Origin of the sequence: Caldivirga sp. (assembly GCF_023256255.1) — an archaeon.
Taxonomy (GTDB): domain Archaea; phylum Thermoproteota; class Thermoprotei; order Thermoproteales; family Thermocladiaceae; genus Caldivirga.
The window spans coordinates 2,084-48,369 of record NZ_JAGDXD010000068.1; the positions used below are offsets into that span (position 1 = coordinate 2,084).

General features: G+C 41.4%; 50 protein-coding genes, 2 tRNA genes and 1 pseudogene. 27 read left to right on the plus strand and 26 right to left on the minus strand.

Features of this window, described 5'->3' with window-relative positions:
- Nucleotides 1-426, minus strand: a pseudogene (locus tag Q0C29_RS10390) (hypothetical protein); the annotation flags it as partial.
- Between the two features lie 268 nt (nucleotides 427-694).
- Here Q0C29_RS10390 and Q0C29_RS10395 point away from each other — a divergent pair.
- The 3 genes from Q0C29_RS10395 (at nucleotide 695) to Q0C29_RS10405 (ending at nucleotide 2,475) form a co-directional block, all read left to right on the plus strand.
- A tRNA-Leu gene (locus Q0C29_RS10395) sits at nucleotides 695-782 on the plus strand.
- A 42-nt stretch (nucleotides 783-824) separates the two neighbouring features.
- Nucleotides 825-980 (plus strand): hypothetical protein, encoded by a 156-nt coding sequence (locus tag Q0C29_RS10400; RefSeq protein WP_292000593.1) that lies wholly within the window; start codon nucleotides 825-827, stop codon nucleotides 978-980.
- A 442-nt stretch (nucleotides 981-1,422) separates the two neighbouring features.
- The gene (locus tag Q0C29_RS10405; protein WP_292000594.1) at nucleotides 1,423-2,475 is read left to right on the plus strand and encodes an ATP-binding protein; all 1,053 of its coding nucleotides are present in this window, start codon (nucleotides 1,423-1,425) and stop codon (nucleotides 2,473-2,475) included.
- Between the two features lie 398 nt (nucleotides 2,476-2,873).
- Here Q0C29_RS10405 and Q0C29_RS10410 read toward each other — a convergent pair whose 3' ends face one another.
- The 6 genes from Q0C29_RS10410 to Q0C29_RS10435 all read right to left on the minus strand — a co-directional run bounded on the left by Q0C29_RS10410 (nucleotide 2,874) and on the right by Q0C29_RS10435 (nucleotide 5,468).
- The gene (locus Q0C29_RS10410) at nucleotides 2,874-3,620 is read right to left on the minus strand and encodes a hypothetical protein (RefSeq protein WP_292000595.1); all 747 of its coding nucleotides are present in this window, start codon (nucleotides 3,618-3,620) and stop codon (nucleotides 2,874-2,876) included.
- Between the two features lie 4 nt (nucleotides 3,621-3,624).
- A complete protein-coding gene (locus Q0C29_RS10415) occupies nucleotides 3,625-3,915 on the minus strand; it encodes a hypothetical protein (protein ID WP_292000596.1) in 291 nt (96 codons plus the stop codon).
- A complete protein-coding gene (locus tag Q0C29_RS10420; RefSeq protein ID WP_292000597.1) occupies nucleotides 3,905-4,222 on the minus strand; it encodes a helix-turn-helix domain-containing protein in 318 nt (105 codons plus the stop codon). Before Q0C29_RS10420 ends, Q0C29_RS10415 begins: the two co-directional genes overlap by 11 nt.
- 159 nt (nucleotides 4,223-4,381) lie before the next feature.
- Nucleotides 4,382-4,696 (minus strand): hypothetical protein, encoded by a 315-nt coding sequence (locus Q0C29_RS10425; protein WP_292000598.1) that lies wholly within the window; start codon nucleotides 4,694-4,696, stop codon nucleotides 4,382-4,384.
- A gap of 75 nt (nucleotides 4,697-4,771) precedes the next feature.
- Nucleotides 4,772-5,071, minus strand: coding sequence for a hypothetical protein (locus Q0C29_RS10430; RefSeq protein ID WP_292000599.1), 300 nt, complete (start codon nucleotides 5,069-5,071; stop codon nucleotides 4,772-4,774).
- A gap of 49 nt (nucleotides 5,072-5,120) precedes the next feature.
- A complete protein-coding gene (locus Q0C29_RS10435; protein ID WP_292000600.1) occupies nucleotides 5,121-5,468 on the minus strand; it encodes a hypothetical protein in 348 nt (115 codons plus the stop codon).
- A gap of 895 nt (nucleotides 5,469-6,363) precedes the next feature.
- Between Q0C29_RS10435 and Q0C29_RS10440 the strand changes: the two genes are divergently transcribed.
- Entirely contained in the window at nucleotides 6,364-7,476 is a 1,113-nt protein-coding gene (locus Q0C29_RS10440; protein ID WP_292000601.1) for a saccharopine dehydrogenase C-terminal domain-containing protein, read from the plus strand.
- 165 nt (nucleotides 7,477-7,641) lie between these two features.
- Here Q0C29_RS10440 and Q0C29_RS10445 read toward each other — a convergent pair whose 3' ends face one another.
- Nucleotides 7,642-8,574 (minus strand): thiamine-phosphate synthase family protein, encoded by a 933-nt coding sequence (locus tag Q0C29_RS10445; protein WP_292000641.1) that lies wholly within the window; start codon nucleotides 8,572-8,574, stop codon nucleotides 7,642-7,644.
- A 130-nt stretch (nucleotides 8,575-8,704) separates the two neighbouring features.
- Between Q0C29_RS10445 and Q0C29_RS10450 the strand changes: the two genes are divergently transcribed.
- Nucleotides 8,705-9,415 carry a hypothetical protein gene (locus Q0C29_RS10450; protein WP_292000602.1) on the plus strand — a complete coding sequence of 237 codons (711 nt, stop codon included), beginning with the start codon at nucleotides 8,705-8,707 and terminating at the stop codon, nucleotides 9,413-9,415.
- A 20-nt stretch (nucleotides 9,416-9,435) separates the two neighbouring features.
- Here Q0C29_RS10450 and Q0C29_RS10455 read toward each other — a convergent pair whose 3' ends face one another.
- The 3 genes from Q0C29_RS10455 to Q0C29_RS10465 form a co-directional block, all read right to left on the minus strand.
- Nucleotides 9,436-11,493 (minus strand): Sip1-related alpha-galactosidase, encoded by a 2,058-nt coding sequence (locus Q0C29_RS10455; RefSeq protein WP_292000603.1) that lies wholly within the window; start codon nucleotides 11,491-11,493, stop codon nucleotides 9,436-9,438.
- Between the two features lie 166 nt (nucleotides 11,494-11,659).
- A complete protein-coding gene (locus Q0C29_RS10460; protein WP_292000604.1) occupies nucleotides 11,660-12,289 on the minus strand; it encodes a hypothetical protein in 630 nt (209 codons plus the stop codon).
- Between the two features lie 51 nt (nucleotides 12,290-12,340).
- Nucleotides 12,341-12,916 carry a cysteine hydrolase gene (locus Q0C29_RS10465; RefSeq protein WP_292000605.1) on the minus strand — a complete coding sequence of 192 codons (576 nt, stop codon included), beginning with the start codon at nucleotides 12,914-12,916 and terminating at the stop codon, nucleotides 12,341-12,343.
- A 150-nt stretch (nucleotides 12,917-13,066) separates the two neighbouring features.
- On the opposite strand from Q0C29_RS10465, the gene Q0C29_RS10470 reads away from it, so the two are divergent.
- Nucleotides 13,067-13,435: a hypothetical protein gene (locus tag Q0C29_RS10470; RefSeq protein ID WP_292000606.1), complete on the plus strand. Its 369-nt coding sequence runs from the start codon at nucleotides 13,067-13,069 to the stop codon at nucleotides 13,433-13,435.
- 64 nt (nucleotides 13,436-13,499) lie between these two features.
- Nucleotides 13,500-14,216, plus strand: a complete 717-nt coding sequence (locus tag Q0C29_RS10475; RefSeq protein ID WP_292000607.1) for a recombinase family protein — start codon at nucleotides 13,500-13,502, stop codon at nucleotides 14,214-14,216.
- A 187-nt stretch (nucleotides 14,217-14,403) separates the two neighbouring features.
- Here the strand turns inward: Q0C29_RS10475 and Q0C29_RS10480 are convergent, their stop codons facing one another.
- Both Q0C29_RS10480 and Q0C29_RS10485 read right to left on the minus strand, forming a co-directional pair.
- Nucleotides 14,404-14,946, minus strand: coding sequence for a Mut7-C RNAse domain-containing protein (locus Q0C29_RS10480; protein WP_292000608.1), 543 nt, complete (start codon nucleotides 14,944-14,946; stop codon nucleotides 14,404-14,406).
- A 284-nt stretch (nucleotides 14,947-15,230) separates the two neighbouring features.
- The gene (locus Q0C29_RS10485) at nucleotides 15,231-15,983 is read right to left on the minus strand and encodes an SIMPL domain-containing protein (protein WP_292000609.1); all 753 of its coding nucleotides are present in this window, start codon (nucleotides 15,981-15,983) and stop codon (nucleotides 15,231-15,233) included.
- A 164-nt stretch (nucleotides 15,984-16,147) separates the two neighbouring features.
- On the opposite strand from Q0C29_RS10485, the gene Q0C29_RS10490 reads away from it, so the two are divergent.
- Complete coding sequence (locus Q0C29_RS10490) at nucleotides 16,148-16,564, plus strand: hypothetical protein (RefSeq protein WP_292000610.1); 417 nt, start codon at nucleotides 16,148-16,150, stop codon at nucleotides 16,562-16,564.
- A 5-nt stretch (nucleotides 16,565-16,569) separates the two neighbouring features.
- Here the strand turns inward: Q0C29_RS10490 and Q0C29_RS10495 are convergent, their stop codons facing one another.
- The gene (locus tag Q0C29_RS10495; RefSeq protein WP_292000611.1) at nucleotides 16,570-18,462 is read right to left on the minus strand and encodes an arginine--tRNA ligase; all 1,893 of its coding nucleotides are present in this window, start codon (nucleotides 18,460-18,462) and stop codon (nucleotides 16,570-16,572) included.
- A gap of 56 nt (nucleotides 18,463-18,518) precedes the next feature.
- Complete coding sequence (locus Q0C29_RS10500; RefSeq protein WP_292000612.1) at nucleotides 18,519-19,355, minus strand: hypothetical protein; 837 nt, start codon at nucleotides 19,353-19,355, stop codon at nucleotides 18,519-18,521.
- A gap of 132 nt (nucleotides 19,356-19,487) precedes the next feature.
- On the opposite strand from Q0C29_RS10500, the gene Q0C29_RS10505 reads away from it, so the two are divergent.
- Nucleotides 19,488-20,480: a dihydrodipicolinate reductase gene (locus tag Q0C29_RS10505; protein ID WP_292000613.1), complete on the plus strand. Its 993-nt coding sequence runs from the start codon at nucleotides 19,488-19,490 to the stop codon at nucleotides 20,478-20,480.
- Between the two features lie 63 nt (nucleotides 20,481-20,543).
- Here the strand turns inward: Q0C29_RS10505 and Q0C29_RS10510 are convergent, their stop codons facing one another.
- The 5 genes from Q0C29_RS10510 to Q0C29_RS10530 form a co-directional block, all read right to left on the minus strand.
- Nucleotides 20,544-21,797 carry an SLC13 family permease gene (locus tag Q0C29_RS10510; protein ID WP_292000614.1) on the minus strand — a complete coding sequence of 418 codons (1,254 nt, stop codon included), beginning with the start codon at nucleotides 21,795-21,797 and terminating at the stop codon, nucleotides 20,544-20,546.
- Nucleotides 21,798-21,852: 55 nt separating this feature from the next.
- A complete protein-coding gene (locus Q0C29_RS10515) occupies nucleotides 21,853-22,089 on the minus strand; it encodes a hypothetical protein (protein WP_292000615.1) in 237 nt (78 codons plus the stop codon).
- A gap of 218 nt (nucleotides 22,090-22,307) precedes the next feature.
- Nucleotides 22,308-22,886 (minus strand): hypothetical protein, encoded by a 579-nt coding sequence (locus Q0C29_RS10520; RefSeq protein ID WP_292000616.1) that lies wholly within the window; start codon nucleotides 22,884-22,886, stop codon nucleotides 22,308-22,310.
- Between the two features lie 166 nt (nucleotides 22,887-23,052).
- Nucleotides 23,053-24,786, minus strand: a complete 1,734-nt coding sequence (locus tag Q0C29_RS10525; protein ID WP_292000617.1) for a trehalase family glycosidase — start codon at nucleotides 24,784-24,786, stop codon at nucleotides 23,053-23,055.
- A gap of 14 nt (nucleotides 24,787-24,800) precedes the next feature.
- Nucleotides 24,801-25,949: a lactate utilization protein B gene (locus tag Q0C29_RS10530; protein ID WP_292000618.1), complete on the minus strand. Its 1,149-nt coding sequence runs from the start codon at nucleotides 25,947-25,949 to the stop codon at nucleotides 24,801-24,803.
- Nucleotides 25,950-26,068: 119 nt separating this feature from the next.
- On the opposite strand from Q0C29_RS10530, the gene Q0C29_RS10535 reads away from it, so the two are divergent.
- The 13 genes from Q0C29_RS10535 to Q0C29_RS10595 all read left to right on the plus strand — a co-directional run bounded on the left by Q0C29_RS10535 (nucleotide 26,069) and on the right by Q0C29_RS10595 (nucleotide 36,331).
- A complete protein-coding gene (locus Q0C29_RS10535; RefSeq protein WP_292000619.1) occupies nucleotides 26,069-26,443 on the plus strand; it encodes a roadblock/LC7 domain-containing protein in 375 nt (124 codons plus the stop codon).
- 39 nt (nucleotides 26,444-26,482) lie between these two features.
- Nucleotides 26,483-26,908 (plus strand): UPF0179 family protein, encoded by a 426-nt coding sequence (locus Q0C29_RS10540; RefSeq protein ID WP_292000620.1) that lies wholly within the window; start codon nucleotides 26,483-26,485, stop codon nucleotides 26,906-26,908.
- A gap of 37 nt (nucleotides 26,909-26,945) precedes the next feature.
- Nucleotides 26,946-27,458 (plus strand): hypothetical protein, encoded by a 513-nt coding sequence (locus Q0C29_RS10545; protein WP_292000621.1) that lies wholly within the window; start codon nucleotides 26,946-26,948, stop codon nucleotides 27,456-27,458.
- 73 nt (nucleotides 27,459-27,531) lie between these two features.
- On the plus strand, nucleotides 27,532-27,750 hold the full coding sequence (locus Q0C29_RS10550; protein WP_292000622.1) for a hypothetical protein: 219 nt from the start codon (nucleotides 27,532-27,534) through the stop codon (nucleotides 27,748-27,750).
- Between the two features lie 64 nt (nucleotides 27,751-27,814).
- Nucleotides 27,815-28,159 (plus strand): cupin domain-containing protein, encoded by a 345-nt coding sequence (locus tag Q0C29_RS10555; RefSeq protein ID WP_292000623.1) that lies wholly within the window; start codon nucleotides 27,815-27,817, stop codon nucleotides 28,157-28,159.
- 251 nt (nucleotides 28,160-28,410) lie between these two features.
- Entirely contained in the window at nucleotides 28,411-28,791 is a 381-nt protein-coding gene (locus Q0C29_RS10560) for an amino acid-binding protein (RefSeq protein WP_292000624.1), read from the plus strand.
- Between the two features lie 145 nt (nucleotides 28,792-28,936).
- Nucleotides 28,937-30,199, plus strand: coding sequence for a tRNA (N(6)-L-threonylcarbamoyladenosine(37)-C(2))-methylthiotransferase (locus tag Q0C29_RS10565; RefSeq protein ID WP_367173681.1), 1,263 nt, complete (start codon nucleotides 28,937-28,939; stop codon nucleotides 30,197-30,199).
- 73 nt (nucleotides 30,200-30,272) lie between these two features.
- Entirely contained in the window at nucleotides 30,273-31,547 is a 1,275-nt protein-coding gene (locus tag Q0C29_RS10570; RefSeq protein WP_292000626.1) for a glycoside hydrolase family 76 protein, read from the plus strand.
- Nucleotides 31,548-31,604: 57 nt separating this feature from the next.
- Nucleotides 31,605-32,372, plus strand: a complete 768-nt coding sequence (locus Q0C29_RS10575; protein WP_292000627.1) for an isopentenyl phosphate kinase — start codon at nucleotides 31,605-31,607, stop codon at nucleotides 32,370-32,372.
- 253 nt (nucleotides 32,373-32,625) lie between these two features.
- The gene (locus Q0C29_RS10580; protein WP_292000628.1) at nucleotides 32,626-33,174 is read left to right on the plus strand and encodes a hypothetical protein; all 549 of its coding nucleotides are present in this window, start codon (nucleotides 32,626-32,628) and stop codon (nucleotides 33,172-33,174) included.
- Between the two features lie 128 nt (nucleotides 33,175-33,302).
- Nucleotides 33,303-34,001 carry a nucleotidyltransferase family protein gene (locus Q0C29_RS10585; RefSeq protein ID WP_292000642.1) on the plus strand — a complete coding sequence of 233 codons (699 nt, stop codon included), beginning with the start codon at nucleotides 33,303-33,305 and terminating at the stop codon, nucleotides 33,999-34,001.
- A gap of 54 nt (nucleotides 34,002-34,055) precedes the next feature.
- Nucleotides 34,056-35,423: a CCA tRNA nucleotidyltransferase gene (gene cca / locus Q0C29_RS10590; RefSeq protein WP_292000629.1), complete on the plus strand. Its 1,368-nt coding sequence runs from the start codon at nucleotides 34,056-34,058 to the stop codon at nucleotides 35,421-35,423.
- A gap of 68 nt (nucleotides 35,424-35,491) precedes the next feature.
- A complete protein-coding gene (locus Q0C29_RS10595) occupies nucleotides 35,492-36,331 on the plus strand; it encodes a TIM barrel protein (protein ID WP_292000630.1) in 840 nt (279 codons plus the stop codon).
- Nucleotides 36,332-36,380: 49 nt separating this feature from the next.
- Here Q0C29_RS10595 and Q0C29_RS10600 read toward each other — a convergent pair whose 3' ends face one another.
- Nucleotides 36,381-37,550 (minus strand): MFS transporter, encoded by a 1,170-nt coding sequence (locus Q0C29_RS10600; protein ID WP_292000631.1) that lies wholly within the window; start codon nucleotides 37,548-37,550, stop codon nucleotides 36,381-36,383.
- Between the two features lie 124 nt (nucleotides 37,551-37,674).
- Here Q0C29_RS10600 and Q0C29_RS10605 point away from each other — a divergent pair, with 124 nt between their 5' ends.
- On the plus strand, nucleotides 37,675-38,712 hold the full coding sequence (locus Q0C29_RS10605) for a hypothetical protein (RefSeq protein ID WP_292000632.1): 1,038 nt from the start codon (nucleotides 37,675-37,677) through the stop codon (nucleotides 38,710-38,712).
- Between the two features lie 97 nt (nucleotides 38,713-38,809).
- Here Q0C29_RS10605 and Q0C29_RS10610 read toward each other — a convergent pair whose 3' ends face one another.
- Genes Q0C29_RS10610 through Q0C29_RS10625 form a run of 4 tightly spaced genes read right to left on the minus strand, consistent with a single transcriptional unit; the run spans nucleotide 38,810 to nucleotide 41,353 of the window.
- Nucleotides 38,810-39,421: a class I SAM-dependent methyltransferase gene (locus Q0C29_RS10610; RefSeq protein ID WP_292000633.1), complete on the minus strand. Its 612-nt coding sequence runs from the start codon at nucleotides 39,419-39,421 to the stop codon at nucleotides 38,810-38,812.
- Complete coding sequence (locus Q0C29_RS10615; RefSeq protein ID WP_292000634.1) at nucleotides 39,375-39,845, minus strand: hypothetical protein; 471 nt, start codon at nucleotides 39,843-39,845, stop codon at nucleotides 39,375-39,377. The genes Q0C29_RS10610 and Q0C29_RS10615 overlap by 47 nt, the downstream gene beginning before the upstream one ends.
- 6 nt (nucleotides 39,846-39,851) lie before the next feature.
- Complete coding sequence (locus Q0C29_RS10620) at nucleotides 39,852-40,127, minus strand: hypothetical protein (RefSeq protein ID WP_292000635.1); 276 nt, start codon at nucleotides 40,125-40,127, stop codon at nucleotides 39,852-39,854.
- Nucleotides 40,128-40,177: 50 nt separating this feature from the next.
- Nucleotides 40,178-41,353: an aconitase X catalytic domain-containing protein gene (locus Q0C29_RS10625; protein WP_292000636.1), complete on the minus strand. Its 1,176-nt coding sequence runs from the start codon at nucleotides 41,351-41,353 to the stop codon at nucleotides 40,178-40,180.
- A gap of 117 nt (nucleotides 41,354-41,470) precedes the next feature.
- Between Q0C29_RS10625 and Q0C29_RS10630 the strand changes: the two genes are divergently transcribed.
- The 4 genes from Q0C29_RS10630 to Q0C29_RS10645 all read left to right on the plus strand — a co-directional run bounded on the left by Q0C29_RS10630 (nucleotide 41,471) and on the right by Q0C29_RS10645 (nucleotide 45,424).
- Nucleotides 41,471-42,781, plus strand: coding sequence for a TrpB-like pyridoxal phosphate-dependent enzyme (locus Q0C29_RS10630; RefSeq protein WP_292000637.1), 1,311 nt, complete (start codon nucleotides 41,471-41,473; stop codon nucleotides 42,779-42,781).
- A 326-nt stretch (nucleotides 42,782-43,107) separates the two neighbouring features.
- Nucleotides 43,108-44,145 (plus strand): ion channel, encoded by a 1,038-nt coding sequence (locus tag Q0C29_RS10635; RefSeq protein WP_292000638.1) that lies wholly within the window; start codon nucleotides 43,108-43,110, stop codon nucleotides 44,143-44,145.
- 135 nt (nucleotides 44,146-44,280) lie between these two features.
- Entirely contained in the window at nucleotides 44,281-45,231 is a 951-nt protein-coding gene (locus tag Q0C29_RS10640) for a hypothetical protein (protein ID WP_292000639.1), read from the plus strand.
- 101 nt (nucleotides 45,232-45,332) lie between these two features.
- Nucleotides 45,333-45,424: transfer RNA gene (locus tag Q0C29_RS10645), tRNA-Lys, on the plus strand.
- Between the two features lie 236 nt (nucleotides 45,425-45,660).
- Here the strand turns inward: Q0C29_RS10645 and Q0C29_RS10650 are convergent.
- Nucleotides 45,661-46,286 (minus strand): MFS transporter (locus tag Q0C29_RS10650; protein WP_292000640.1); only part of this gene is annotated, 626 nt, incomplete at its 5' end.

The following is a 46,286-nucleotide window of genomic DNA, read 5'->3' on the forward strand; positions in this document are numbered from 1 at the left end:
GTATAGATGAACCACAAGCGACCTATTGCCATTATTTTCGCCGGTCACTATAATGTCCACTGTCTCGAGTGGGTTCATTAATTCCATTAACTGCCTCCAATAAGTCTCAACCCACCTCTTCCTAAGCGTCTCAAACATCTCAGTCATCTTCTTAACGATTTTTCTGACTTCCTTCACCTTCCTGTTTTTATCATCCCTATGCTCCTTAAGCCAATGTGCAAGTAAGTTGATTAATTCATCAATGAAGACTCCTGCCTCGAGCTTACTTCTATGCTTATCAAACCTGCTTTTAAACTCCTCAATTAGTTCCTTAACCTCCTTGATAACGGCTTCATCAGTTAAAGGCTCCTTACAAATAAGTCTCCTACCACGCCTAACACCCCAGCAAATCCTTAATTTCTTAACATCCATCTGGGCCAAGGACATTAATAGTTCATGCTTAAACTCCTTAAATACTATTTTATTACAAAAATTAAATAGAGCTCAGTAAAAGTTTCAGTCCACTCCTCGTTTATAACCAATATGAAGTCAACAAATAAGAGATAAAAACTTAAGTAAAGCAATAAAGCACATAGTTAAGTTAATTAAGTGGAACTGCCTTGAAATCGACTTTACGCTTTTATGAAAGATTAAGCAATCAGTACCAAATAGAGGAAAGCTTAAAACAGGGATAACGAATCGCTGACTTGCACTTGCGGGGGTGCCCGAGCTTGGTCAAAGGGGGCGGGTTGAGGTCCCGTTGGCGTAGGCCTGCGTGGGTTCAAATCCCACCCCCCGCACCAGTTAGTCATGTCTAACATTTATAAGAGGAAGTAGGGCTTTGTTTGAACATATTGAGGGTCTTGGTTATAGTGGTTTTGGTAATGTTAGACATTTCAATGATAGTGATTGCTCAAAACATAGGACAAGTAATAGCAGCAATGCTAATAGGCTCACGTCCACAGACTCTACTCTATGACTCACAAAACGGATACATATGAATAGCTGCCTTTAATCCAGATGCTGTCCTAGTATACGATCTATAATAATGAATTAAATAATAGCAAAAATACTAATTAAGGTGTCAATGGTCATGGCTATCCCTAAACCTGGCCACAAGCTTACTTGCATTAACCCCTCCTTAACATGCGTGGAGCTGTCATCGTCCAGGTTAACCAATTCATCATTAGCCTTAAGCCTACTATAACTAGCTTAAACATACCTTACCTTTCCACATCTAAGGTCTCTACCTGGATTAGCCTAAGGGATTAATGCGCAGTCCGCTGGAGGTTATCCATTAGGCTTTTATCAAACCATTTAATACACGGATGATTAAGATTCATAAATTAGGATTTAGCTAAGATTTAGCGTACAGATTAGGCCATTAAATATAGGGTAAGGTTTATTTACTAAGGGGGGTTAGTAACTTAGGGGGGTTAGTTCATGTTGTTTGACCCTGCGCCTAAGCGTAGCAGGGATGATTTATTCAACTTTGAGAATGAGCTTAGGCAATTTGTTCAATCATTAACCATGGATAGGTTGATACTCGTGACTGGGTTGAGGAGGTATGGTAAGACATCGCTAATATTGACTGGGTTAAGTGAGGCTAAAGCTAGGCACATCTACGTTGACTGCAGGCTCCTGCCAAATAATCCAACGATGAGGGACCTAATAGGCCTCATGGTTAACAGTGGATTGGGTAATGGGTGGTTCAGGGATATTATCAGAAGCCTTGACTTCATAGAGGTTGGAGTGTTTGGGGTTAGATTGAGGGTTAGGAGGGTTGGCGAGGGTCTCGTTAGGTTAATTGAGGAGTTGGGAGAGTCCGTGCTTGTCCTCGATGAAGCCCAGCTACTAAGGGGTATTAAAGGGTTTAATATACCGAGGCTACTGGCCTACATCTACGACCATTTAAAGACTAGGGTTGTGCTATCCGGCTCCGAGGTTGGGTTACTTTACGACTTCCTAGGTCTCCACAAGCCTGACTCACCGCTTTTCGGTAGGGCTTATAGGGAGGTTAGGTTAAGGCCCCTTAGCGAGGATAAGGCCATCGAGTTCCTTAGGCTGGGCTTTAGGCAGGTGGGTATTGAACCCCCTGAGGCCATCATCCACGAGGCCATTAAGAGACTTGGTGGCGTGGTGGGTTGGTTAACCTACTTCGGCTACAATTACGCTAGGGGAATGAGAGACCTAGAAGCCATTATAGATGATGCATCTAGGCTGATTGCCTCAGAGGTTAATAAGATGCTTGACGTATATAGCGTAGCTAGAGCCAGGTATGTGGCTGTTCTAAATGCCGTAGCCACCTTAGGTAAAGCCAACTGGACCTCTATCAAAAACATAGTGGAGGCTAGGCTAGGCAAAATACCAGACACCACGCTCAATAACATACTTAGAAACCTAGAGAGGGTTGGAGTAATTGCAAAGACTAATAAGGAGTACACAATAACTGACCCAATTACGCGTGAGGCAATCGTTAGAGACTATGTTAAATGATGCTTAATTGGGCGTGGGCCTGCGTGGACGATGTGATTTAGGTAAATTCACTACGCCTGGGAAATGCTAGATCTAGGGGGTAAGCATTATTAGTTACGAGACCTACACTGTGGGGATACTTAACAGTACCATTATGCGTGAAATTAACATACTTAAACACTAATTACCTTCTTAAGTATACCACATTTAAAAATACTATATACCGAGTAATATTCCTCACCATACTCATAGGGATGTATAACGGTACATCAATACCAGTTGACGTCTTAACAAGTGTAGATGCAGTATATGAAGAAGACTTATCATTTACCATGCAACTCAACATCACTTCCTAAACTAGGAATTAGTGGGTTATGTTGAGTAAACGAGACTAAATTAGCGTAGGGATAAGGCGTAGGTTAGTTTATGGTAATACTGCTTGATATCGAATCTAGGATTAATTCTATTCCGCAGCCTGGCTTCGTCGCATTGATTGTTCCTGTTCCTGCTATTGAATTTCCTGGGTAGCTTACTGTGCTTGACGTTGCGTCTATTAGTAGGCATGTGTTTGTTGGCGTGCTTACATTTAGTGATGAAGCCGTTGAATCTACGTGGTAGTGTCCCATTCCCTTAATACTGATATTAGCTTCTGAGGATTGTATGGTTATTGAGGCGTTACTTACGTTCGATATCTTCATAGTTATGGCTGAGGCTGATAAATGTAGGTTAAGGTTTCTTAAACCATCAATATTTAGATTAATGGCTGATGCTGAATCTTTAAACGAAACACTAGCAGTACTTGATGGCACGTAAATGCTAATACCTACTATGCATGTGTATACTGGATAAAACTGCCCACTTGGGCATGTTGCTGAGCTGATATTAATGTATGTTACTTCACCAATCCTACTAACCGTGTAGTATACTGTTGGTTTAGGCATTAGTGGTGTATATATTATTGTTAAGTTGACCTCAGTGCTTTGGCCATCATATTCATCAATATGCACAATACCCGGTACCTTGGATTCAATAGCAATTACAGGTGTTTCCGAGTAATTTGAGCCATACGTGACGTGACTCAGCATGTTTGGCGCCACATATATAAGTAGATATGCCACTGCAATGGCTACTATTATCACCATTATTGCCTTCACAACCAAATCCATGTTCTCACTCCTCAATAGCCTTCTTAAGCTCATCAATCTTAGCGTTCAATTCACTAATCCTACTACTTAACTCGCTTAGCTGCTTCTCTAAATTGCCACCGGCTTCAACACTTCTCCAAGCCATAAGCTTAATAACCCTCGCCCATACACTTATCGCGATTATAAAGACTATGAAGTCGAATACTACACCATCAATGCCGGTGTACATTACCACTAGGGCTCCGACCACGGCTAGGGCTGCCCACACTATGGCTGTCACTATTATTAGACCCCTCTCGCTTAAGTTACTGCTCACGGCTGCCACCCATTAATTTCACTATGTAGTCTGGGTACACGGTTACCTTGAAGTCCACTAATTGGTAATACCTCAAAGCCCTCGCTTCCCCAGGCACTAACTCCACCCTTGAGGTTACTAGGCCGGCTTTCTGGAGCTTGTTTAAGTGTACTTTTGCTAATGCCCTGCTTACACCAAGCCTCTTCGCTATGTCTGCCAAGTAAAGTTGCCCATTCATCCTCAGTAATGCTATTATCCTTAACCTCATTGGATGACCTAGGGCATCCATTATCCTCGCCAGCTCCTCTAGGGAGTTCACCTCCACCATGCTTGTCCATTGTGTAATTAAAAAATTACTAGTATTTAAATATTACCCCACTCATAGAATGAACGGTCATGATAATGTAAGGGGCATACCTTAACAGTAGGAGTAGCTGTATTCAAATTATCTTAATAGTTCTCAATCTTAAATAATTCTGACTCAGTATCATATATTAAGATTGCTTAGATGCTTCCTCCTATATGTAATTATCATAGTTATCGTAGTTATAATAGTGATAACCCACAGTATGATCATTGTATATGCATTGTCAAAGAGAATGTAATACCAAGAGTCATTAATTAACTGCGATTCACTGCTTATGTATAGTGAGTTATCAAAGAAGTAGAGGAAGTACTTATCATTCACCAAGAACACCGGCGTTATGTATGGTAGTATGGAGTCTGGGCTTGGTGTGTTTATTATAGGTAGCTTCAATGGCCTAGTGAATTCATGAATCACGAAACCGCTTGTTACGTTCATGATTGCTACCAACTCCTTATACCCATAAACACCATAAGATACACTACGAGCACCGTTATGCCTTTATCCATAGGATTAAGTGCCGCTTAGGTTATTGATTAGGAAACCAACTTTTGGCCTACCACTTAATAGATCTATGCCGCATAAGGATGAGCCGTAGCAAGGATTTATAAGTACGCTATCCACGACAGTGGAGTAGTAAATACCTTCACTTTCCATGTTAGTTAGGTTTTCACGGTATATTACTGATCCATTAGAATCATTAATAAGCAACAGCACATTACTATTATTATATTCGCTGTAAAGTAAGGTTACGTAGTTATTAACTGTAGCTAACATAGGTGAGGTTCTTCCAAACACCCATGAAAGATCCACGTACTGCGCCATTGGTACTTCCCAATTAAGTTTAAGTGACCCATTTTCATTAATACTTAATTTTACTAAAGTACCAGGTTAAAGAAGACCCCATTGATATTACGTAAACACTATTATTCACAATGTTGAACATTAGACTAGGGAAATTAATGTAAAGCATGCATATAGTACTCTTATTACTGTAGATTGAACTGAAGAAGCCATAATTCAGAGTTACTCCATTGCTCTCATTAACCCTAAGCAGGCATATTCCAGGGACATAATTATTAACAATACTGCTTCTATTTATGCACGTATACACTATGTTTAATGCCCTGTCTATACAATTAACTTTCATTTGAGGCCAAGCTATGAATATATCCGTAGTGTTTACCGCCGTTGGTGGGTAAACTCTCATTATACACCCATTACTTAGATCAAAATCGTGAATTTCCAAAATTGCGTGCTGCTAGTATTAATATACCCTAGCACAATGTACCTGCCGCAGGATGCGATTAAACCATTCACATCACTCATAGACCGGATATAGGGTAATGGACTTAGGTAGAGGTAAGCGTATGTTACTAGTAGAGATAGAGTGAATAATGATACTGTAATTAATAGGAACCTTAACTTGGGTATACTGGAGTTAATAGGATAAGTAAATAAGCATTATGGTATGTATCCGTAAGCTAATTCTACCCACGCTTCTTGCAATTCTTACATAACCATTGAACACGCATATGATGGTAATGATTATATTAAACTTGATAACACCAATAATGCTTTTACATTTCTTATCTAGGCCGGTTAAATGCATGAATTTAACAATCTCTATGGAGTTAATTTAAGACGCAAGTATTAAGGGTTATTATTTAATCATTAATAGCTTTATAACAGTTAAATCACTACATATTGGATCATTCAGTATCAATATACTCCTCTTAAGCTTCATGGAGCACTCAATCGCATCTGAGGTGCATACTTATCTCATAGCGAATCTAAAAGTTATGAGCAAGTTCATGGGTTTCATGTCAACACTAGCGTTCGTTAATTCATTCCGTATCTTTACTATTGGTTCCTTTAGTTGATTTATTAAATCTACGACACCAGATGCTTTATGAATTTTCCTTAGGCATTCATCACCCGCATTGGCTAAATGATAATTAATTTTACTGCATTTCATTAATTATTTCATAAAAATTCACTAAAGAATTATTTATCTTTATTTAACACTATTCTCAATATGCATTATCCTAATTGATGAGAATACTTTTTAGAACCCTATTAATAAGGTTAAATGGGTCTTAATTATGGGTGTGGTCACTGTGGTAGGCTTAGGTTCAATGGGTAAGGCTGCCTTATACTACTTGCTTAAGCACACTAATCATGAGGTGTGGGGTTATGATAAATCAAGTGAGGTTGTTAACAATGCATTAAGCTTGGGGGCTAATGCCGTCAGAGCTGATGTAATGGATGATTCAGTCACCAAGAAGATAGCAAGTAATTCTGATGTCGTCTTAACTGCTGTGCCACAATCCATTGCTGATTCACTGGTGATTAAGCTTCATGATTATGGAGTTAACGTTGTTGATTTAATATTCCTATGGAAGTTCAGTGATGAGGTGGCGGGTAGGGTTAAGAATGGGCCTCTTGTAATACCTGCCTGTGGATGGGCCCCAGGCTTAACTAATCTGCTTGCAGTCGCAGCATCCTCAGAATTAGATATAGTTGAGGAGGTGGGTATCCACGTTGGTGGTAATCCAGTGAACCCAAGGCCACCGCTGTACTATGACCTGCTCTTCTCGGTTGAGAGCACTATTGAAGAGTACGTGAGGCCAGCTACCATTATGTTTAACGGTGAGTTAAAGAACGTTGACCCATTATCATTCATTTACCCATTCAAGACATGGCTTATTGAGGGTGATTTCTCGGAATTCTACACTGATGGCCTATCAACCCTAATCGTCACTATGCCTAAGTGGTTTAGAACCATTAAAACAATGTATGAGAGGACCATTAGGTGGAGCAGGCACTTGGAGGTAATGAGGGTTCTTAAGGACCTTGGCTTACTCAACAATACCGATGTGCTTGTTAAATCACTAGGCAATGTCCTTAAGCCTGGAGTTGAGGATTTTTCACTAACAATCGTGGAGGCAAAGGGCATGATTAATGGTGAACCTGCCAAGATCGCATTCGAGGGGATTGATTATGCGAGGGAGGGATTCACTTCAATGGCTAGGTTAACTGGGTTCACTGCAGCTATAGTTGCTGATTTAGTTGCTAAGAAGGCTATTGTAGGTAGTGGTTTAGTTCCAATTGAGGAGGCTTATGTTAGGAATAGGGATGTTTTACGGCAAGTGCTTAATGGGCTTAAGGCTGAGAACGTGAAGTTCATGCTTACGAAAACGGTAACGGCACCTTAAATATTAATTAATACCCCATTAGATAATGCTGATTATTGCTGCAGCATCACTATCCCCCTTGAATCCAATCCCCTAGGGCAACTAAGGAGAAACCACCACAGTGAGGAGGCCAGCGGGAAACGTAATCGCTGCGAAATCACGGCAAATGGGAAACACTAAGATGCATTACTTACTTGTCTTGGTTAACTTAGCCACTTCCTTAGCTAATGAAACAATGTTGAGTGCTACTTCAACGGCGTTATTACCGAATACATATGTTATTGGTTCAATACCGTAACCTCCAATATCTACAATTACCTTGGGTTTACTGGCTACGTAGGCTGATATGACCCTACCTATTATTTCCTCTTCAGTAGGTTTCATTGACCCGCTCGTCTTTACCATACTCCATCCAAGTGACTTAATGGCCTCCTCCACATCATTCCCCCACTTAACTGAGGCAACAGCCCTAGTTGATGGGTCACTATGTGAGATCCCTATAAGTATCATTGCTAGGTGGCTGCTGGCTCCGTATGTTGGGGGGTTCCACGCCTTCACTCTTCCCTCAACCTTATCTATCCTACCTGGTACAGCGGCAACATCACTTGGATCCCTTGGGTTGGGTATTGCCTCAGCTATGTTCATTAGAACACCTGGTACTAATAACGAGACCTCAGGGTTAGCTTCAAGAATCCTAATTGCCTCCTCCACATTCATAACCACCGCATCCCTCGGCATTATTACTATTGAGCAGACATTGCAGTTAGTGGGTATGTCAGCCTTAATCATCCTATGGGCATCACAGAGCCTTAGGCTAGCTAGGTCCAGTAACAGGGTACTCATAATGTATCTTGACGCTTCATCATAACGGTCATTAATGATCATTTCAACCACAGCCTTACTAACGTTAATAACTAGACTCAGTAAGTTAAGCTTCCTAGCCTTCTCAAGGTAGTAATCATACTGATTCATCAACCTGTTAACCATTGGTTGAGTAACCCCAAGTACTTTAGCTATCCTAGATTGAGAGTAGCCTCTTTCAGCAAGCTCCCTAGCCACCTCAGCCTTAATTAGGGGTATGACCTCATCAACCAGGAATTCCAACCCCAGGTTAAGCACATTAATCAAGCTAACTAAAGCACCTAAACTTTAAAACCATTACTCACGCACCATAGTTACTATGCTGCTTATGTCGAGTTACCTGTTATCATGGAGTTAATGGTTTAAAAGCACCTACTGGGTTTAACATATGGCTAAACGAGGACCAGTTAACTTCTACGTAATGCCGGTTATCCTAACTATCTTACTCCTAGTTGGTGTGTATGCGATTAGTATAACGGTTTTAACAATAAGACATCCGGTTAATAACACACAGTTAATGTATACTTCATTAATCTCCTGGAGCATTAACGAAACTAAGGTTCTACTCCTAGAGGCTATAAACACATCTTCACCCCAGGAGTACCTGCATGGTATTAGCCTTAACAGTCTATTGAGTATTAGGGTAATTAACTCCGACTCATTAACCATAGGTAACTTAACCTATTGTTATGCCCCAATTGAACTTTCAATCAACAATGCCCTAATCTGGCTCAGTAATGTAACCATGGGCGAATACACGATTAATGTAAAGATCTTCAACACCACCTACTACAATGGCAATTACCTAGTAACATTAAACATATACAGGGGTAATAGCAGGGTTGGTTCCATTACGTATAATTACGTTATACCGATATTAGCCGTAAAGTCACCTCAAGTGAACGCGTGGAGGGTGGGCAATGTCACAATACTAATGATGGATGCTTGGTACTACCTGGTTGTTAATAAACCTGAACAACTAGTACCTAGTGGTAATCAGACCCTTTACCCTCATGGATCACTCTCACTATGGCTAATTATTATACCTAAGGATGATTGCTCATCATGCTGTGTGATTAATTACTCAAGGGTAAGATGAAATAGCCTTTGATTTAGTACCTATATTCTCCTTTGCTCCCCTGCTTTTACCTTAATCCTCTGCATCTCGCCATTTTTTACATAAGCTAATGTTCCCTCCTCCTTAACCTCAACTATTAACTCATCATTAATTCTACCTACCTTTATTGGATATGGAGGTAGCGCCTTCTCCACAATGCCTATCGCTGCCTTACCATTAATTAATGGTGCAAGTATCACTATTTCAGTCTCTAAATCACCTAGCTCAATCCTCAGTGAACCTGCTGGGTCAACAATACCCCAATCTCCACTCACAACCTTATAGTAAGCGTACTGGCCCATTAGCTTCATTGGCATGTTACTTAGCTTAAACTCCTCACTAATCTTAACACCATCCTTATTAACATTCATGAAGGCTACCGTTGGGTAACCGTTAACTGTTGAGGCTAGTTTAAGCAATACTGCCTCATTGTAGGGGTCCCTGAATAAGACATCCCTGGTTGGCAATGCTGGTTCATCAACCCTAACAACATCACCATTACTGAGCGTAATCCACTTAATTAACTCCACGTTAGCCCTCTCGGGTTCACGGTCAGTTATGTATACTGGGCCTCCGCTAAATATCCTTGTTACGGCAATAAGCTTGGCTGATGGATCATAGCTCATCCACATGTCGTAATCTGGATAACCGAAGTGGCTATACAGTAAGCTATTGTAGACACTCCACATTGTGTGAAGCTTAGCGTCTGTCCTCCACATTGGGATGTAGTCTATTGAAATCCTCAAGGCGTTACTAATCGCGTAGTTGCTGTAATTACCGGGAAGCATACTCATGCAGTTCAAGATATCTAAACCATTAGTAGTGGATGCTAATTGTAGACCCAGTTCAACAGCTGCAGTGGCTTCCGCATCATTAGCGAAGCCCCTGTATAGGTGATGTATTGACCACTGGTTATCAACCTTAACGAAACTAAAGCCATTACCCTTGAGTACCTTGAACCAAGCGTCATAAAGCCTGAAGGCACTCTCAAGATTAGGCTTAGGTACGTAACCCCTACTTGTCTTGAAGCCCTCAGCGTTAAGTGCATTAATGAACTTCTCAGATGCACCATTCCAGTACAGGTTTATGGTGAACCAAAGGCCAATGTTACTTATGCCTAAGTTCTTTAAATCATCCACAAGGGCCTTGAAGCCCCTTGGGAACTTCACTTTGCTGGGCTCTGTACTGTTAATTACACCGTTCCAAAGGTCTTGCCAACCATCATCAATTATAATCCACTTGATGGGTACACCCTTATCTTTAAGTCCCTTAACAATTTTAACCACATTATCATGGCTTAAATCCTCGCCTAACAATGCATTCCAACTGCACCACCCTAGACCATTCATGAACAGTGGTTTAGCCTTACGATCCCTTGTCTTAAACACAGCCACCCTAGAGGCTGAGGAAACTGCCTTAGCTATGGCATCATATGGATCACTACTAGTGGCTATGGAGGCTACGTAACTTAGGTTAACTTCATCATTAGGCTTACTGGTGTAGGTTCTTATTATAAGGCCCTTATCAAGCCATGCGGTTAATTGACCATTAGAGAAGGTAAACAATGCAGTGTACTTCCCATCACCTAAATCTGTAAGTGCCATTACAGTGTAGGGGTATAATTCATTATAGTCATTAGTAAGCATTGGGTAGGACCAGCAATCCAATGGATCACCCTCAACTAGGCCAGTTACCTTAATCCTTGGTGGGTAATCCGGCTTATCAGACGGCGGCTCAGACCTAGGTTGCTTACCTTGAGCAACGTAGTTATAGTAACCAAAGGCCTTTCCTATGAATGGTCCCGCTAAGCCTAGGAAGGTTAAGGAAAGCACCCTACTTGGCTTGGGTTGATTAAGAATCACTGATACTGGGTACTTACTGAGCCGCTTACTTGACTTGAGGGATATGCCTATTATTGATGCTGATTCATCGTTAATGATCCTTAACTCACCTGAACCATAACCACAGAGGTTGAATGAACCTAAGGGGGCCTTCACACCGCAGGTTGAGCCGTCATCAAAGCTGATTATTAGGCTGGAAACTAGGTTACTTAAACTCATTAAGACTAACCCTAATATTAGTTTTAAAGCATTACCAATAATGAACATGAGTAACCATGAGAGTTAAGTGAAGTAGCTGATCCCTGGTTAACCAAAAACAACATCAGGCTATTGGGGATTATGGGAATTTATGAGCAGGTAGATCCTGATATCGGTTGGAGGTATCTTAAGCTGACTCATTCTCATTCCTACTCATGAGTATACCTAACCATGGGTTATCCTTAACAAAGCTTGGTACATTATCGGGTACTTGAATATTAACCTCCTGCCCCATTGCCCTAGTATGCGCCACCTCCTCGCTTCTTTGAGTACTACGCTTAAGCTCATTAATCACCTGCGTTAATTGATTAATCTTATCCTCAAGTTCCTTAACCCTACTTTCAAGAGAATTAACAGTCCTCTCCAAGTACTCTACCCTCTGATCCATTCCTTGTCCTTTACTAGATGCGGTTTCAATAGGTATACTTCTCATAACCTCCTTAATTGATGATTCATCAACAACCATTACTCCTATACCAAGCTTCTTAACTAAGCCACCATCTATGAAGTTCACAACCTCAGGTGTGGTGACTATGTAGTACTTGTTGTAGAGAACCCTGTCCTTAGCCATTAAGGCAATCTCCTTAGCAACATCACCCTCAGTGGGTATTTCTAAGTAAAGTCCCTTATACATGATCGTATTGTTGCCTTCCTTACACACTATGTAATCATCACCCTTATCCATTTCCACTAGCCCATTTTCCCTAATCCACTTGTCTAGGAACTCCATGGCTTTAGCAACAATGAAACTAGTCATTACAGGGTAATAGCATGAGCTGAAAAATATAAACCTAACCTTTTAATGCGACTACGCCCATATCTTAGTCAACTCACTTGAGGTTATTACTGGGAAGAATGACCTCATGTTCTGTAGTGATCTTTCATGCCCATCCCTACTACGTGAGGAAACAGCATCACTAATTATGATTGGTATGAAGCCTAATGCATACGCATGCCTTGCACTAGTCTCAACACCAATCTCAGTTGCTATGCCAGTGAATACTATGGTTGACCTCCCTGAATTACGTAGCAGCAATTCAAAGTTTGTACCAACAAATATGCTCCAAGTATTCTTATTAAGCACTATTTCACTCTCCTGAGGCTGAATAACCAGCTCCATATCCTCAGGTCTAAATCCTCCCCTCCACTGCATTAACCTAGTTGTTAATGGTTCAAAACCCCTTGGATACGGTGTTATCCTGGTGAACACTATTGGCACCTTAACTCTCCTGGCGGCCTCAATAACCCTGGTTAATGCGTTTAAGAATTCATCCTTATTGAATATTGCATTATAGAGTGCCTTATGCACATCCCAGACAACCAGAATTGAATTACTTGGTTTAAGTAAGTCCCTTAACATATCTTCACTTAGGTTAAGCGCCATACCGATATCGATACTGACCCATTAATAAACCATTCCCCATAATAGAATAACCTAGAATTTCCTATTAAAGAGTTCATGAAAAATAATCACAATATGTAACATTATACATGAAGCATAAAGTATTTAAACAGTAAAATCATATATTAAGGTATGTCAACACAACTAGATCCAATATCAGTAGCCAGGATGCCTGAAGGTCAAAGGGAAAGCACCATCAAGGGTGTTTTAGAGGGGCTCTTTAAAATGAAGCAGGATGATGCCTTTAAGGCCTTAAGATCAGTAATCCAGACTTTAGCAGAAAGGGCTACTGACCAAGAGTACATTAACTGGTGCTTAACCACAATGAGGATTCTAGCCAGTTACCCTGATGATGTGGTTAAGGCTGGTTTAACGCTTAGGAGGAACGTAGTATCAAGTTTAGATAAGAGACTTGCCGATAGGGATGCTGCAATAATTAGTAGAGTGCTTAACATGCTTGATAATAACACTAGGCAAAAACTAATGCGAAACATGTCCTAAACTACTCCCCTTAGGTTATCACTTAAACATAAGTGTTATTATTCTGCTTGCTTATTGGGGTGCGATGGTTAACGCAGTGGCTTACCTTAGGGTTTCCACTGAGGAGCAGGAGCTTGGTCTTGATGCCCAGCGTGATGGCTTGCTTAAGTTCGCTTCAGCTAGGGGTATTTCAGTGAGGGAGTTCTTCATTGATCAGGGTGTGAGCGGTAGTATCCCAGCGTTTGAAAGGGAGGGGTTTGGGAGGGCTGTTGAGTATGCTAAGGCTAATGGCATTAACCTACTCCTAGTATACAGCCTGGATAGGCTTAGTAGGAGCTTCACAGACCTCTTTAACCTACTTAGGCAATTGGATGAGGATGGTATTGGCGTAGTTAGTGTTCGCGAGGAGTTCCTACAGGACCTTAACCCAATGGTTAGGAGGCTTGTTTTAAGTATTTTAGCCTGGGCGGCTGATTATGAACGTTATCTGATTCGTGAGAGGACTAGGGCCGCACTTAGGGCTAAGGGTGTGGTTAAGGCTACTAGGGTCGACCCAAGCTTAGCTAGGGCTGTCACCGTCCTTTACCAGTATGGTGAATCAATAAGATCAATATCAAGTAAACTAGGGCTAAGTGAGAGGCAGGTTAGGAAGATACTGTACAGTAATGGTGCATTAACACCACCACCAGGCACATGCCCAAGGTGCTTCCACAAGCTGAAGTGGGATGAACAATACAACACATGGTACTGCCCAAACTGCGGATACCTCACTCCCTCTTCCCCCACACCTCAACGATCCTAGTCACCACTCATTCTCACTAAACCATGAACCCACCTTAATGATTAAGCAAGACTAATGCCGTGATTCATCCTAGTGTTTCACTGCCTCAGCTAATTATGGGTAATAGGTACTTGAGATGGGGTCCACCTTGACATCATTAGGCAACTCACCCTGCATTAGAAAGGGCGGGTCCTTTGCCAGTATAAGATTAAGATGAAGCTACATTGATGACACACTCCGCATCCAAATGCTCAATTGTGCATTTGGTCATCAGTCCCTTTACTAGGCTTAATGTGTAACTAATACCTCTGTGGTGGCTGCCTATCCAATAGTACCTGCCGCATCCTTCACACTTGAGTAGTGTTGGGTTTCTACTAATAACATTCAATGGTACCTTACCCATGGCGTCCATTGAATTAACCTTAGTTAACCTACCACCGCATATTGGGCATAGTGAATTATCGCCTATAAGTGGCTCAACATTAAGTACTATTAATGCTGCGGTTAACCAATGAATGTGATCGTCAGTTAATAGAAGTAGTGTGTCGCCACGACGCCTATTAAATAAACCCTTATCCCTAGTTATGACTAATCCGCTTAAATTCACTAACTCATCGTCACTGAAATCATCCCTGTAGACAGTCATTACCCCAATCATCCTCAGCCACCTAGATAACCAACCAAGCATAGAGTCAACGTAAACAATTCCTCCACTAACCTCACATGGTTTAACTAAACCAATACTCTTCATTTAACAGTTAAACTTAATTCAAGCAAGGCTTAATAACTTACTGCTGGAAAAACATTTAAGTGATGTGAGGGAGTACGTCTGAGCACTGATGAAGTGGTCCTAAACTGAAAAATAATTTACACAACTCCTAAAGTTAATCAGTTACCATGCAGTTAAGGTGAATCATTTAACTTAGTACTTAGTCCAGTTTGAGTAATATTGGCCATTGTCACTTTAAATCAAAGCTATTCTAAGGCTGATAGGTTAAAACATTGATTTTAAGCCTGTTAAGAAACTTGCTTAAATCATCCCTTACACAATACTGCAATCATCGTTACTGATGCACTGGCTGACCCTGGACCTGGATTAATCTGAGGTGGCGGAGGTAATGTAGGTGCTAAGGATGCTACTTCTAATAGGTAGGGGATTGGTTGAGTGAAGTAGTATTGTTCATTAACCACTTTAACTGAAACTATGGTTTCATTTAATGCATTAGCAATAGTACTAACCTTACTATAGGCGTCTAACACGGCCATTCTTAGGGCGTATAATCGAGCCTCATTAGATAATTCTGGGTTTATGTAGGAACCTATTGATACACTGTCTACCCCAATGCTGACTAAGCCAGATAGTAACTCTCCTAATAGTGTTTGGTTCAGTGGGACTATTATAGTCATTGTGTAGGTTGCCTTATAGCCCTCGAACGTGCCGTATGAACCATACTGAGGATTCAGTGAAAAGGAACTAGTGTAGTTTAATCCAAACCCCCTTACTAGGGTAATTGCATCATCAGCCCTAGACGCCACATTGATGTAAGCCCTAGTGGCATTCATGTCTGGTGCCGGTGTCTCTATTGTTAAACTTACAGTGAAACCACTTGGTGGTATTGATACACTGTACGAACCCTCCACGTTAACCGTAGTATTTAATGCGCAGCTGGTTAAGGCACCATCATTAGTTGCATCATAGTAGCCACTATGAGAACTGACTAGAAACGTTACGGCTACAGCCAACATTACCGCAAGTATTAGGGCTACCGCTAAACTACTGGCCTTCATAGTTGGTGCTGCTACTCTGGAGTTATTTTAGCTACCTCATAGTACAGTGCGTACAAGGGATTAGAACACATTCATTAATTATCATGCTAGTCAATTCCTTAAGTAGTGTTGAAACTTAAGGTGGAAGCCAGAGTTTATTAAGCTCACCGTGGTTAGGTTAGGTGATGAGCACCATAGCCATTTCCCCACTGTTCCTGGATATAGTATTCTCGCTAGTTATAATTGTGCTTGGCTTCGTGATATTCGTTGAATCACTGAGTGATTATAGGCTGGTTTCAGCGGTTAAGAGAATAATGGCTAAGAGGGTTATGATTAATCCCGTTAACGTTAAGCAGTACGCCATTATTCAACTGTACCAGAGGAGCATGATTAAGGGCTACTTTAGGATTATTAACGCAACCTTGAAGGATCCATCAATAGGGTCAGTTCTAATAAGTGAAGATAAGGTTCTGGTTAAGTTATCTGAAGGAATTAGAACCCCAGTGGATACTGAACTCCTTGTTACAGTTAGCGTTAGAGGTAGGTTAGACGAGTACTACATTAAGAGTGGGATTAAGGTTAATGTTAAGTTGGCCGAATAGGGCATTTACATTTTACTCAACACTGGTATACCCAGTATATTCATTGAGTTCTCTAGGACTATTTTAACAGCCTTAACCAACGCAAGTCTAAATTCCTTAAGCCCAGGCTCAGCATTTATGACTGGGTACTTCTCGTAGAACGTGTTGAACTCTAAGGCTAACCTATTCATGAAGCTAACTAGATTCTCTAACTTAAGATCCTCTGAAACCCTCAATAGCACCTCAGGGAATTCACCAATCATAAGTATTAAGTCACCCTCCTCTTGACTTAATGTGCTGGGTACTGTGTATTGTAATGGTTCAATACCTGCCTTACTTAGTATTGAGAATGCCCGCACGTAAGTGTACTGTATGAATGGTCCACTATTTTGGTTCATATCCAGTACTTTACCCCAATCAAAGACTATTTGCTTACTTGGTGATACTGAAACGAAATAGTACCTAATAGCCCCAACCGCCACTGCATAGGCAACTTCACTAGTGTTTAATCCGCCACGACTTGAGGCTATTGCCTTAACCCTCTTAACAGCATCCTCAAGGAGGCCATCAATTGTTACGGCTTGCCCCCTGCGGCTACTCATCTTTGCTTCACCTAGATTAACCATCTCGTAGGCGTAGTGCACTATACGGGATGCATCATAACCAAGCAGCTTAAGCATGATCCTTAACTGAGCCTGCGGGTGAGTCTGCTCCACTGCAATGACCCTTATTACAGTGTTTGGGTTACAGTTGGTTAGGCACCATACGGCGTACGCCACATCCCTCGTTAAGTATAATGTGGTTCCATCACTCCTGTTTAATGTAGCTGGTGGTATGAACTTAGGTAGTTTAAGCTCATCCCAAAGCTTAAGCTCTGAGGCGGCCTTATCGGCTCTAAATACGTATACACCATCCTTAAACTCCACGTAGCTTGGCGCTGCCTTAACCAGGTCCATTATTATGCGTCTAGCTAAGCCACTGTAAACCGCTATTTCTGATTCCCAATCATAGGAATCGAACTTAACGTTAAATAACCTGAAGGTTTCCTCAAAACCCTTAAGGACCAGGTTAACCGCCTCCCTGACAATGCCCTTAACACCTTCATCCCCATCCTCATACGCCTTAGCCATCCTGGCAACCTCAGCATTAACGTCAATGTTTGATAAAGACTCCACAAGGGCGTTTACAAGCTCCTTATCCTTACTTAACCAATCCGCAATAACCCCAACCCACTCGTCCCTCTCCTTAATTAACCCCCTATACTCCTCCTCACTCTTACCTTCAAGCAACTTAGTGATCCTCTGCACTTCAGCAACGGCGTTAGTGACGGAGTATATAATCCACATTACGTGGTCAGGTTTTTGACCAGCCTCAATGCGCTCCTTAGCTAACTCCCTAACTTTACTGTAGCCTAAGGCAAGGTACATTACTTGGATTCCAGTATCATCTAGGTAAAACCTTGCTGAGACGTTATGCCCCATGAATTTAAGTAGCCTAACCAGTGAATCCCCAAGGACCATGTTCCTACAATGACCTATATGTAACGGGTGAAGCGGATTAGCGCTAGTGTGTTCAACTATTATGTTAAGCTGCTTAATGCCTGGGACTTTACCGTAATCTGGCCCTAGGCTAATGGCTGAGTCAAGGACAAGTTTACCGTAATTAACTAGGTTAACGTTAGCGTTCAGGAAGCCGTTAATGAATCTTAGGTCCATTAGGTAATGAGATTTAATTCCCTTAATACCCTCATTAACCTCACTACTTAGGTTAGGTCTACTCCTAATTAAGTCATGAAGTGGAATGGATAAGTACCCGAAACCGGCTCTAGCCTTAATAACCTGTAAGTCCTCCACTCCCGTTAACTTAGCAGCAATGCCCTTAAACTCACTTATCAATGCCCTATACGGATTATACTCCACTAGGGCGTAGTCATTGCAAGGCTAAAAACATTTCCTCCAGCTAAGAAGACCCTTGCCTAAGCCTCCTCACAGTTAATGCTACTTAAGCTTAGCTTACATAGTATTAATTCACTACCCTTAGGTTCAATCTCCTCAGCAGTGCCATTACCTAGGCCATAAGCCTTAATAAGTGTACTGGATGCCATGACTACACCTAGGCTTGATTTAATCATAAACAAGTTATAGTACTTTCTCCTCCTCTCATTGTTTAAAACACTTGAACTATACATTAATGTTACGTATACCTCAATGTCGCTTGGCTTAATGAGTAGGAAACCTGCGTTTAAAGCTGACTTAAGCCAATCACCATTCCTAATTAAGCCCGCTAACTTACTTAGCGCATACCCTAAATCACTAGCATCATCGTAAATCCTGGCCAGTAACTGGGCTAATACGTAGGTGTCATTCATTAACTCAACCTTAAGCTTAACGCCGTACCTGCTCTTTAAGTATTCATAAACCTTAAACTTATCTACAACACCATTATGAACAACGTACAATTCCCCATCATTAACCTGCGCATTAACAGGATGCACAGTAACTGTACTTACAACATTCTTATCATCAGCATTAAGCACATGCATAACACCACTGTAGACCACACCCATCGATTGGGTTAATGATTCAAGCACCATATTGAAGCTTGGGTCATCATAAATGGGTTTAGCAGCCCTATACAACGTGAGTTTACCATCCCTGGGATTACCCTGTATTACCGCTAAACCCCACCCATCACTATGAGTAACGACGCCACTGGGCCCCATTGGGTCTGCTTTTGCAGCTTCCTTAAGCTTAAGTAAGGTCTCCTTAACTAAATTAGGGTCACTTACTACTAAGGCTGCGAACCTACACATAGTTACTTAACTAACGTTAAACCTTTATAAGTAGTACACATAACATGCATTACACCTATATGTGGGGTTTAGGTTAAGTTGAGAAGGCGTAGGCTTAATGCTTAAATACCTTTAACTATTTGTTAAGAATTAATGAGTAATCTAAGGATTGTGGTATATGGCTTAGGCCCCATAGGTCAATTAATAACTAAAGTGGCGTTAGAGAGAGGAATGGAGGTCACTGGGGCAATAGATATTGACCCCAGTAAGGTTGGTAAGGATATTGGTGAAGTATTGGGTTTAGGTAAGAGTGTGGGTATTAAGGTTGAAAGTGATGCCGATAAGGTATTATCAAGCTCAAGACCCGATGTTGTACTTCACTCCACTGGCACATGGCTTGATAGGGTTTACCCACAGTTAGTTAAGGCAATTAAAGTCGGCGCCGACGTGGTATCCACATGTGAGACGTTGGCATGGCCGTGGTACAGGTATCCTGACTTAGCTGAGTTAATAGATAGTTACGCTAAGAGCCATGACTCAACCGTACTTGGTGCTGGAGTTAATCCAGGTTTCATCTTCGATGCATTACCAGCAGTATTATCCATAACACTGGTGAGGCTTAATAAGATAAGCATTATTAGGTCACTTAATGCCGCCGAAAGGAGACAGTCATTCCAGAGGAAAATTGGCTTAGGAATGACTCCTAGTCAATTTAAGGAAGCGTTAAGTAGAGGGGAAATAACTGCACATGTTGGCTTCGCTGAATCCATATTACTTACTGCAAGCATCATTGGTATTAACCTCACTGAGGTTAAGGAGAACCAGGAGGCCATAATAGCTGATAAGCATTATGAAACCCAGTACTTTAAGATTGAGCCTGGCCAAGTCCGTGGCGTTGATGGTTACGGGGTTGGGTTAGTTAATGGTCATGAAGTCATTAAGGTTGAATTAAGGGCATGTGTCGCCTGTGAGGATTATGAGGAGGTTAGTCTTGAAGGTGAACCAACCATAACCTGGAGGAGTAGTGGAACACCAGGTGATCCAGCTACCGCTGCCGTTGTTGTTAATCTAGCTGATAGGGTCACCGAGGCTAGGCCTGGTTTAATAACTCTTAAAGACTTAATAAAATACTCATACAGTTGGTAAAGTTCCGTTAAATAATAATCAAGCTTAGGCGCTTAGCCGCTCCTCATGCATTGGATTATGTTATTAGATGAATTTTAAGTAAGCATAGTAAATGCCTGCATTAACTAGTGTTACTGGAATACCGTAAAGTAGGAATTCAATGTAACTGAAACGTGGACCCCCTCTCTTCTCACTTGCCTGCAGTATTATTATGTTACTTGCCGCGCCTATTAACGTTAAGTTACCTGCTATTGTGCTTGCCGCTGCTAAGGCAACCCAATCATTAACATTCCCTGGCCCAACACCTAGGCTTGACATTAGGGGTAAGTATAAGGCCACCATGGGTACATTACTAATGACTTGGCTCAACAGTATGCTTGCGGCAAAAATACCCCAGAGAGTTGTGGGTGCTGGTAATGCATGCGCCAGGTAACTTAAAACACCTGAAGTATACGCACCCTCACTCACTATGAATAAGGCCATGAAGAATACCAGCGTCTGCCAATCCACATTACTTAAGACCTCCCCCCTCCTACTGCTTAATGCGTACACGACAGTTGCCCCAATTAACGCAACTAATGCTGCATTTAGGTTTAGGCCAACTAAATCTGACGCAACAAGCACTGCAACAATAAGGATGAGCATTATTAACGCTAGGTTAGATAAGGCTGGGTCACTTAAACTTATGCTTAGACTCTTAACCTCTAAGTCATCCATGGCGCTCCTCCTGAAGAGGACAAGCATTAAGGCATATGTTACTGCTAGGTTAATTAATGTTGGTATCGCTAAGTACATGATGAAACTTACAAATGGCCTAGGTATCCCCGATTCAATTGCTATGAGAAGGTTTTGCGGGTTGCCAATCGGCATCATTACTGAACCTATGGTGACTCCATATGCAAGCGCATAGAGGAGGGGCTTAACATCAATGTTATTCGCCGCCTTACCACTTTCAATAATCATAGGCGTGAAACTGGCCGCTAATCCATCGTTGGAAATAACCATGCTTAATACTGCTGATGATAGGAATACTTTACCTATTAGGTTATACATTTTCCTGCTTGATGATACAAGCCTGTAGGCCACGTAGGATAGGAAGCCGCTAACCTCAAGTGCTGATGCTATTGTGAACAGCGAGAAAAGGAATATTATTACGTCCAGGTTAATTGAACTTAAGGCTTCACTAGGGGTTACGACTCCTGTACCTATCATTATTGATGCACCAATTAGCATAGCTACCCATGCCGGCACATCAAACCTTCTCGACACTCCCCTTAACACTATTAGGCTGTATGTTGTCAGTAATGCGATTGACGCGGCAATAAACCTATACTCCATGGTGAGGCACCTCCTATGCGCGTCTCTTATAAACCTATGCCTACTACCTCATGATTCAATACGACGCCGTGGCCTTACCCTTTAACAGTGAGTATAGGAAGTCTAATGCGCTTGACCAGTCTAATACATCGTCATCATAATCAACATGCTTCATTAGTATAATCCTCTTACGAATAGTAACGCTTAGGTTACATTTATCGCAGTATAACTGGACATGCTTATTATATTCCCTTAACGTGAGTTTATTACCGCATCGGGGGCAGTCTAGCGTTAATTTCAATTCAAAGGCCATCGGCTTTAAATTCCGGCTTAGAGTTTATCAGGTTATTAGTTATTTTAAACACTATATTGAAATACACTTAAATCACCTAAGCCATGTGAATAAGTACACTAATAGTTTTAGGGATAACCCATGGATAGTGATAATTAAGGAGCACCCAACCAACGCTGAAAGGCTTAAGCATTATGGAGTAAGAATTAGACAGGTAGCTTCAAATTAAGAAATTAACATTAATACATGAATAATTGCTTCCTTTCATCTATCTTAAGGAACAATATTACTAATGGCTGCTGGGTTTTAGCAATATCATTAACTCTTGAAACTACGTATGATAATAGTGTTGGGTCATTATCCTTAATCATTTGATTAACCCTTGAGACACCATATAAGTCCACTAACTCCTTTAGGAATTGTACGGTTAAGTAATTGGATACTGCATCAATGCCGCATATTTCATTATTCTCAACAAGAGCCCTCCTAATTAACCTACTCATCTTCCCAATCTCCCTCTTACCTAAAAGCTTTAAGTCATCAATTGATTCCGTACCCTGATCCTCCTGACTCTCACGGAACATTAACTTAACTCTCTGCCTCCACTTAACAACCCACAATTCAATCCACTCATTCACAAACCTCTTTAAATCCCCATTTCTATAGAGTCTGCATAAGTAGTTTAGTGACCTGCTTCCGTGAAGTGTTCTAACGTATATTATGAAGTCATCCTTGGCGAATGAGGCTAGTACCCTAGTTTCATTTGGGTTAATGTTTTGAATACCATTAACTAAACCATCAATCAACAATTGGTTCACTAAACCTTCCAGTTCACCTTTATCACATGTTTGGGGTTCCACAGTTCCCGCCTCCTCTTTAGAATTCAGAGGAGAGGGTGTTAATAAAGGTTATTCAGTGTTTAGCTATTAAGCTCTATTTAGGCCGCGGAAATACGTAAAAATATTTACTAAGTTAAGTAAAGTTTCATAATGAACCTGTAAGCCCTAAGCTCCCCTTACCTAGTTCACTCATAACCATGTCTATCACTAGTGTTGACCAACCGAAATCAGGGGCGCCCATTGGCTCCCCATTACTACTATTATAATTCTCGCTGCAAGTCATTGATTTACCCATTACTTCAAGAACCTTATTAAGCAGCCTAGACGCCTCATTATAGTAACCATAGTTCCTTAACCCATGATACGTGAACCACACTAGGTTAATCCATGACCTACCCCTCCAGTAGCCTGCTGGGTCATAGGTTGGTTCATCAGCGCTTACGCTTGGTAATGGGAACATGGTCCAAAACTCCCTTGGATTGAACAAATGCACCACTAGTTTCTCAGCCTGCTCACCAGTGGCTATCCCACTAAATAGTGTTAGGAAGGCTGCAGGTGTCTTAACCCTGATTAACTCATGGTTTTCCTCATAAACGTCATAAAAGAAGCCGTCTTCATTATTCCACATGATTCTCCTAATTGCCCTAGCGGTTTCATCAGCCAATTCATCATAGTAGTTAGCCGCCTTAACTTCACCAAGTCTTCTAGCCAACTTAGCGATTATTCTTCTTTGAAGGTAAATTAAGCTATTTAAATCAACAGCCTCAATAGGGGCCATTGTTAATTTCCCATACTTCCCATACCGCTGCGGATTCTCATTAAACCTCCTGGTTGCTTCATCCCACCTAGGGCTATTGTCCCACCCGCTTTCCAATGGATCAAAGTAGGAGTACAAGTAGTCTGAATCCCCATCCCTTTGACTCCTGAACCATTCATCATACTTCATTAACGCATTAATAGCCCTCTTAGCGAAATCATCATCCCACTTCACTGATAAAACCCTATCAACGGCTACAGCCAACACCGGGGGTTGGGTTGTCCAAGGTGAGTAATCATCAATACCCCAGAAGGATTTACACGCCTCCTTAGACATGAATATCTCATGCGGAATCCTACCATCAGGCTTCTGATTAGTAAACAAATTCTCCAACTCCTCCATAGCCATGTTAACGTCGTAGTGGCTGAGGACTATTGAATGAAATGAGGAGTCCCAAAGCCATTGATGCTTGAAAACGTACTTACTAGGCATGTTAAAAGGCTTCCTTAAGGCTTGGTGATTAGGTACACTGCACCTATTAGTTAATATCACGTACCAGCATAGTTTAATTAAATCATCTCCATTAACATTGCTCATTAATGTGCTTAACCATAGTCTTCTCTTAGACTCAACCTGTGATTCATCGCTAAGTGCCTTATCAATATCATTAACTTGATCACCCCCTGCCGTAACTACTCTTAATTCACCATTAATGTTAATAGTCACTGCGAATCCATTATCCAGTACCTTTAAGTTAAGGGGTTGATTAGACTTAATTCTCATGAACCCACCCTCATGTTTAACATTAATTGAACCATCACTCAATTCACTAATACCACCAAAGCCCCTTACCTTGAACTCACCTTGAATGATCCCCCTATAGCCTCTTACAACATATACTGCTAAATCACCATACACTGAGGTGAATTCAAAAGAACCATTACTCCAGTACCTCCTAATTCCCCCGAAATCCCAGTAGCTCCTAAGCAATGTAGCGTTACTACCCCTTAATTCACCCTCAACGTATTCTCCGTAAAATAACTTGCTTAACCCTATGCCTGTATTACTCATTATTATTGATGTAATGTTACCTGAGATTTCAAACTTATTACTAATCCTCATGCATCAACACCCCTTCACCGCTTAGCCACTAACCTAACGTACCTTGCCTTAATCCCCTGTATTATTTCAGGAATATTAATCTTCATTGGGCATGCTTCACGACATGTACCCGCATGCATACATAACATTGCATGTGGGCCAGCCTTCTCAATACCGTAAACCACGGCTGTCCACATAACCCCCATTGGCCCCACGTAGGGGGATTCACCCCATGAACCATCTAGTGCCCTGTAGACCGGGCAGTGGAAGTGGCACCTACCACACCTAACGCAGAGTAGCGTCTCCCAAAGTAAGTCATCCTTAGATGCCTTTAATCTACCATTATCGAGGAGGACCACGTGAACCTCCCTGGGACCATGAGATGGGGAAACCCTGGTCTGCTCAACATCAGCTGTGGTTGATGGTCCAGCAACTAAGTTAACGTACGTTGGTGGGTAAAGTCCAGCATAGGCGCTTTGAACCATAACCTCCATGAAGGCGTGGTGCAGGGTTGGCACTATCTTATCAATGCCCGTTAAAACTATGTGCACCGGTGGTGATACGGTAGTGAACCTTATGTTACCCTCATTCTCAATCAGTAGCACAGCCCCAGTGTCAGCAGCAACCGCATTTGCCCCAGTTATCCCAAAGTTAGCCCTGAAGAACTTATCCCTTAAGAACCTCCTAGCGGCCTGCGCTATTTCAGATGGATCAGCCTTAACATCAACACCCAGCTTCTCCTTAATAACCCTGGCAGCCCTCTCCCTAGTCATGTGCAGTGCAGGGGCGACTATGTGAGTTGGCTTATCCCCAGTTAACTGAAGTAGGAATTCACCTAGGTCTGTTTCCCAAACCTCATTACCAATACTGATTAAGTACTCCCTAAGCCCGATTTCATTACCAACCATTGTCTTACCTAGGACTATAACATTACCCTTACCTACAATGCCACTTATTATCCTTCTGGCTTCATCGCCATCCCTTGCAAAGTAGGCCTTAGCGCCTATGGCTTCAATAGACTTAATAGTCTTATCTACGTAGTACTCTAAGTTTCTAATAACCTCCTCCTTAGCCTTCCTAAGCTCCTTAGCTAACTCAGTTACGTAAGGGTATTTATCAAGGATATTCATGGTTCTAGGCACGTTAGCATCAACGGCTCTTCTAATAGCTTCATCATACTCCATTACACACCACTAAGTAGCCTATCTAATTAGCCTTTTAAGTACTCCATATGCAATTCAATGGAGCTTAAAAGCCGCAGTACACTTGGAATGCTTAAAAATCGACAGTAGGAAGAAAATCAATGAGTGTCGCTAGTCAAAATGCCAAGGATTTATCAGAAGCCATTATGTATATTAGGAAGCAACTTAAAGGTTTATTGGGCATATATGTAGCTAGCCTCGATGGTCTTCTAATTAGTTACAATGGTGCAGGTGATCCGGATCGATGGGCCGCATTAACGGCAACGCTAGCCGCATTAGGTACTACGTATGTTAAGGAAATGTCTAACTTAACTATGGATAATCATAAGCACATGTACACTATAATACGCTCCGATAAGGGATTCATATTAAACGTTAAGCGAAATGATTACGCTTTAACCATTGTTGATAATGATCCAAGTGAGGAGGGAAAGGCCATAAGGGTACTAGATGATGCGTTAGCTAAAATAACATGATTATAAGACTTTTTAGTCTGCTGCAGCTCACTCTAAGTAGTGGCCACTGTAACGCTGATTAGTAAGCCTCAGGCAAGGGTTGGAGGAAACTTTAGGGTAATTAAAATACCTGAGGAATGCTATAAGTGTAAACTCTACAACATATGTATGGGTAGGTTAAGGCCTGGGAGGGTTTACAGAATTACTGAAGTTAGGCCGCTTAGGTATCCGTCTCCGTATAAGTGCCTACTTAATGGTGATGAAATGGTGCCTGTGGTCGTAGAGGAGGAGGACTTGATACTACCCATTAAGCTACCTTACGTTATCGAGGGTTCAATAACATTATTCGACAAGTCATGGTGCATATGTCATCCATGCCCCAGTGAGGAGGCTTTACCAAGTAGGGTAAAGGTTGTTAAAATCATTGATAAGAGGCAATGTGGCAGTGGTTGGTTCTTCCTAGTGGAGGCTAAGCCGTTGGATTAGGGTAACGTTAAGTGCAGGTTCACTCCCAGTTAACTTAATGTCAGAGGAGGTTAAGCCCATTTACGCTAAGGGCTTCTTCACAATGGATTTAAGCGGTACTGTTAGACAGTACACGGTATTCTACTATACTGACCCTAAATTCTACTACGCTAACTTATCTAAGGATGAGTATAGGAGGGAATTAAGCCTACTAAGACGCAACATGCAGCAGTTCCTTGATGAGGAGGTTATTAGGATAAATGGTGTTAGGGTTCATGCCAAGGTTGTTTACGTTAATGTTGGGTTATTAACAGTTAACTTACCCTTCATAGAGTTCCTAATAACGTTTAAGGGTTCCCTGAGGAGTGGCGTTAATAATTATGAGGACGAGTATGAGGAGGAGGTTACCGAGTACCCTTATGACATATTATGGTGGCTTCCTGGTAATGTTGTTGAAGTATCAATGGCAGGTGAAGTTAACGTTAAGGGTAATGTACTTACCGTGAAGGTTAGTGAAGGCACTAGGGTTGGCGGCAAGGAGTCAATAACTTTCATTGTTGATAATGTATAAATAATTTTCTAGTATTATATTCTCTCAAATATGGTAACGATAGCCTTATATATCGCTAAGGGAATACTAAATCATGGTCATAGCACTGTATTGCACCAACTGCAGTAGAGTAGTCATGGTATTTAAGAGGTTAAGGCCATATAGTGAAATCTGGGAACTCCTAATTAAGAGGACTGGGGGTAGATGCCCGTACTGTGGCTACAAGTTCACTCAGTTAGACATAAGGCACGCTAGCTACAGTATTGGTGATAGGGTAAGTAGGGGAATGGAAGTTGCGCTTAATCCGACTTAACGGTAACATTGGTGGGAATTAAACTAATGAATAACATTTATAACTTGGTGCTGAAGCCATAATTATGCCCCTTTACAGATTAAGCAACATAAAGGGAGAGGAGGTTAATGCATTAACAATAAGGAGGTATATTAACGGCGAAAGAATGACACTCGCACAGTTCATGTTCAAGAGAGGGGCTAGAGTTAAGAAGCATACTCACATTAATGAACAATTCTCAGTAATAGTAACAGGCAAATTAAGGTTCAGGGTAAATAATGAGGAATACATTGCTGAAGCCGGAGATGTGGTTCACATACCCTCAAACATGGAGCATGAGGTTGAAGCACTGGAGGATTCAATAGTGATAGATGTATACAGTCCAATCAGGGAGGATTGGCTTAAAGGGGAAGATAAATACCTGAGGTGAGTGCTACTAATCCAGGTTACCTACATGAGATAATGATCAGGGACTTAAACCCATGCATCCGATAATATCCCTTAATCCGCATTTAAGTTACCTTACCTTATATACTATCGAAATATAGTATCATTGTATGTAATTTTAATTCTTTAGATTTATCAATATATTTATTGATCTTTTTAATAACTGCATATAGTTAAATGCTAAAGTTAATATGATGAGCAAAAATTTATTAAATACTTAAGTATTACTAGTGTATGCTTAATAACTTAATAAGCATACATGGAAACAACCTAAGATCCCTGAACACTGTTCTTGGTGAGGTTGGTAATGTTTTTGGGCAGGTGTATAGGAGTATCTTATCCTCACCTAATGGTGTGTTCGTATTCTTTATTGCATTGCCTAATAGGCCTGGTGCCTTGGCTAGGTTAGCTTCGGCGTTGGCTGAATTAGGCCTTAACCTAACTTTAACCTACCTATACGCTATTAATGAGGAATTAGCAATGGCACTACTAATCTATGAGGCTAAGGAAGGCTACTTCCAGAAGGCAGTAGAAGCATTGAGGAGAGGAGGAGCAGTAGTAAGGGAAGCTTACGAAGTTAAGGCAATCAATAAAATCAATAGAAGTACCCCTTAGATCATTAAAGTGGAAAATCAAATAAAGCGCCTTAATCTAAGTTGCTGGTCAAGGTAAGCCAGCATTGATGATTAAACTCAGTTGGGGATTTTCATAATTGTGTTTAAAGGTTTTTAAATCGCTTATGTTTGAAGGTATTGTGCCAATGTACTATATTGAAACTTACGGCTGCTGGTTGAATAAGGCTGATTCAGAATTAATGGAGGAGGACTTAAGGAGAATCGGATACGTTAAAGTTAATGATCCTACGCAAGCTGACTTAATACTGATAAACACGTGCGCTGTTAGGGAGGATTCAGAGGTTAGGGAGCTTAAGGCTATTGAGAAGTACTCTAAGCTAGGTAAGAAACTTGTGGTGGCTGGGTGCTTAACTAAGGCAAGGCCTAGTGAAATAATGAGATTAGCCCCTAATGCGCTGCTAGTGAACCCAAGTTCAGTTGAGAATTTTGCTGAGACTTTAAGAAATGGTGGTAATTCGAGTGAACGATTAATGGTGAGGATTCCTCAACACAATGAGTTAAGCCACATTTACGTTGTCCCTATTCAAGTGGGTTGCCTTGGGAACTGCTCATACTGCATAATAAAGTACACTAGGGGTGGTATGGGCTGGGTTAGGAGTGCTGACTTAAATATGGTTAAGGAATCCATAGCCAAGGCCGTTACTAGGGGTGCTAGGGAAATTTACCTAACTGGACAGGAGATTTCAGCATACGGTAAGGATAAGGGGTACGACTTGGTTGACTTACTTGAAGCCGTATTAAGGGATGTTGATGGACGATACTTGATTAGGTTAGGAATGCTTGAGCCATTAGAGCTTGAGGGAATCATACATAGGTTAATCGATGTGATTAAGAGTGACTGGAGAATCTACAGGTTCTTCCACATACCTGTGCAAAGCGGCAGTGATAAGGTACTTAGATTAATGAAGCGTAAATACACTGTGGATTTATTTAAATGGGAAGTTGGGTTAATTAGGAGGAGTTTCCACAACTCATTCATAGCCACTGACATTATAGTTGGCCATCCTGGAGAGGAAGATGTCGACTTTCAGGATAGTGTGAGGCTAGTTAGGGAACTGAGTATTGATAAGGTACACGTTGCTAGGTATAGTCCAAGACCGTTTACTGAGGCAGCTTATATGCGTCAAATACCTGATCATATTAAGAAGCAGAGGAGCAGCTTACTGAGTAAGGTGGCTCTTGAGGTTGCGTACTCCAGGAATCTTGAGTACGTTGGTGGTACTTACGAAGGCTTAATTAGTTCAACTGGGTTTAAGGGTAAGGGGCTTATGGCCAGGTTAATGGACTATAGGCCAGTTATCGTTAATGAAGGCCGCTTAGGCTCATTTGTGAGAATTAAGATAACCGGCGCCTCATCAATAAACTTGCTTGGTAATGTGATTGAATAAACCATAAACCACCATAGGAGTTATGGATTACTAATCATTAAAAGCTTATACGCATATTCAGTAACGATAAGTTATGGCAAGTAAACTAACCTTAGCTGCTTTACTTGCAGTGGCATTAATAATATTAAGCATAGTTAACCTAAGTGATGCATCAGCATTAAGTTTAAAGGAACTATACGCCAAGAGGGCTGTAGCCACATTTAATGCGCTTCAGAGTCATTACTATATAAGTAACTTGAACTTATACGAAGGTTCTACCTGTGGAAAATACAGTTGCCTATGGACCTACTCCCAGATTTTATCAGCATTAACATACTTATCCTTGATACCTGGCCTAAGTAACTTCACTAGCCTATTTAATCAATACTACATGAGCTTAAGTTACTACTCTAATCCACTTAACCCATCATCAGGGTATGAGTCAGCAGTAACCCCGCCAATTGGCCCAGGTGGTGACACGTATTATGATGATAATGAGTGGGTTACGTTAGCCTTAATAAGAATGTACCTAGTAACTAATAATACTAGGTACTTGAAGAGGGCTGAGGAACTATTCAACTTTATAGTAAGTGGCTGGAGTACTAATGAATCATTAAAATGTCCTGGAGGAATATACTGGAGGGTTGGTGACTTATCGAGAAACACATGCTCCAATTCCCCAGCTGCTGAGGTGGCTGTTGAATTATACATGGTGACTGGTAACCCAAGTTACTTAAAGTGGGCCATTAGAATACTTAACTGGGTTAATGAATGCTTAAGATCACCCAGTGGGCTGTATTACGATCACATTAACCCAGATGGTACTATTGATGAAACAATATGGAGCTATAACCAAGGCACTACCGCAGCAGCGGCAGCGTTAATATATGAGGCAACGCACAATGAATCATACCTAATTCTAGCGGAGGAAACCGCATACGCATCATTGAGCTACTTTAGTCAAGGAGCCATATATTCACAACCCCCTGAGTTTAACGCCATATACTTCAGAAGCCTTGAAAAAGTCATCGAGGTAAGTGGTAATAGTACACTCTCTAAAATGTATTGGAATTTACTCTTAACGTACGTCAACAATACGTGGGTGACCTATAGGGATCCTGAAACTGGGTTAATAACAATGGGTCAGCCATTAAGTTCAATCAATCCTGATGATGTGGAAATATGGACTGCAGCAATGGTACAATTATACTCAATAATTGCTGGTTCACAGCAGCCAATCACATTTAAAGCAGTGGGAATAACTAAGCCAGCGCGCACCCAGTGGCCTACATTAGTCATTGCAATTACTGCTGCGGCAGTAGCCGTAGTAATCGCCTACACAGTACTAAGAGTTAAGAGGAATGATTAATCACCTTTAGTAACATTTACGGGAATTACTTAAAAGCGAAAAATCAACGTGAACGTGATGATAATAATTAAGTTAGGTGGATCAGCATTCAGTGATAAGGCTAAGCCATTATCGTTCAATGAGGAGCCGGTGCGAAACTTAGCATTACTGATTAAGAGGCATGGTGTTACACCCGTTTTAATTCATGGAGGTGGATCGTTTGCCCACCCCATTGCTAAGGCTTATGGGTTAGATAAGGGAATTAGAGATGATGCCCAGTTAATCGGTGTATCATTTACGTCACTAGCGTTAACCCTACTTAATGAGAGGATAATCTCAATATTCTCTAAGATAGGATTACCCACATACACTATAAGGACAGGGGCGGTATTTGTAAGAACACTGAGTGGACTTAGGTTAAGTAACGAAGCAGTAGACTTAACAAGAAGGCTAGTGGAGACTAAGATAGTCCCAGTGTTTTACGGTGACGTTATTCATGATCATGAATTAGGCTTCAGCATACTAAGTGGTGATGAGATAATGGTTGAGTTAGCTAAACGACTTAAGCCAAGGTACGCGTTATTCCTAATGGACGTTGAGGGAGTCTACACCGGAGGACCTAGGAAGGGTGAGTTAATTAGGGTGTTTAAACCAAGTATCCGCGTATCATACGGTAGTAGGGGGGTTGATGCCACAGGAGGTTTAATGGGTAAACTTAGGCACGCTGTTGAATTAGCTGAAATGGGGATTAAAACCTATTTATGCTCAGTAATGGATGAGGAATCCATAAGCCTAATCCTCACTGATGAGGAACCTACTAAGTGCACTAGGATTGAGGCCCAATAGTCTGTTAGTATTCCTATGTGACTGCTTTCTGATCCTTTAATGTTGCCGGTGAGGTTAGTGTGCTGTGGATTCATGGTTTCTTCAATTAACGATGAAGCTGAAGGATACTTAACAGGCTAGAAGCATTCACTAGATAAAAGAAAACAACAGAATAATGAAATACACGGGGAAAACCAAGCTCTACCTAAAGGTTAACTCCATAATGTAGGCATAGATGTAAGCTTTTAAACTGATTAAAACAATGCTTAAGCCCGTGGAGAAGGAGGAGATCATTGAGGATCTAAGTAAAATAATGGAGGAGAGGGGCTTTACCCTAAGTAAGCTTAATGATGAAGCCTATATTGCTAAGTCAGGTTCATTAAGCATGCTTATTTGGCTACCTAATGAGGATTACTTGCTCATTGATGACCCAGTTAAGTTCGTTGAAAGAATGGGATTAAATAAGGTTGATAGCATTATGGTTGTTTCATATAGGGCCTTTTACCTGGCTGATGAGGTTAGTAAACTCATTGACACTGTTAGGGTTTGGAATGGAATGTACCTTAACGTTAAGGTTTACGCAGTTGACATTTATAGGCTTGGGGAAAGGCTTGAGGAGACTCTTAACTTAGCCTTAACAACGTTCTCCTCCAAGGTTTCAAGCATTAATGAGCCTGATGGGCCATGTCCACAATGTGGATCCCAAATGCTAATTAAGTATAGGCATTCCCACAGGTCATTAATATACGAGAAGCCGGTGATTGAGGAAATACTAGTCTGCGATAAATGCATGGTTAAGATACATAGGGTTAAGGTTCAATAACCACGTAATCGTATCATTTAAGCGCTAGGCAAATAATTAAACCACCTACATTTAGATAGATTACGTGGATTCATTGCTTAAATGGAAGTAATCGTTAATAACCCTCACTAGTTCTGGATTTAATGACAATGTTTGCTGTAATACTTGCAGGTGGTTTTGGGAAGAGACTTAGGCCGCTTACTGATGATAGACCTAAGCCCCTTGTTGAGGTTGCTGGTAGGCCAATATTGGCTTGGCAAATAGATTGGTTAAGGGAACAGGGGGTTACTGATGTTGTATTAGCTGTTGGTTACCTTGGCGGTAAGATATTCGACTATGTTGGTGATGGCTCGCAATTCGGCATTAGGGTCTACTACAGTGTTGAAAAGGAGCCATTGGGGACTGGGGGTGCTGTTAGAAACGCGTTAAAGTACATTAATGATGATGGCTTCATTGTTGTTAACGGTGATATAATAACTAATTTAAGAGTAAGGAAACTCATGGATTCCCTCCAGGGGGGTGTTATTGGGGCTATTGCTTTAACACCACTTAAGAGTCCATATGGTATAGTTCAGGTTGATGAGAATGGCTTCATATTAAACTTCCAAGAGAAGCCTCAGTTACCTTACCTAATTAATGCAGGTGTATACGCATTGAAGACCTCCATAAAGGATTACTTACCGGAGAAGGGTGATATTGAGGTTCATACGTTCCCTAAGCTAGCTAGGGATAAGAAACTCGTAGGCGTTACGTATGGTGACGTTTACTGGAAGTCAATAGACACACTTAAGGATCTTGAGGAAGCCGATAAGGCGATTAATGAACAAGGCGTCTTTAATAAAAAGTAAACGCTAATTCCAGGGTTGGGTAAGGAATTAAAAAGCAACCATTGGCGAGTTAACGTGCCTAGCGTTGAGGACATTATTGAGGAGGCCCTTAGAATCGTTACCCCAAGTCAAGATGAGGTTAAGGTAATTAATGATACTGCTGCAGAAGTAATAAGTATACTTGAAGGTAAGGTACGTGAATTAGGTTTAGAGGCTGAGGTTACTTTACAGGGTTCTGTTGCCCACGGTACTTGGTTACCTGGAGATAGGGATATTGATATCTTTCTAATTTTCCCACGTAACGATAAGTACATTACTCTTGTTAAGTCAGGGGAATTAGTGAGGAATTTAGCTTCTGCATTTTCTGAAATAGGCATAAGTTGGGTTATGAATTACGCGCAACACCCGTACTTAACATTAATGTATAATGGCTTTAACATTGATGTAGTTCCATGTATAAGAATTAAGCTTGGTGAAAAACCAGTAACAGCAGCCGATAGGACTCCTCTTCACACACTTTACTTAAAGAGCAAATTAAGTGGCCTTGAGAGTGATGTTAGGTTACTTAAATTAATGATGAAGAGCATTAATGTTTATGGTGCAGAGGTTAAGGTTCAGGGCTTTAGCGGTTACTTAACAGAATTGATAACGCTAGCCTATGGTGGCTTTATGAATGTGCTTAAGGCTGCCTCAAAATGGGTTCCATTTAAAGTTAAAATAACCCTCGAGGCCCCAGGGCAAGGTAACTTTAACACACCGCTAGTGGTCATTGACCCAGTTGACCCAAGCAGAAACGCTGCTGCTGCAGTATCCCTAGACTCTATGGCAACATTCATAGCTGCATCCAAGCACTTCCTCAGGAAACCAAGCATGGCTTTCTTCACCAGCGGTATGCAATCACCCGCAGCATCACTGACACTGCCAACACCGACACTAGTCATGTATGGGGAGTACCCTAAGGGTTACGTTGAAGACATTGTCTGGGGTCAATTGAGGAGGATGGCGTCAACCATATGGAGCACTGTAAGTAATAGTGGTTTCAAACCAGTTGACATGGGTCTCTATACACCGCAGGATAAGTACATTGTAGTAATGCTTACGGTTGAGGAACCTGAGTTACCAGAATATGAGGTTCACGTGGGTCCTCCTGTTTGGACTAGTGAAGCTGATGTATTTATTGAGAAATACATTAACGCTAGTAATATTGTGGGCCCATTCATAAGGGATGGCAGATGGTTCGTAATTAGGCCTAGAAGAACTAGAAGCATCAAGGATGCAGTCATTAAGGAGCTTAAGACCGTTAGAAGTAGTGTTGTAAAGGATTCCCTACTTAAAGGTAAAATAATGATTCTTAACAATACTGCTCAAGTTAATGAGTTACCAGTTGAGTTGAGGAATATCGCACTAGCATTCATGAGCAAGAAGCCTCATTGGCTTGTTTAATGACTTAGTAATGCTTAAGATCGCGGCTCAGGCAAAAATAATTAAAGCATAATGCCTGCCTCACTTAAATGGCTAAAGTTTACGTAGGCCCTGCTGGAATACCAATAGGCTTAAAGGGTAAGAGAAGCACATTAGATGGAATCAAGTACGTTAAGGACGTTGGGCTAAATGCCATGGAGATTGAGTTCGTTAGAGGAGTTAGGATGAGTGTGGCTGATGCTGAAAATGCTGGAAAATTAGCTAAGGAAATTGGGGTTAGATTATCTATTCACGCACCATACTTCATAAACCTATGCAGTGATAAGAACAGTACCGTTGAGGCAAGCATTAAGAGGCTTATGGAATCCCTGGAGAGGGGTGAGGCAATGGGGGCCACGGTGGTTGTCTTTCACCCAGCGTACTACGGTAAATTAGGGCCGGAGGGATGCTATAATGCTGTTAAGGAGTCTGTGATTAAGATTATTGAATTAATGGGTAAGGAGGGGATCAGTCACGTTAAACTAGGCCTGGAGGTAATGGCTAGGAGGAACCAGTTCGGTGGGCTTGAGGAGACATTCAGGCTTGTTAAGGAGGTTAATAACCCTCAGGTAGTAGCTGTGGTGGATTGGGGGCATGTATATGCGAGAAATGGGGGTAACATAGATTATAGGGCTATATTAAGCATGTGGAGGGAGTATTTCGGTAATCAACCAATGCACACTCACTTCACTGCAGTTAAGTATCGGAATGGAGAATGGATTGATGAACATGAACCAATAGACACTAATAACCCACCCTTTGAACCATTGGCGCAGGAATTAGCTAAGGAGGATGTGGAAGTCACAATAATATGTGAATCCCCCCTGTTAGAGCAGGACGCATTGAAAATGAAGGATATGCTACTTAGGTATGGGAACATCATAGCTTAGGTAATTAATCTCAATTAACGGCCGCATGGCTAGTAAGAGTAGCTTACATTTAGTGAAGTTGCCTAGTCATGCTGGTTAACCTGCGGTTAATCCTAAATAAGCCTAAGTAAATTACTGAGGCGGCTAAGGCTGGGGATGATAGTGACTGCCATAGTAGGAATGGGTTATTAATCATGTACTGCATAGCCTCACTAGATATGACTGAGCCCATGGTTCTACCAATATTGGAGACTAACCCAAAAACACCCATATACTGACCCCTCTTATCACTCTCAGCCATATTCATAGCTATCGCCAGCACTATGGGTGAAACAATGATTTCTCCGGTAGTTACTAGGGCTATGTCGAGTAGTGCCTCGTATATGTTACTTATGATGAATATTAAGCTATACGAGAAGTAGTATATTAATGAACCATACACTAACCAGTACCTCACATCCCTTCTTGATAGAAAGTTGCCAACTTTATCCTGTAGAACCACAACCATGAAGCCATTAAGTGCATACACTAGTCCTATGTCGGAGATCTTAATATTTTTCACAACATTGTAGTATGTGGTTAAGGCGAAGCCAAGCAACCCCATTGTTGAGAAGAGAAGCATTGTTGGTATTAGGAATAGGGCGAAGGGGACATTAACCTTAATTAATTTAAATGACACTATCCTCCTTTCTAATCCCCTTAGCATTAGTATTAATGGTGTAGAGGCCAATGCCATTAATGCAGTTATTAAAAATACGTAACCATAACCCAGGTAATACATTACATAGCCACTTATTAATGGGCCCAATGCCCAACCAGCATTAGCCCCCACTCTAATTCTGGAGTATGCTTTAATTAAGTTACCTAACCCCTTCTCAAGATCACCGACAATTGTTGAACTGGCTACTGCAAACATACTATTGAATAATGACTGAGTTAACAATAGCACCATCACCACTATGACGTTGAACTTTATTAAGAAGTATGTTAACAAGAGAACTATAACTGACCCGACATTACCAATAATCATCAACTTAACTCTACCCAGAATATCCGTTAAGACACCGCCAATTACCTGTGAGATTGTGTTAATGAGCATTTGCGCGCTGTAGTAAATGCCGATTAACCAGAACGGTAAACCTAACTTATATAGTATTAGGCCAATGTAGGGCCAGATAAGTGAAAAGCCAAGTGCCCTCATCCCGTTAAGTAAGGCTATCTTATTTATTGTTGAACTCACTTTAATCCTTAAACCTCGTTACATTTAAAGTATTTAACACATGAGTGCAATGAGGTAAGCTACATCGGATTAATTACTCATCACTTAGTTTAAAGCATTTAAAGGCATATTAGATCCTTGGGCAATGATAGTGAGCTTAAGCGTTGAAGAGGAGAATGGTGTCTCAGCCACCATTAACTTAATGCCAGTAACCTTAATTACTGGAACTCCAGGTTCAGGTAAATCTAGGTTAATTAACATACTTTGGAGCACATTCTCCAACATAGGTGGTAATGTTAAGGCTAAGATTAATTGGCTTGGTAAGGTTAGCATAATGGTTAGGGCTAGGATTAGTAATGAGATAGCCGGTAAGATCACTGGGCTAGAGCTAAAGGATACTGAGGCTCACTTAGAGTACATAATTGAGCATAATGGTAGATCACTTAGGCAGATTATTAAAACCAGGGACAAGACTTTACTGGTTACTGAGGCTGATGATTCAAGGTCCATGATTACTCATCCCATTGAAGCCCCTGTCACTGATGCATGGAACTTGGCTGGTGAAGACACCTTAAGGGTGCCTGAAGGGGAGGCGTCAGTGCTAATAAGTAGTAATGAGGAAGTTTTAGAATCATCTAGGGCTTTAATGAATCTAATTAGGAGTGAGTTATTGAACCATAAGGTTCACATGCTTGGCCCCTACTTCGAATATGAGAGTAAGGACCAGTCCTTAAGCCATGTTGAGAGCCTTGGGAAGAATGGGGAAGGGGCTATTAGAGCCTTAGCTGAGATTTTCATGAATCCTAAGTTTGATAGTGACGTTGGGTTACTTAGGAAAGCTATGGCTAAGCTTGGCTATAGATCCATCAGGGTTGGTTTATTCAATGGAAGTTTAACCTTGGGTTTTAGGGATAATAAAGGTATCTACAGGATTGGGGCTCAATTACCATGCCACCTTAGAACAATCCTAGCTGTCTCAACTCAGGTCATACTAATGAATAGGGGTGATATACTCCTAGTGGATAACCTGGATTACTGCATGAGCAATGAAACATGGGATGTCTTAATGAGTCTTCTGGCTGACTTAGCTAGGGATAAGTACATTATCGCTGAGGTTCATAATTATGAATTAGTTAGACGCATCAACTTAAGTAATGCAGTGTATTCTGTAGTGTCTACGTGAGGAAAGTTAAGCCTAGTTGAAACTCAGTTTAAACATAATAACATAGGTAATACACCAATAATTAAGTGCATTCCACTAAGGTGGTTTAATGGCTTAGTTAATCTCCCTTTACAGCTAAGACTAGGTAATTAACCCTACGTCCAATGTGCACCTCAGTAGTGAATATGACCTTTAGGTTCACTGATACTTCACCATCTAATTCACCCTTAGTGAATAAGTGGTAATATCTTTCAACAGGTTCCTTAAGGCCCCATGACCACTTAATAATCCTATCGCAATTAGCTTCACCACAACCCCACACAGTAGCTAAGAATACTCCATTATTCTTCAGTACCCTCTTAGCCTCAGTGTAGGCTAATTCCCTATCATCCCTATTTAAGTGGTGAAGCATTGCAATGGTCATGTAAAGATCCACTGATGATGATCTGAAGGGTAATAATCTAGCATCACAATTAACGTATTCAACCGCACCGCCTAATTCATCATGAAGGTTCTTAACCATGTTGTATGCCACGTCGCAAGCCACGTATGCTTTATGATGAATTACTGAGACTGCATAACGCGTATTAGAACCATTACCGCAGCCGGCATCGAGAACCACATCATATTGCCTAACCGGTAGTTTATCGAATACTGTTACCCATGGACTCCTCCTTGATTCCCTATAAACCCCTGCTATCTTCTCGTACGCCTCCTTTACCTCCCTCATTGAGCCATTCATAACTACTTAGATTAATCACCTTCCCGTACTTTAAAACATTAATCACGTTCATTAATATTAACCCAGCCACTATATGTTTACACACTTTACCATTAATCATGTTACGTTCACAAGTGCACTTAGCCCCATACTTACCCACTATGGTGTAGTAGTATTCGTTTCTTCTACTATCCGAGGAGAACCTCAACCTAACCCCAGTCACCTCCTCACCGTTATCAAATATCCTTATTATTTCTGCCCTTGTTGGCTTGTTTACCTCGCCCTCTAGTTGAAATTCCCTTGACTTAATGTTATCCGAGAGCCAGTAGTATACGTCAATTACCCAATTTAGGCTAACACCTAGTCTATTTGAAAGCTCAAGTAGGAATGCTCTCATCTTCTTTGCGTAATCTTCACTGGCGTTAATCTCCACCACTAATCACCTATCCTTTGGGGAATTATTAATACTTTTAGCGTTCTCCCTCCTAGCCATAGCCTTAACCGAGTACATTAGGTACTTCTTATACAGTTTCCTAGCTAAGGCCTTCTCAATAGGCTTACCCACGTCTTCAGCCTCAACTTCATTAACGGCCTCCTCCGCATCAACCATCACGTATATTCCGCATTTACTACACCCAATAACTATTACATCAAGCCTACTGAACATTACTAACCTACTCCCACAGTAGGGGCACTTGTACCTAAGTAGTACCACGACCCTGTACTCCCTGTTCTTTTAAAAGACTTATATGTAAAAATAAGGAATCAATAGTTACTTAGTTCATTCTCTAAACAATCCTCGATGCTGCATGGCATGGCGTTAACATTAACCAACCTAGGCAGGTAAAATATTGCCTTAGATGATGACGTTGCTACCCTCCTAATGCCTAATCCCTGAAGTATTGGTGACACCATGGGGCAAGTATCAGTGATTAAATATACATTAGCCTCCCTAAGCCTATTAATTAGTTCAGGGCTTAGTGAACTTTTAATGAACCTTGAGGTTGACACTATAAGCGGCTTCATGAGCTTCCTATATCCATGCCTCTCAAGAACCCTAACAATACTCATTACTTCCTCTAGGTTTGCATGAGGGCACCCTATGAATAATGCATCGTAGTCACTGGGTTGTTCATACCTTAACTCGGCTTCATCAATGATTATGAAATCAGGCTTATCAACCATCCCTAAGTACCTACGCCAATTCGGGTTAACACCCTTAATTACCGCAAGTGGGGTGGGTGAGTAGGTTGCATAGCTGGCTAAGAATGACTTAAGCAGTTGCTTATCCCAACCATCATAATCAATGAATGGTACTTCACCTTTTAATTTACCTGCAGTAACCCTCCCAAGTAACCCAGCCTTAACTGGAGTGAGCTTAGCATTAACCTTCACAATAACTTTAGGTATCCTGTTCTCCTCAACATAAAGCCCAAACCTAGGTACCTTACCGGCTATGGCCACTATTATTGTGAATGGCCCAGGAAGCTTCTCCGTATATGCATCATTAACCGAGTTAATGTAAGCTATTGCGTTTGATTCACCCCACGCATGTATTGAACCCGGCTGAGGCTTAATGAACTCGTAGGGGGAACAGGTTAACCATAGGCTAGCCCCCATTTTACTTAAGTAATCAACTATCTCCATCTGCTTCTTAACAAAACCCTCATTAACGGGTAAATTCAAGTTACCGTACTCCACCCCAGCTGGATTAACGGTAGTGAAGACCCTGAACCTAGCCCCACTGCTTGAAATGTCCCTTAGGAATTCTAGTCCAGCTTCACCAATTGTTAGGTAGCTAACGCCACTAACGTGCACCGTGTCAACGTCAAGTAGCCTATCGGCCTTTACAGCCTCACCAACCTTAATAACTGTTTCAAGGGCCTTAGCCAAGCACCCACCCTCCCTAAGTAACCTCTCATCTTCACTACTAACGTACACCCTACTAAGCCGGTTAAACCGCTTTAAAAACCCTCACCCACTGATCATCCTATGCTGCGGATTCCCGGGTTTATGCTTATAAACTAAGCTGACCTATACCCTATAGGTGGTCACTATTTGGGTAAGTCACTAAGCCAGTACAGGATAGACCTACCTCCAGATGAAATCCCAGACCACTGGTACAATATCCTCGCTGACCTTCCTGAGCCACTCCCACCTCCTCAGGATCCTGATAATGGAAGGAGACTCGAGTTGCTTAAGAGGGTCATACCCTCTGAGCCCCTTAGGCTTGAGTCCTCCACGGAGAGGTTCATTAAGATGCCTGAGGAGGTGCGTGAGAGGTATCTTCAAGTTGGTAGGCCAACACCATTGATTAGGGCCAGGAGGTTTGAGGAGTACTTGAATGCCCCAGTTAAAATATACCTTAAGATGGAGGGCTACACGTACACTGGAAGCCATAAGGTTAATTCAGCGTTAGCCTGGGTCTATTATGCTCTTAAGGATGGGGCGAACCTAGTGACTACTGAGACTGGAGCTGGGCAATGGGGTGCTGCAGTTGCCTTGGCGGCTGCATTATTTAAGGTCAAGGCCCACGTATTCATGGTTAGGGCAAGCTATAATGCTAAGCCACTTAGGAGGTTCCAAATGCAAATGTATGGTGCCGAGGTTCACGCAAGCCCAAGTGAATTAACGGAATTCGGGAGGAAGCTCCTCAGGGAGAATCCTAATCACCCAGGTAGCCTAGGTGTGGCTATAACTGAAGCAGCAGAGTACGCACTTAGTAATAATGGTAAGTACGTTGTGGGCAGCGTCATAAACACGGACATAATGTTTAAGACCATTGCCGGACTTGAAGCTAAAAAGCAACTTGAACTGATAGGTGAGGATCCGGATGTAATGATAGGGGTAGTGGGTGGTGGTAGCAATTGGGGTGGCGCATTTTACCCATTCATGGGTGATGAGCTTAGGAACGGGAAGGTTAGGCGGAGGTATATTGCGGTAGGCGCCTCTGAGGTGCCTAAGGTTACTAGGGGTGTTTATAAGTATGATGACCCAGACACCGGTAGGGTTCTACCACAGTTGAAGATGTACACTATAGGCTCAGACTTCATTCCACCGCCAATTTACGCTGGTGGACTTAGGTATCATGCGGTTGCCCCAACATTATCATACCTAATGAATAAGGGTTACGTGGAGGGAAGGGATTATGACCAGGACACCGTATTTAAGATGGCTCAAGTCTTTGCCCAGGTGGAGGGCTACATACCAGCTCCAGAGACTGCCCATACATTACCTATAATTAAGGAGATTGCTGATGAGGCTAAGAGAACTGGTGAAAGGAAGACAATACTGGTAAGCTTCAGTGGCCATGGTCTACTGGACTTGGGTAACTTCGCAGATGTACTAGGGTTCGGGAAGACCCAGTAGTAAAACTAGTCCCCTAGTCATGGTTTATTCCTCGATCATACCTAGTAATGTAAGGCATATTGGTTCTTACAGGTACTTAACGAAATGTTTAAAAGGCCCATAAAGTAATGCCCTTGACGCACCGCCCGCGTGGAACGCCGCAGATCCCGGGTTCAAATCCCGGCGGCCGCATCACTTTTCCTTTCCCGTCACCTAAACCACCGGTTAATCCTAAGGTACTTTATTATTCGAAAACTCATCACATTAAATAACCCCTACGTTATATTCCCTAACTAACAAGATTGTTAAAACATTTATTGGTTTAAAAATAACCAGCATAGGGTACTATGCCTATTATACAATTGAACACGTATAGGCTAATGAAGAGAATCAGGAGGGCGTTAAGGAGCTTAGTAATGTACGTCATATTAATGTTTATACTAGTGCTATTCCTTGGGGCATTAAGTATTTACCTAGTTGAACATGGCCATAATCCCAGCATTAGGAATTTCTTTGATGCTGTCTGGTTCGTCATGGAGACCATAACCACTGTGGGTTATGGAGATATTGTTCCTCAAACCACCATAGGTAAGGTTGTGGATATGGTTATAATGCCGGTTGGTATAGCTGTAATAAGCATATTAACCGCGTCAATAGCCACGTTATTAACTGAAAGAGCTATGGAGAGAGCAAGCGGTGTTAGACCGGTTAGTAGAGGGAATCACATAATTATTTTAGGTGAACCAGAGAGGGCGATTAATTTAATTAAGGCTTTAATTAAACTAATGGAGGATTCAGGTAAACTAATTGATATAGTCTACGTTAGTGACCTAGATAAGCCTCCTAACTTACCTAAGGATGTCGACTTCATTAGAGGTAACCCAACGCTTAAGGATACGTTAATTCGAGCTAAGGTTGATAAGGCAGCAGTATTAATAATCCTACCCCAGGGGGACTCCGATTCAGCCGATGCTAAAACACTTATGGAAGTTATAGTGGCTAGAAGCATTAATCCAAGCATTTACATAATAGCTGAGCTTCTTAATGAGAGTAATGCAGAATATGTACTCAAGGCTGGAGCTAATGAGACTATTGCCGTAGGTTCATTAACAACAGTTGCCATAGCGACTGAAGCCATTTATAAGGGATCATTAAAGGCAATAATGAGGCTCCTTAGGGGAAATAGTGAAATTTCAGTAATAAGTTCAAGTGAATATGCCGGGTTAAGCTTTAAGGATGCGCTAATTAAGGTAAGAGAACGAGAAGCAGGGATACTCATCGGTATCTTAAGGAATAATGAAGTATTAATAAATCCTAGTGATGAATTCGTCATAGAATCAAGCGATGAATTAATAGTAATTAAATCAGTTAAGGCACTTAAATAATCACTGCATCATAATGCGGCCATTATGGAGCTAAGTTCCTCCTTAACATAGGGAAGCACTTGAGCATAATGCGTATGGTAGGTATTAATTATTGAAGAAACCTTTTAAATATGCACTCCTGAACTTATAAGTATTATGAACATTAGATACTTAATTCTAGCCGCTGCGACTCTCATTGTATTAGTTATCTTCATTACTTTCATTAACATTAAGCACACTGAATTAACAAGAGGCAGGATCCTAATTTGGATTGAACCATGGATGCCTAACACAACGATACCTAGATGGGCCTTAGCTGGTATTGTCACGGTTTATTACTGTGGTACTGATGTGATGTGCCTTGAGACGCTGAATAATTCCCTGGCATTAATCAAGTATTACCTAAATATTAGCCAACCAGTCTTCATAGCGCTGTACCCAACTTACTGGACTTATAGAGGAAGGTTAAATAACCCAGTTTACTTCAACTACAGTTACTTAACTCACATTGTGAATTACCTGAAGGTAATTGACCCAAGTGGTAAGGGGTTAATGATAGGATTCAGTGAACAGTGGGGTTGCCTACAATCCCTCAACTGCGAAGCAGCATTAGTGAACACATACCACATGCTTGAGAGGGAATTCCCTGAGGCTGGGTTTTACTACTATGATTGCTGCATTGATGTCAATACAATGATTAATTTCGCTAAGGAGGCCAATGTAACTATACTGGGTTACGATATTTACTCCTACGTACATAAAGGGAACATGGTTTACGTTAATCCATCCTTATTAAGTAATCTTAGAATAGTGAAGCAACATGGGTTTACGTTAATCGTGGGAGAGATTGGGTTCAGAGTATGTGATGCGAATGCTTGGTATAATCCATCTCAGGCAAATCCTGGCATACTTATTAAGTACAACTGTACTGCTCCAGCGTTATACCTGGCTGAGGTACTTAACCAGGTAAGTGAATTGGAACCAGCCTACATAGGCATATGGGCTTGGGATGACTGCTGTGGATTTGGTGTAAGTCAGAATCCATTGATGATAAATGTACTAAGGGATTACGTGGAGAACACTACCTATTACCCATTAACCAGCTAGTTAATGCCACTGTCTTACTATGGTTTATGATGATAATTAAGCGGATTCATGATTAACATTGAGATAAACTTATAAGATACCTAAACCCCGAGTTTAGGCAAGGGCCCGTAGCTCAGCCAGGTTAGAGCGGCGGGCTTTTAAGGTGATAACCGAAGCAACCCGTAGGGCGTGGGTTCGAATCCCACCGGGCCCGTTACTTTTCCGCATTCTCACTAAACTCATTCATGCAAATGTTGATTACCATGCCTTACACAATTACTACACTTAGTGATAAATGATTAATCACAATGGCTGAGCCCTCAGTTAACGCTCCAAAGCAATAGTCTCTAATCTAAAATAGGATAATCGTATTTTAACAATACACCTTATGAAGTTAATGATATAGTTAGGCAAATTAGTTAAAAACTTATTTAAAAAGCTTAAAGATTTTTAACTAACTGGTATTAGTTCCTCCTCTGAAACCTCCTCTAAGTCTATATGCTTAGGTTCCTTTAATAGGATTGATATTAATGCTCCAGCAATCGCGGCTATTGCATATATTATTAAGATACCCTTAACCCCAATTATAGCTTGAAGTGTTGGAAAGAGCAGTGTGGCTATGGCGGCTCCTACCTTACCTGCTGCCGCAGAGATACCGTGACCAGTAGTTCTACGTGATGTTGGGTAAACCTCAGCTGGTATTACGAAGGTTGTGGTGTTTGGGCCGAAGTCTATGAAGAAGAATGTTAATGCATATATCGCTAGAGCATAGCTGGCTGGTATTATAAAGCCTAATATCTTCGTGCCCTGTGTTATCATTAAATTAGTCACAATTAAGTAGAGTGTAGCCATCATTGAGAAGCCCAAGATTTGTATAGTCTTCCTACCAAGCCTATCCATCAATGCTGCAGCTAAGAAGTAGCCTGGAAAACCCACTAGGAATGGTAAACCACTTGCTATAATCTCCTTAACAACCTGTTCCTGTACTGGTAAACTACTACTTATTGGTATGAATGTTGATACTATTGGGCCTGAGTATATTCCTGAACCGTAGTAGGCTATGTCCATTAGGAACC

Coding starts and splice junctions, on each gene's coding strand:
- Q0C29_RS10405 (WP_292000594.1), top strand. CDS start 1,423: ATGTTGTTTGACCCTGCGCCTAAGCGTAGCAGGGATGATTTATTCAAC.
- Q0C29_RS10410 (WP_292000595.1), bottom strand. CDS start 3,620: ATGGATTTGGTTGTGAAGGCAATAATGGTGATAATAGTAGCCATTGCA.
- Q0C29_RS10420 (WP_292000597.1), bottom strand. CDS start 4,222: ATGGTGGAGGTGAACTCCCTAGAGGAGCTGGCGAGGATAATGGATGCC.
- Q0C29_RS10425 (WP_292000598.1), bottom strand. CDS start 4,696: ATGAACGTAACAAGCGGTTTCGTGATTCATGAATTCACTAGGCCATTG.
- Q0C29_RS10435 (WP_292000600.1), bottom strand. CDS start 5,468: ATGAGAGTTTACCCACCAACGGCGGTAAACACTACGGATATATTCATA.
- Q0C29_RS10440 (WP_292000601.1), top strand. CDS start 6,364: ATGGGTGTGGTCACTGTGGTAGGCTTAGGTTCAATGGGTAAGGCTGCC.
- Q0C29_RS10450 (WP_292000602.1), top strand. CDS start 8,705: ATGGCTAAACGAGGACCAGTTAACTTCTACGTAATGCCGGTTATCCTA.
- Q0C29_RS10455 (WP_292000603.1), bottom strand. CDS start 11,493: ATGAGTTTAAGTAACCTAGTTTCCAGCCTAATAATCAGCTTTGATGAC.
- Q0C29_RS10460 (WP_292000604.1), bottom strand. CDS start 12,289: ATGACTAGTTTCATTGTTGCTAAAGCCATGGAGTTCCTAGACAAGTGG.
- Q0C29_RS10465 (WP_292000605.1), bottom strand. CDS start 12,916: ATGGCGCTTAACCTAAGTGAAGATATGTTAAGGGACTTACTTAAACCA.
- Q0C29_RS10470 (WP_292000606.1), top strand. CDS start 13,067: ATGTCAACACAACTAGATCCAATATCAGTAGCCAGGATGCCTGAAGGT.
- Q0C29_RS10475 (WP_292000607.1), top strand. CDS start 13,500: ATGGTTAACGCAGTGGCTTACCTTAGGGTTTCCACTGAGGAGCAGGAG.
- Q0C29_RS10480 (WP_292000608.1), bottom strand. CDS start 14,946: ATGAAGAGTATTGGTTTAGTTAAACCATGTGAGGTTAGTGGAGGAATT.
- Q0C29_RS10485 (WP_292000609.1), bottom strand. CDS start 15,983: ATGAAGGCCAGTAGTTTAGCGGTAGCCCTAATACTTGCGGTAATGTTG.
- Q0C29_RS10490 (WP_292000610.1), top strand. CDS start 16,148: ATGAGCACCATAGCCATTTCCCCACTGTTCCTGGATATAGTATTCTCG.
- Q0C29_RS10500 (WP_292000612.1), bottom strand. CDS start 19,355: ATGTGTAGGTTCGCAGCCTTAGTAGTAAGTGACCCTAATTTAGTTAAG.
- Q0C29_RS10505 (WP_292000613.1), top strand. CDS start 19,488: ATGAGTAATCTAAGGATTGTGGTATATGGCTTAGGCCCCATAGGTCAA.
- Q0C29_RS10510 (WP_292000614.1), bottom strand. CDS start 21,797: ATGGAGTATAGGTTTATTGCCGCGTCAATCGCATTACTGACAACATAC.
- Q0C29_RS10515 (WP_292000615.1), bottom strand. CDS start 22,089: ATGGCCTTTGAATTGAAATTAACGCTAGACTGCCCCCGATGCGGTAAT.
- Q0C29_RS10525 (WP_292000617.1), bottom strand. CDS start 24,786: ATGAGGATTAGTAATAAGTTTGAAATCTCAGGTAACATTACATCAATA.
- Q0C29_RS10530 (WP_292000618.1), bottom strand. CDS start 25,949: ATGGAGTATGATGAAGCTATTAGAAGAGCCGTTGATGCTAACGTGCCT.
- Q0C29_RS10535 (WP_292000619.1), top strand. CDS start 26,069: ATGAGTGTCGCTAGTCAAAATGCCAAGGATTTATCAGAAGCCATTATG.
- Q0C29_RS10545 (WP_292000621.1), top strand. CDS start 26,946: ATGTCAGAGGAGGTTAAGCCCATTTACGCTAAGGGCTTCTTCACAATG.
- Q0C29_RS10550 (WP_292000622.1), top strand. CDS start 27,532: ATGGTCATAGCACTGTATTGCACCAACTGCAGTAGAGTAGTCATGGTA.
- Q0C29_RS10555 (WP_292000623.1), top strand. CDS start 27,815: ATGCCCCTTTACAGATTAAGCAACATAAAGGGAGAGGAGGTTAATGCA.
- Q0C29_RS10560 (WP_292000624.1), top strand. CDS start 28,411: ATGCTTAATAACTTAATAAGCATACATGGAAACAACCTAAGATCCCTG.
- Q0C29_RS10565 (WP_367173681.1), top strand. CDS start 28,937: ATGTACTATATTGAAACTTACGGCTGCTGGTTGAATAAGGCTGATTCA.
- Q0C29_RS10570 (WP_292000626.1), top strand. CDS start 30,273: ATGGCAAGTAAACTAACCTTAGCTGCTTTACTTGCAGTGGCATTAATA.
- Q0C29_RS10575 (WP_292000627.1), top strand. CDS start 31,605: ATGATAATAATTAAGTTAGGTGGATCAGCATTCAGTGATAAGGCTAAG.
- Q0C29_RS10585 (WP_292000642.1), top strand. CDS start 33,303: ATGTTTGCTGTAATACTTGCAGGTGGTTTTGGGAAGAGACTTAGGCCG.
- Q0C29_RS10595 (WP_292000630.1), top strand. CDS start 35,492: ATGGCTAAAGTTTACGTAGGCCCTGCTGGAATACCAATAGGCTTAAAG.
- Q0C29_RS10605 (WP_292000632.1), top strand. CDS start 37,675: ATGATAGTGAGCTTAAGCGTTGAAGAGGAGAATGGTGTCTCAGCCACC.
- Q0C29_RS10610 (WP_292000633.1), bottom strand. CDS start 39,421: ATGAGGGAGGTAAAGGAGGCGTACGAGAAGATAGCAGGGGTTTATAGG.
- Q0C29_RS10635 (WP_292000638.1), top strand. CDS start 43,108: ATGCCTATTATACAATTGAACACGTATAGGCTAATGAAGAGAATCAGG.
- Q0C29_RS10640 (WP_292000639.1), top strand. CDS start 44,281: ATGAACATTAGATACTTAATTCTAGCCGCTGCGACTCTCATTGTATTA.